This is a genomic window from Billgrantia zhangzhouensis (assembly GCF_021404465.1).
Lineage (GTDB): Bacteria > Pseudomonadota > Gammaproteobacteria > Pseudomonadales > Halomonadaceae > Halomonas > Halomonas zhangzhouensis.
The window spans coordinates 225,299-282,566 of sequence record NZ_JABFTT010000004.1 but is presented as its reverse complement, the minus strand read 5'-3'; the positions used below and the strand labels follow the sequence as shown (position 1 = coordinate 282,566).

At 63.6% G+C, this 57,268-nt stretch carries 52 protein-coding genes (2 of these 52 cut by a window edge); 15 read left to right on the top strand and 37 right to left on the bottom strand.

Going from position 1 to position 57,268, the window contains the following annotated elements; all coding sequences use genetic code 11:
• From truA to leuC, 5 genes are all read right to left on the bottom strand, one after another.
• Window positions 1-90, bottom strand: partial view of a tRNA pseudouridine(38-40) synthase TruA gene (truA, locus tag HOP51_RS06795; protein ID WP_234273186.1) — the start only. Its footprint begins 855 nt before the window's first position; 90 of the gene's 945 nt are visible here — the first part of the coding sequence; the start codon lies at window positions 88-90; its stop codon lies off the left edge, out of view.
• 160 nt (window positions 91-250) lie between these two features.
• A complete protein-coding gene (asd, locus tag HOP51_RS06790) occupies window positions 251-1,363 on the bottom strand; it encodes an aspartate-semialdehyde dehydrogenase (RefSeq protein WP_234273185.1) in 1,113 nt (370 codons plus the stop codon).
• A gap of 105 nt (window positions 1,364-1,468) precedes the next feature.
• Window positions 1,469-2,548 (bottom strand): 3-isopropylmalate dehydrogenase, encoded by a 1,080-nt coding sequence (gene leuB / locus HOP51_RS06785; protein ID WP_234273184.1) that lies wholly within the window; start codon window positions 2,546-2,548, stop codon window positions 1,469-1,471.
• 14 nt (window positions 2,549-2,562) lie between these two features.
• Window positions 2,563-3,210 carry a 3-isopropylmalate dehydratase small subunit gene (gene leuD / locus HOP51_RS06780; RefSeq protein WP_234273183.1) on the bottom strand — a complete coding sequence of 216 codons (648 nt, stop codon included), beginning with the start codon at window positions 3,208-3,210 and terminating at the stop codon, window positions 2,563-2,565.
• 2 nt (window positions 3,211-3,212) lie between these two features.
• Complete coding sequence (gene leuC, locus HOP51_RS06775; protein ID WP_234273182.1) at window positions 3,213-4,676, bottom strand: 3-isopropylmalate dehydratase large subunit; 1,464 nt, start codon at window positions 4,674-4,676, stop codon at window positions 3,213-3,215.
• Between the two features lie 332 nt (window positions 4,677-5,008).
• Between leuC and HOP51_RS06770 the strand changes: the two genes are divergently transcribed.
• Together HOP51_RS06770 and HOP51_RS06765 are read left to right on the top strand one after the other, a co-directional pair.
• Window positions 5,009-5,899: a LysR family transcriptional regulator gene (locus tag HOP51_RS06770; RefSeq protein WP_234273181.1), complete on the top strand. Its 891-nt coding sequence runs from the start codon at window positions 5,009-5,011 to the stop codon at window positions 5,897-5,899.
• Between the two features lie 100 nt (window positions 5,900-5,999).
• The gene (locus HOP51_RS06765; RefSeq protein ID WP_234273268.1) at window positions 6,000-7,286 is read left to right on the top strand and encodes a hypothetical protein; all 1,287 of its coding nucleotides are present in this window, start codon (window positions 6,000-6,002) and stop codon (window positions 7,284-7,286) included.
• A gap of 4 nt (window positions 7,287-7,290) precedes the next feature.
• On the opposite strand, the gene HOP51_RS06760 is transcribed toward HOP51_RS06765, so the two are convergent.
• A complete protein-coding gene (locus HOP51_RS06760; RefSeq protein ID WP_234273180.1) occupies window positions 7,291-7,806 on the bottom strand; it encodes a zinc ribbon-containing protein in 516 nt (171 codons plus the stop codon).
• 208 nt (window positions 7,807-8,014) lie between these two features.
• Between HOP51_RS06760 and leuS the strand changes: the two genes are divergently transcribed.
• The 6 genes from leuS (at window position 8,015) to HOP51_RS06730 (ending at window position 14,241) form a co-directional block, all read left to right on the top strand.
• Window positions 8,015-10,597 (top strand): leucine--tRNA ligase, encoded by a 2,583-nt coding sequence (leuS, locus tag HOP51_RS06755; protein ID WP_234273179.1) that lies wholly within the window; start codon window positions 8,015-8,017, stop codon window positions 10,595-10,597.
• 22 nt (window positions 10,598-10,619) lie between these two features.
• Window positions 10,620-11,114, top strand: a complete 495-nt coding sequence (locus HOP51_RS06750; protein WP_234273178.1) for an LPS-assembly lipoprotein LptE — start codon at window positions 10,620-10,622, stop codon at window positions 11,112-11,114.
• Window positions 11,115-11,193: 79 nt separating this feature from the next.
• On the top strand, window positions 11,194-12,252 hold the full coding sequence (gene holA / locus HOP51_RS06745) for a DNA polymerase III subunit delta (RefSeq protein WP_234273177.1): 1,059 nt from the start codon (window positions 11,194-11,196) through the stop codon (window positions 12,250-12,252).
• A gap of 183 nt (window positions 12,253-12,435) precedes the next feature.
• Window positions 12,436-12,828, top strand: a complete 393-nt coding sequence (locus tag HOP51_RS06740) for a PA2779 family protein (RefSeq protein WP_234273176.1) — start codon at window positions 12,436-12,438, stop codon at window positions 12,826-12,828.
• 11 nt (window positions 12,829-12,839) lie between these two features.
• A complete protein-coding gene (locus tag HOP51_RS06735; protein WP_234273175.1) occupies window positions 12,840-13,790 on the top strand; it encodes a PA2778 family cysteine peptidase in 951 nt (316 codons plus the stop codon).
• 25 nt (window positions 13,791-13,815) lie between these two features.
• Window positions 13,816-14,241 carry a DUF488 domain-containing protein gene (locus HOP51_RS06730; RefSeq protein WP_234273174.1) on the top strand — a complete coding sequence of 142 codons (426 nt, stop codon included), beginning with the start codon at window positions 13,816-13,818 and terminating at the stop codon, window positions 14,239-14,241.
• Window positions 14,242-14,336: 95 nt separating this feature from the next.
• Here the strand turns inward: HOP51_RS06730 and sthA are convergent, their stop codons facing one another.
• The 10 genes from sthA to HOP51_RS06680 form a co-directional block, all read right to left on the bottom strand.
• A complete protein-coding gene (sthA, locus tag HOP51_RS06725) occupies window positions 14,337-15,728 on the bottom strand; it encodes a Si-specific NAD(P)(+) transhydrogenase (protein WP_234273173.1) in 1,392 nt (463 codons plus the stop codon).
• Window positions 15,729-15,779: 51 nt separating this feature from the next.
• Window positions 15,780-16,046, bottom strand: coding sequence for a (Na+)-NQR maturation NqrM (gene nqrM, locus HOP51_RS06720; protein WP_234273172.1), 267 nt, complete (start codon window positions 16,044-16,046; stop codon window positions 15,780-15,782).
• A gap of 19 nt (window positions 16,047-16,065) precedes the next feature.
• The gene (locus HOP51_RS06715) at window positions 16,066-16,845 is read right to left on the bottom strand and encodes a hypothetical protein (RefSeq protein ID WP_234273171.1); all 780 of its coding nucleotides are present in this window, start codon (window positions 16,843-16,845) and stop codon (window positions 16,066-16,068) included.
• Window positions 16,842-18,074: an NADH:ubiquinone reductase (Na(+)-transporting) subunit F gene (nqrF, locus tag HOP51_RS06710; RefSeq protein WP_234273170.1), complete on the bottom strand. Its 1,233-nt coding sequence runs from the start codon at window positions 18,072-18,074 to the stop codon at window positions 16,842-16,844. Before nqrF ends, HOP51_RS06715 begins: the two co-directional genes overlap by 4 nt.
• A gap of 62 nt (window positions 18,075-18,136) precedes the next feature.
• On the bottom strand, window positions 18,137-18,754 hold the full coding sequence (gene nqrE, locus HOP51_RS06705) for an NADH:ubiquinone reductase (Na(+)-transporting) subunit E (RefSeq protein ID WP_159552935.1): 618 nt from the start codon (window positions 18,752-18,754) through the stop codon (window positions 18,137-18,139).
• Window position 18,755: 1 nt separating this feature from the next.
• Complete coding sequence (locus tag HOP51_RS06700; RefSeq protein ID WP_234273169.1) at window positions 18,756-19,424, bottom strand: NADH:ubiquinone reductase (Na(+)-transporting) subunit D; 669 nt, start codon at window positions 19,422-19,424, stop codon at window positions 18,756-18,758.
• 11 nt (window positions 19,425-19,435) lie between these two features.
• On the bottom strand, window positions 19,436-20,248 hold the full coding sequence (locus HOP51_RS06695) for a Na(+)-translocating NADH-quinone reductase subunit C (RefSeq protein WP_234273168.1): 813 nt from the start codon (window positions 20,246-20,248) through the stop codon (window positions 19,436-19,438).
• A complete protein-coding gene (locus tag HOP51_RS06690; RefSeq protein WP_234273167.1) occupies window positions 20,249-21,475 on the bottom strand; it encodes an NADH:ubiquinone reductase (Na(+)-transporting) subunit B in 1,227 nt (408 codons plus the stop codon).
• Entirely contained in the window at window positions 21,475-22,824 is a 1,350-nt protein-coding gene (locus tag HOP51_RS06685) for a Na(+)-translocating NADH-quinone reductase subunit A (RefSeq protein ID WP_234273166.1), read from the bottom strand. The genes HOP51_RS06690 and HOP51_RS06685 overlap by 1 nt, the downstream gene beginning before the upstream one ends.
• A 366-nt stretch (window positions 22,825-23,190) precedes the next feature.
• Window positions 23,191-24,654: a glyceraldehyde-3-phosphate dehydrogenase gene (locus tag HOP51_RS06680; protein WP_234273165.1), complete on the bottom strand. Its 1,464-nt coding sequence runs from the start codon at window positions 24,652-24,654 to the stop codon at window positions 23,191-23,193.
• Window positions 24,655-24,888: 234 nt separating this feature from the next.
• Here HOP51_RS06680 and mfd point away from each other — a divergent pair, with 234 nt between their 5' ends.
• Window positions 24,889-28,338, top strand: a complete 3,450-nt coding sequence (gene mfd, locus HOP51_RS06675) for a transcription-repair coupling factor (protein WP_234273164.1) — start codon at window positions 24,889-24,891, stop codon at window positions 28,336-28,338.
• 202 nt (window positions 28,339-28,540) lie between these two features.
• Window positions 28,541-29,623 carry a L,D-transpeptidase family protein gene (locus HOP51_RS06670; protein WP_234273163.1) on the top strand — a complete coding sequence of 361 codons (1,083 nt, stop codon included), beginning with the start codon at window positions 28,541-28,543 and terminating at the stop codon, window positions 29,621-29,623.
• A gap of 126 nt (window positions 29,624-29,749) precedes the next feature.
• Here the strand turns inward: HOP51_RS06670 and HOP51_RS06665 are convergent, their stop codons facing one another.
• The 7 genes from HOP51_RS06665 to HOP51_RS06635 all read right to left on the bottom strand — a co-directional run bounded on the left by HOP51_RS06665 (window position 29,750) and on the right by HOP51_RS06635 (window position 38,879).
• Window positions 29,750-30,013 carry an Lpp/OprI family alanine-zipper lipoprotein gene (locus HOP51_RS06665; protein WP_149326529.1) on the bottom strand — a complete coding sequence of 88 codons (264 nt, stop codon included), beginning with the start codon at window positions 30,011-30,013 and terminating at the stop codon, window positions 29,750-29,752.
• 192 nt (window positions 30,014-30,205) lie between these two features.
• On the bottom strand, window positions 30,206-30,820 hold the full coding sequence (locus HOP51_RS06660) for a L,D-transpeptidase family protein (RefSeq protein WP_234273162.1): 615 nt from the start codon (window positions 30,818-30,820) through the stop codon (window positions 30,206-30,208).
• Window positions 30,821-31,178: 358 nt separating this feature from the next.
• On the bottom strand, window positions 31,179-31,610 hold the full coding sequence (locus HOP51_RS06655) for a hypothetical protein (protein WP_234273161.1): 432 nt from the start codon (window positions 31,608-31,610) through the stop codon (window positions 31,179-31,181).
• A gap of 285 nt (window positions 31,611-31,895) precedes the next feature.
• The gene (locus tag HOP51_RS06650; protein WP_234273160.1) at window positions 31,896-32,360 is read right to left on the bottom strand and encodes a DUF6586 family protein; all 465 of its coding nucleotides are present in this window, start codon (window positions 32,358-32,360) and stop codon (window positions 31,896-31,898) included.
• Window positions 32,357-34,984 (bottom strand): type I DNA topoisomerase, encoded by a 2,628-nt coding sequence (topA, locus tag HOP51_RS06645; protein ID WP_234273159.1) that lies wholly within the window; start codon window positions 34,982-34,984, stop codon window positions 32,357-32,359. Before topA ends, HOP51_RS06650 begins: the two co-directional genes overlap by 4 nt.
• Window positions 34,985-35,263: 279 nt before the next feature.
• Window positions 35,264-37,714 carry a DUF3141 domain-containing protein gene (locus tag HOP51_RS06640; RefSeq protein ID WP_234273158.1) on the bottom strand — a complete coding sequence of 817 codons (2,451 nt, stop codon included), beginning with the start codon at window positions 37,712-37,714 and terminating at the stop codon, window positions 35,264-35,266.
• Window positions 37,715-37,841: 127 nt separating this feature from the next.
• Window positions 37,842-38,879 carry an ATP-binding protein gene (locus HOP51_RS06635; RefSeq protein WP_234273157.1) on the bottom strand — a complete coding sequence of 346 codons (1,038 nt, stop codon included), beginning with the start codon at window positions 38,877-38,879 and terminating at the stop codon, window positions 37,842-37,844.
• 38 nt (window positions 38,880-38,917) lie between these two features.
• Here HOP51_RS06635 and HOP51_RS06630 point away from each other — a divergent pair, with 38 nt between their 5' ends.
• Window positions 38,918-39,907 (top strand): LysR family transcriptional regulator, encoded by a 990-nt coding sequence (locus HOP51_RS06630; RefSeq protein WP_234273156.1) that lies wholly within the window; start codon window positions 38,918-38,920, stop codon window positions 39,905-39,907.
• A 169-nt stretch (window positions 39,908-40,076) separates the two neighbouring features.
• Window positions 40,077-41,132 (top strand): lipoyl synthase, encoded by a 1,056-nt coding sequence (lipA, locus tag HOP51_RS06625; protein WP_234273155.1) that lies wholly within the window; start codon window positions 40,077-40,079, stop codon window positions 41,130-41,132.
• 75 nt (window positions 41,133-41,207) lie between these two features.
• Here the strand turns inward: lipA and lipB are convergent, their stop codons facing one another.
• From lipB to HOP51_RS06570, 11 genes are all read right to left on the bottom strand, one after another.
• Window positions 41,208-41,909: a lipoyl(octanoyl) transferase LipB gene (gene lipB / locus HOP51_RS06620; protein ID WP_234273154.1), complete on the bottom strand. Its 702-nt coding sequence runs from the start codon at window positions 41,907-41,909 to the stop codon at window positions 41,208-41,210.
• The gene (locus HOP51_RS06615) at window positions 41,909-42,223 is read right to left on the bottom strand and encodes an HP0495 family protein (RefSeq protein ID WP_234273153.1); all 315 of its coding nucleotides are present in this window, start codon (window positions 42,221-42,223) and stop codon (window positions 41,909-41,911) included. The genes lipB and HOP51_RS06615 overlap by 1 nt, the downstream gene beginning before the upstream one ends.
• 70 nt (window positions 42,224-42,293) lie before the next feature.
• On the bottom strand, window positions 42,294-43,505 hold the full coding sequence (locus HOP51_RS06610) for a D-alanyl-D-alanine carboxypeptidase family protein (protein WP_234273152.1): 1,212 nt from the start codon (window positions 43,503-43,505) through the stop codon (window positions 42,294-42,296).
• Between the two features lie 45 nt (window positions 43,506-43,550).
• Window positions 43,551-44,576 carry a septal ring lytic transglycosylase RlpA family protein gene (locus HOP51_RS06605; protein WP_234273151.1) on the bottom strand — a complete coding sequence of 342 codons (1,026 nt, stop codon included), beginning with the start codon at window positions 44,574-44,576 and terminating at the stop codon, window positions 43,551-43,553.
• On the bottom strand, window positions 44,573-45,637 hold the full coding sequence (gene mltB, locus HOP51_RS06600; RefSeq protein ID WP_234273150.1) for a lytic murein transglycosylase B: 1,065 nt from the start codon (window positions 45,635-45,637) through the stop codon (window positions 44,573-44,575). Before mltB ends, HOP51_RS06605 begins: the two co-directional genes overlap by 4 nt.
• 73 nt (window positions 45,638-45,710) lie before the next feature.
• The gene (rodA, locus tag HOP51_RS06595) at window positions 45,711-46,871 is read right to left on the bottom strand and encodes a rod shape-determining protein RodA (protein WP_234273149.1); all 1,161 of its coding nucleotides are present in this window, start codon (window positions 46,869-46,871) and stop codon (window positions 45,711-45,713) included.
• A 3-nt stretch (window positions 46,872-46,874) separates the two neighbouring features.
• Window positions 46,875-48,782, bottom strand: coding sequence for a penicillin-binding protein 2 (mrdA, locus tag HOP51_RS06590; RefSeq protein WP_234273148.1), 1,908 nt, complete (start codon window positions 48,780-48,782; stop codon window positions 46,875-46,877).
• A 42-nt stretch (window positions 48,783-48,824) separates the two neighbouring features.
• Window positions 48,825-49,292: a 23S rRNA (pseudouridine(1915)-N(3))-methyltransferase RlmH gene (rlmH, locus tag HOP51_RS06585; protein ID WP_234273147.1), complete on the bottom strand. Its 468-nt coding sequence runs from the start codon at window positions 49,290-49,292 to the stop codon at window positions 48,825-48,827.
• Window positions 49,289-49,651: a ribosome silencing factor gene (gene rsfS, locus HOP51_RS06580; RefSeq protein ID WP_234273146.1), complete on the bottom strand. Its 363-nt coding sequence runs from the start codon at window positions 49,649-49,651 to the stop codon at window positions 49,289-49,291. The genes rlmH and rsfS overlap by 4 nt, the downstream gene beginning before the upstream one ends.
• 66 nt (window positions 49,652-49,717) lie before the next feature.
• A complete protein-coding gene (nadD, locus tag HOP51_RS06575) occupies window positions 49,718-50,347 on the bottom strand; it encodes a nicotinate-nucleotide adenylyltransferase (RefSeq protein WP_234273267.1) in 630 nt (209 codons plus the stop codon).
• Window positions 50,348-50,415: 68 nt separating this feature from the next.
• Window positions 50,416-51,717 (bottom strand): glutamate-5-semialdehyde dehydrogenase, encoded by a 1,302-nt coding sequence (locus tag HOP51_RS06570; protein ID WP_234273145.1) that lies wholly within the window; start codon window positions 51,715-51,717, stop codon window positions 50,416-50,418.
• Window positions 51,718-51,807: 90 nt separating this feature from the next.
• On the opposite strand from HOP51_RS06570, the gene HOP51_RS06565 reads away from it, so the two are divergent.
• The 3 genes from HOP51_RS06565 to HOP51_RS06555 are packed head-to-tail and all read left to right on the top strand — an operon-like array spanning window position 51,808 to window position 55,049.
• On the top strand, window positions 51,808-52,677 hold the full coding sequence (locus HOP51_RS06565) for a hypothetical protein (RefSeq protein ID WP_234273144.1): 870 nt from the start codon (window positions 51,808-51,810) through the stop codon (window positions 52,675-52,677).
• Window positions 52,670-53,602: a diguanylate cyclase domain-containing protein gene (locus HOP51_RS06560; RefSeq protein WP_234273143.1), complete on the top strand. Its 933-nt coding sequence runs from the start codon at window positions 52,670-52,672 to the stop codon at window positions 53,600-53,602. Before HOP51_RS06565 ends, HOP51_RS06560 begins: the two co-directional genes overlap by 8 nt.
• Window positions 53,603-53,645: 43 nt before the next feature.
• The gene (locus HOP51_RS06555) at window positions 53,646-55,049 is read left to right on the top strand and encodes a bifunctional DedA family/phosphatase PAP2 family protein (protein WP_234273142.1); all 1,404 of its coding nucleotides are present in this window, start codon (window positions 53,646-53,648) and stop codon (window positions 55,047-55,049) included.
• 88 nt (window positions 55,050-55,137) lie between these two features.
• On the opposite strand, the gene HOP51_RS06550 is transcribed toward HOP51_RS06555, so the two are convergent.
• From HOP51_RS06550 to mpl, 3 genes are all read right to left on the bottom strand, one after another.
• Window positions 55,138-55,761 (bottom strand): LysE family translocator, encoded by a 624-nt coding sequence (locus tag HOP51_RS06550; RefSeq protein ID WP_234273141.1) that lies wholly within the window; start codon window positions 55,759-55,761, stop codon window positions 55,138-55,140.
• Between the two features lie 72 nt (window positions 55,762-55,833).
• A complete protein-coding gene (locus HOP51_RS06545; protein ID WP_234273140.1) occupies window positions 55,834-56,451 on the bottom strand; it encodes a flavin prenyltransferase UbiX in 618 nt (205 codons plus the stop codon).
• A protein-coding gene (mpl, locus tag HOP51_RS06540) for a UDP-N-acetylmuramate:L-alanyl-gamma-D-glutamyl-meso-diaminopimelate ligase (protein WP_234273139.1) crosses the window boundary here: on the bottom strand, window positions 56,444-57,268 show its 3' portion. The gene runs 555 nt beyond the window's last position; 825 of the gene's 1,380 nt are visible here — the last part of the coding sequence; the start codon falls outside the window, past its right edge; the stop codon is at window positions 56,444-56,446. Before mpl ends, HOP51_RS06545 begins: the two co-directional genes overlap by 8 nt.

The following is a 57,268-nucleotide window of genomic DNA, read 5'->3' as shown; positions in this document are numbered from 1 at the left end:
GCCGCAGTAAGCGCTGCCGTCATATTCCACTCCCATGGCCAAACGGCCGCTCAGGGGGTGACGATCGTCGAGAGGTCGGAACAGGGTCATGCCACCGTCAGTGTCGATAATGTGAGAGCAATACCTGCGCCTCGTTGCGCAGGTGGAAATTCCCGGCCCCGTCGCCCAGACGCTGCAGCACCGGACGAGCGCGTTCCAAAACGGGGCATCTCCTGCAGGAGATACCCCGTCAATGCCACTTCAACGAGCATTACTGCTCGCGGAGGATCTTCAGCATGCGCTTGAGAGGTTCGGCTGCGCCCCACAGCAGTTGATCGCCAACGGTGAAGGCCGAGAGGTACTCGCCGCCCATGTTCAGCTTGCGTAGACGTCCCACCGGAATGGACAGCGTACCGGTGACAGCGGCCGGTGTCAGGCCGGCAATGCTGGCTTCCTTGTCATTGGAAATCACCTTCACCCACTCGTTGTGCTTGGCGATGCGCTCCTCGATTTCATCTAACGGCACATCCTTCTTCAACTTGATGGTGAAGGCCTGGCTGTGCGAGCGCATGGCGCCGATGCGTACGCACAGACCATCGATCGGGATCGGGCTGGATTGCAGACCGAGGATCTTATTGCTCTCGACACTGCCTTTCCACTCCTCGCGGCTCTGGCCATTGTCAAGCTTGGTGTCGATCCATGGCAGCAGGCTGCCAGCCAGCGGGGCGGTGAAGTTGTCGACCGGGAAATCACGGCCCTGCATGGCCGCGGCCACCTTGCGGTCGATGTCCAGAATCGCACTGGAAGGATTGTCGAGCTCGCTCTTGACCACGTCGCGCAGTGCGCCCATCTGATTGAGCAGCTCGCGCATGTGCTTGGCACCGGAGCCGGAGGCGGCCTGATAAGTCATGGAAGTCATCCATTCGATCAGGTCGGCCTCGAACAGCCCGCCCAGTCCCATCAGCATCAGGCTGACGGTGCAGTTGCCGCCGACGAAGGTCTTGGCACCATGCGCAAGTTGCGCATCGATGACGTGACGGTTGACGGGGTCGAGCACGATGGTCGCCTCGTCCTCCATGCGCAGGGTACTGGCGGCATCGATCCAGTAACCCTTCCAACCACTGCCGCGCAGATCGCCGTAGACTTGCTTGGTATAGTCGCCACCCTGACAGGTGATCACCACATCCAGCGCCTTGAGTTCGTCGATGTCGGTGGCATCTTTCAGCGGAGGCACGTCCACGCCGATGTCGGGGCCGGGCTGACCGACCTGGGAGGTGGTGAAGAAGATGGGCTCGATGCCATCGAAGTCTCCATCCTCCTGCATGCGTTGCATGAGCACGGAGCCCACCATGCCACGCCATCCGACGAAACCGACTTTCAACATATGTGAAGTCCTCCTGGAAAGTATGAGGCCAATAGTATACACGACCCGGGCTCACCTCGCAGGCGAGCCCGGGCCCAGGATAACGGCAATGATGTGCGTTGGCGTTCAGGCCGCCTCGAAAGCCGCCAGCACCGCGTTGCCCATTTCGCTCGTCGATACTGTGCGCGTGCCCTCGGAGGCAATATCCGCGGTCCGCAGGCCGTCATCCAGCACTTTCCCGACAGCATTTTCGATGCGAGCCGCCAGTTCAGGCTCGGAGAGCGAATAGCGCAGCATCATCGCCACCGAGAGGATGGTCGCCAGCGGATTGGCGATGCCCTGGCCGGCGATGTCCGGAGCGCTGCCATGACAGGGTTCATACATGCCCTGGCCGCTCTCGTTGAGCGAGGCCGAGGGCAACATGCCGATGGAACCGGTCAGCATGGCGGCAGCGTCGGAGAGAATGTCACCGAACATGTTGCCGGTGACCATCACATCGAATTGTTTGGGCGCACGCACCAGCTGCATGGCGGCGTTGTCGACGTACATGTGCGAAAGCTCGACGTCGGGATACTCCGGCGCCAGCCGCTCCATCACCTCGCGCCACAGGATGGTGACCTCGAGCACATTGGCCTTGTCGACGCTGCACAGGCGCTTGCCGCGCTTCTGCGCCAGCTCGAAGGCGACCCGGCCGATACGCTCGATCTCGCTCTCGGAGTAGACGTAGGTGTTAAAGCCGACACGCTGGCCGTCGCGCACCTCGATGCCACGGGGCTGGCCGAAGTAGATACCGCCGGTCAGCTCGCGCACGATCATGATGTCGAGGCCTGCCACCAGCTCGGGCCTGAGACTGGAGGCGCTGGCCAGTTGCGGGTAGGTGATGGCCGGGCGCAGGTTGGCGAACAGGCCGAGGTTCTTGCGCAGGCCGAGCAGGCCCTTCTCGGGGCGCTTGGACAGGTCCTCGAGCTTGTCCCACTTGGGACCGCCCACCGCGCCGAGCAGGATGGCGTCGGCGGCCTTGGCCTTGTCCAGCGTCACGGCGGGCAGCGGCTCGCCATGTTCGTCATAGGCGCTACCACCCACCAGCGCCTCCTCCACCTCGGCGTCGAGCCCACGGGCCTGACAGGCAGCCAGGATGCGGCTCGCCTGGGCAGTGATCTCGGGGCCAATGCCGTCACCCGGCAGTACCAGAATTTTACGTGTCATCGTCGCTTCCTTGTTCAAGCGCTATCGCGGAACAGCCAGGGACGTTCCTGCCGATGCTTCTCCTCGAAGACGCGAATGGCGTTCTCGTCCTGCAGGGTGATGCCGATGTCGTCGAGCCCTTCGAGCAGACAGTGCTTGCGGAAGGCATCGACCGCGAACTCGAGGATCTCGCCCGAGGGCGTGATCACCCGCTGGTTCTCGAGGTCCACGTCGAGACGATAGCCTTCGTTCGCCTCCACCTCGCGGAACAGGCGGTCGATAACGTCCTCCGGCAAGGTGATCAGCAGCAATCCGTTCTTGAAGGCGTTGTTGTAGAAGATATCGGCAAAGCTCGGCGCGATCACCACGCGGAAGCCAAAGTCCTCCAGCGCCCAGGGGGCATGCTCCCGCGAGCTGCCGCAACCGAAATTGCGTCGCGCCAGCAGCACGCTGGCGCCCTGGTAGCGTGGCTGGTTGAGCACGAAATCGGGATTCAACGGGCGCTTGGAGCAATCCTGCCCCGGATATCCCTCGTCGAGATAGCGCAGCTCGTCGAACAGGTTGACGCCGAAGCCGGTGCGCTTGATCGACTTGAGGAACTGCTTGGGGATGATCAGGTCGGTGTCCACGTTGGCGCGATCGAGCGGCGCGACGAGGCCCTGCTGACGTTCGAACTTTCTCATGCTCAAGCCTCCTTTGCCTGCTGGGGATCGTTGGCGGCGCTATCGCCGGCGAACCGGCGCACATCCACGAAATGTCCGGCGATGGCGGCAGCAGCGGCCATCGCCGGACTGACCAGGTGGGTACGCCCACCGTATCCCTGGCGGCCTTCGAAGTTGCGGTTGGAGGTGGAGGCGCAGTGCTCGCCGGCGCCGAGCTTGTCGGCGTTCATTGCCAGACACATGGAGCAGCCCGGCTCGCGCCATTCGAAACCTGCCTCGATGAAGATCTTGTCGAGCCCCTCGGCTTCGGCCTGGCGCTTCACCAGGCCGGAGCCCGGCACCACCATGGCGAGCTTGATGGAGTCGGCCACCTTCTTGCCGCGTGCCACCTTCGCCGCCTCACGCAGGTCCTCGATACGCGAGTTGGTGCACGAGCCGATGAACACCTTGTCGAGCTTGATCTCGGTGATCTTCTGCTTGGGCGCGAGGCCCATGTACTCCAGCGCCCGGGTATAGCCGCGCTTGACGGAGTCATCGTTCTGCTCGGCCGGGTCGGGCACTTCGCCGGAGATGCCGGTGACCATTTCAGGGCTGGTGCCCCAGCTCACCTGGGGTTCGATCTCGTCGGCATCCAATGTGACCACTTTGTCGAACTGGGCGTCCGCATCGGACACCAGGTTGCGCCAGTCCGCCACGGCGGCCTGCCACTGCTCGCCCTTCGGGGCGAAGGGGCGCTCGGCGAGGTAATCGATAGTGGTCTCATCCACCGCGATCAGGCCGACCCGGGCGCCGGCCTCGATGGCCATGTTGCACACCGTCATGCGTCCCTCCATGGAGAGGTCGCGAATGGCGCTGCCGGCGAACTCGATGGCATAGCCGGTACCGCCGGCGGTACCGATCTTGCCGATGATGGCCAGCACCACGTCCTTGGCGGTGACGCCAGTGCCGAGCTTGCCCTCGACGCGCACCTGCATGTTCTTCATCTTCTGCGCCAGCAGGCACTGGGTGGCGAGCACGTGCTCCACCTCAGAGGTGCCAATGCCGTGAGCCAGCGCGGCGAAGGCACCGTGGGTAGCGGTGTGGGAGTCGCCGCAGACCACGGTCATTCCCGGCAGGGTAGCGCCCTGCTCCGGCCCTACCACGTGCACGATGCCCTGGCGCGGGTCGTTTATCTTGAACTCTTCGATGCCGAACTCGACGCAGTTGTCGTCGAGCGTCTGTACCTGGATCAGCGACACCGGATCCTTGATGCCGGCATTACCCTCGGCACGTTCCTTCACGGTGGTCGGCACGTTGTGGTCCGGCGTGGCCAGATTGGCGTCGAGACGCCACGGCTTGCGCCCGGCCAGGCGCAGCCCTTCGAAGGCCTGCGGTGAGGTCACTTCGTGCAGCAACTGGCGGTCGATGTAGATCAATGCGGTACCATCGTCGCGCTCCTTCACCAGGTGCTGCGACCACAGCTTGTCGTAAAGCGTCTGGCCTGCCATATCGTTCTCCCGGGCTCTATGGCCCTTTTGCCTGTCCGGTCTGGGTTATCGCCGTGGCGTATCTCGCTGCCTACCACGCGGCTCTCCGTCGACAGGTCTCGCGGAGGCGCTGTAAACCCATCCCTGGGCGCTACTTTTGCCATCCATGGCAAAAGACCTCCGCTATGACCTGCCCCCGGCGCCGCTCACGCCTGCAGTGCACCGCTTGGTCCGTGCACTTACGTTTCCTGGCGTTAAAGCTATTAGGTGTTAGCCAGTCTTGCGCGGCTCGCTCATAAAAGCAATTCATGTTATTTATTCATTGGATTCCCAATAGGAATGCAAGCGATACGATGGACACCCAAAGCCTGCAGGCCTTCCTCGCCGTGGCCGACAGCGGCAGTTTTTCCCGCGCCGCCGAGCAGCTGCATCTGACCCAGCCGGCGGTCTCCAAGCGCATCGCCTCCCTCGAGGAGCAGACCGGCGCGCGGCTGTTCGACCGCATCGGCCGTCGCGTCACTCTCACCGAGGCAGGCCGGGTGCTGCTGCCCCGCGCCCGGCAGATCCTGGTCATGGTGGATGATAGCCGCCGCGCGCTGATCGACCTGACGGGGGATGTCGGCGGTAGCCTAACCCTCGCCACCAGCCACCATATCGGCCTGCACCGGTTGCCGCCGTTACTCAAGGCCTATACCCGGGCTCATCCGGAAGTGCGCATGGACCTGCGCTTCCTCGACTCGGAGCAGGCTTACCAGGGCGTGCTCGATGGTGAGCTGGAAATGGCCGTGGTGACCCTGGCACCGCATCCGGATCCTCAACTCGTCGTGGTGCCCGTATGGGACGATCGGATGTGCTTCGTCTGCGCCCACGATCATCCACTGGCCAGGCGTGGGCGGTTATCGCTGCACGAGCTGTGCACCTTCGGTGCCGTGCTTCCGGGGCCCATGACCTTCACGCGTACCTTGATCGAATCACGCTTTGCCGCCGCCGGCCTAGAGCTACCCGTGGCACTCACCACCAACTATCTCGAAACCCTCAAGATGATGACTTCCATCGGCCTGGGCTGGAGCCTGCTGCCGGAGCGGCTGGTGGCTGGCGAACTGCACGAGCTCGAGGTGGAACATTCTTCCATCCATCGCTCCCTGGGCTACTTGGTGCATCGCAGCCGTACCCTCTCCAACGCCGCACGGGCAATGCTGGGACTGCTGGAAGGGGCGCGTGACGTGGCGAGTCGCCGAACATGAGGAAATATTGTTAGACTGCTCACAATCCAACCGCCTCCACCTGGAGCCCTACACCACCGTGTCCTCTCCCGCCTCTCCTGCCACATCGACGCGCCATGCCCTGGCGGGCGTGTTGATTCTGCTTGGGCTGGTGCAGCAGATCCTCGGTTTTGCCGGGGCGTTACCTTTTCCGCACGGCGTCGGCTACGCCCTGTGGCTGGCCACGCTGCTACTGTGGCGCGACATTCCTCGCCGTACCCGCTGGCAAGCCGGTGCACTAGCCACCATTGGCCTGGGGCTGCTCATCCTGGCACGGTGGCGCTATACCAGCGACATCGCCTGGCCAGCGATCACCAGCGGCAATACCTATGTGGTGGCCATGCTGGTGGGCGTGAGTTTCATCGGCCTGATCGGCAATCGTCACGCCAACAAACGCCCCCTGGGCAGGCCGTTCACCGGCGTGCGTGGAACCGCTGGCACCTGGCTGGGCGTGCACCTGCTGGGCACCATTCTCAACCTCTCGACGGTGTTCATGATCGGCGACCGCCTGGCCCGGCGTGGCCCGCTGACCACGCCTCAACTGCTGGCACTGAACCGAGGACTCTCCAGCGCGGCGCTGTGGTCGCCCTTCTTTGCCTCCATGGGCGTGGTGATGACCCTGGTCCCGGGCATGGAATATTCGCGCATCCTTGCGGTGGGGCTGCCGCTGGCGCTGCTCAGCGGCCTCCTGACGACACTAGAACTGTCGCGGCGCTTCGATCTGGCCGAGGTGTCCGGTTTCTCGCTCTCTCCACGTAGCCTGCTAATGCCGGTATCGATGGCCATTCTGGTGATGTTGTTCCACTTTCAGCTCACGCCTCGGCTCGGCATCGTCAGCATTATCACATTTCTGCTGCCGGCCGTGGCACTGGCCAGCAACCTCCCGGCCGGGCCGCGCTGGACCCTGCGCCGCGTGCGCCAGCACACGCTGACGCGCCTGCCGACGATGCGCGGCGAGATTGCCCTGTTCCTCTCGGCAGGCTTGCTGACCCTGGGACTCTCCACCTTCGTCGCTGCCGCGACGGGCAGTGAATGGCGGCTGTTCTCTCATTTCGGCTCGGCCCAGGCCGTGACCAGCTTTCTCGCCATCGTCGCCAGCGCCGTAGCCGGGCTGCATCCGATCATCGGCGTTTCGGTGCTGGCTTCGATGCTGGACCTGCGTGGCAGTGAGCAGACACTGTTCGCCTTTACCGCCCTGGCCTCCTGGGCGGTGGGCACATCGGTAGGGCCGCTGTCGGGGATCAATCTGTCGCTGCAGGGCCGCTACGGCGTCAGCGGTTATCGCATGATGCGTCACAATATAGGGTACGCCCTGCTGCTCAGCGGCCTGGTGGTAGTGGCCATCCTCACGCTCGATGCCTGGCTGTAAAGGCTCATTGGGAGATTCGGTAGAAGTAGCGATGGCCGCACTGGTGGCAGGGTTCGATGCGAGTCACCCCCTCCAGGTCGACGACCGCATCGCAGTGCACACAGGCCATGCGTCCGGGGGCCGCCAACTCACCCTCGCAGTAATCGGCCCGGGCCGCCTCCAGGTCTTCGTTGAGTCGAGCATTCTCGACGATGCTGCGGTCGGCGATGGAGAACAGCGAATCCACCACCTTGCGCGACAACTGGTCGAGGTCGATGCCCAGCCAGGCGGCTACACCGCGCCCACCCGCCCGCAAGTAGCGCCGCATGTCCATCAGGTCGCGCTCGACCCAGGCACGCAGCAAGGCGAGTTCATCCTTGGTGAAGTCCTCCAGCTCGGCCTCGAATTCGACCGCCTCATCCAGTTCCCGCTGCAGGTTCTCCCAGGTCAGGTCGTCGGCGCCCTCACGCAGCCTGGCCAGCATGCGCTCGTAGCCCTCACGCAGCCGATGTTCGCGATGGGAGTCGGGACGTTCGCTCATGGTCATCTCCTCGAAGCGGCTTTCGGCATGGACCGGGCATGGCCCGGCCTGCCCTACTGGGGTATCCTTGGTTACCATTTAGACGCCATCCCGTCGTCAGTTCAACGTTTTATCGCATGGCTGCCGGCCGGCAATGACGCCGAACAATTTTCTGCGCAACCGCACGGCGCTTCCGCGCCAACACACTCTAAGGTCATTTCGAAAGCCGATGGACGCACAGTACAAGCCCTTTGAAATCGAACGCGACGCCCAGGACTTCTGGGAAAAGAACCAGTGCTTCAAGGCGGTGGAGGATGCCAGCCGAGAGAAGTTCTACTGCCTGTCGATGTTCCCCTACCCCAGTGGCAAGCTGCATATGGGGCACGTGCGCAACTACACCATCGGCGACGTGGTCTCGCGCTTCCAGCGCATGCAGGGCAAGAACGTGATGCAGCCCATGGGCTGGGATGCCTTCGGCATGCCGGCCGAGAACGCGGCGATTCAGAACCGGGTGCCGCCAGCCAAGTGGACCTACGACAACATCGACTACATGCGCCGCCAGCTCAAGGCGCTGGGGTTCGCCTACGACTGGAACCGCGAGTTCGCCACCTGCGATACCGACTACTACCGCTGGGAGCAGTGGTTCTTCGCCAAGCTGGTGGAAAAGGGGCTGGTCTACAAGAAGATGTCCACGGTCAACTGGGACCCGGTGGACCAGACCGTACTGGCCAACGAACAGGTCATCGAGGGTCGCGGCTGGCGCTCCGGCGCACTGGTGGAGCGCAAGGAAATCCCGCTGTGGTTCCTCAAGATCACCGACTACGCCGACGAGCTGCTCGCCGATCTCGACAAGATCGAGTGGCCCGAGCAGGTCAAGACCATGCAGCGCAACTGGATCGGCAAGTCGCGCGGCGTGGAACTCAGCTTCGACATCAGGAACGCGGACGGCAGCGCCGCCGAGCCGCTGTCGGTCTATACCACCCGCCCCGATACCCTTCTGGGCGTAACCTACGTGGCGGTTGCCGCTGGCCATCCGCTGGCCAGGACCGCGGCTGAAGACAACGCCGAACTGGCAGCCTTCTGCGAGGAGTGCGCTCGCGGTGGCACCTCCGAGGCGGAACTCGCCACCAAGGAGAAGAAAGGCATGGCCACCGGCCAGGTGGCGGTGCACCCACTGACCGGTCGCGAAGTGCCGGTGTACGTCGCCAACTTCGTACTGATGGAGTTCGGTACCGGCGCGGTCATGGCCGTTCCCGGCCACGACCAGCGCGACTGGGAGTTCGCCACCAAGTACGACCTGCCGATCGAGGCGGTGATCGCCGACGAAAACGGCCAGGCGCCTGACCTCTCGGAGGGCGCCTACGCCGAGTATGGCCGGGTGATCAACTCCGGTGAGTTCGACGGCCTGGACTTCGATGCCGCCTTCGAAGCCATCGCCGGCAGGCTGGCCGAGCTAGGTCGCGGCGAGGTAAAGATCAACTATCGCCTGCGCGACTGGGGCGTGGCCCGCCAGCGCTACTGGGGCGCACCGATCCCGGTCAAGTACGGCCCCGAGGGCCAGACCGTGCCGCTCTCCGACGACGAGCTGCCCGTCGCCCTGCCCATGGAAGTCACCGTCGACGCCAGCGGATCGCCGCTGAAGCGCATGCCCGAGTTCCATGACCTGGGTGACGGCTGGGTGCGCGAAACCGATACCTTCGATACCTTCATGGAGTCGTCCTGGTACTTCGCCCGCTTCTGCTGTGCCGACAATCGCGAAGCCATGCTCGACGAGCGTGCCGACTATTGGCTGCCGGTCGATCTCTATATCGGCGGTATCGAACATGCCATCCTGCATCTGCTTTACGCTCGCTTCTTCACCAAGCTGATGCGCGACCTGGGCCTGGTGAAGGTCGACGAGCCGTTCCAGCGCCTGCTCACCCAGGGCATGGTCATCGCCGAAACCTTCTACCGCTCGACACCGAACGGCGGCAAGGAGTGGTTCAATCCCGCCGATGTCGAGGTCCAGCGCGACGACAAGGGGCGCCCGGTCAGCGCGGTGCTGATCGCGGACGGCCAGCCGGTGGAGATGGGCGGCATCGAGAAGATGTCCAAGTCGAAGAACAACGGCGTCGACCCGCAGTCGATGATCGACCGTTTCGGCGCCGATACCGTGCGCCTGTTCATGATGTTCGCCGCCCCGCCGGAACAATCGCTCGAGTGGTCCGACTCCGGCGTCGAGGGTGCCAGCCGCTTCCTCAAGCGCCTGTGGCGCCTGGTCGCGGAGCACCTCGAGGCCGGTCAGCCGGGCAAGCTGGACGCCGAGGCGCTCAACGACACCCAGCGTGAACTGCGGCGCAAGACCCACGAGACGATCAAGAAGGCCAGCGACGACATCGGCCGGCGCACCACCTTCAACACAGCGATCGCTGCGGTAATGGAGCTGACCAACGCCCTTGCCAGGTTCGACGATGCCACGCCCCAGGGCCTGGCCGTGGCCCGCGAGGCCGTGGAAGCCTGCGTGCTGCTGCTGGCACCGATCACACCGCATGCCTGCCATGCGCTGTGGCACGAGCTGGGTCACGAGGAGCCGGCCATTGATACCTCCTGGCCGAAGGTGGACGAATCGGCCCTCGCACGCGATACCATCGAGCTGGTGGTACAGGTCAACGGCAAGCTGCGTGCCCGTATCGAGGTAGCCGCCGAGGCCCCCAAGGAAGCCATTGAAGCCGAAGCCTTCGCCGCCGAGAACGTCCAGCGTCACACCGAGGGCAAGACGGTACGCAAGGTGATCGTGGTACCGGGCAAACTGGTCAATATCGTGGTGAGCTGACGCAGACCGAACGGGAGCCCTCATGCAGCGACGCGAATTTCTCAACCTTGCCATGGCCGTCGGAGCGGCCATGGTACTGACCGGCTGCGGCTTTCGCCTGCGCGGCTTCGATACGTCGGGACTGGCCCTGGAAGAACTCGCTCTGGCGGGAGATGACAGTGAACTGGCCCGCCTGGTGGAAGAGCGCCTGGTAGCAGTCGGTACCCAGGTGCACGACAATGCCCCACTGGTGCTCAACCTCGGCCCGGAGACATTCCGTGAGCGCCAGCTGAGCGTTCTCGACAGCGGCCCGCAGGAGCGGGAAATGTCGCTCACGGTATCCTTCTCGGTACAACGGCGTAACGACGGTGCCTATCGGCTCTCCGAGCAGCGCCTCGAGGTATCGACTCGTTTCACCGTCAGCGACGACAACCTGCTGGCCCAGGACGAACTCCGTGAAGAAGCGCGCCAGGAACTGCGTCAGGAGGCCCAGCGACGCCTGTTCGAGCGTCTGCGCTCACTGACCGACGGCTCGTGAAAACACGCTCCCGTGACCCCAATCGTGCGAGTTTTATCCAGCAGGCACCCCATCCAGACAGGATCATGAAGGCACTCTCATGAAGGTCTTTGCCGACAAGCTGCCGGAAGCGCTGGTCAAGAAACTGCCCCCGGTGGTGATCGTGGCCGGCGAGGAGCCGCTGCAGCACATGGAAGCCTGCGACGCCGTACGCAGTGCGGCCCGTGAGAGGGGCATCGAAGAGCGGGACATTCTTCATGTGGAAGCCAACTTCGCCTGGGGGCGGCTGCGCGAGGCTGCCGCCAGCCTGTCGCTGTTCGCCTCGAGCAAGTTGATCGAGCTGCGCCTGGGCAATCAGAACCTCGGCCAGGAGGGCGCCAAGGCACTGAAGGAGTACGCTGACGCCCCGGGCAACCGCGACAATGTCTTGCTCGTCAGTATGGGCAAGCTCGATTTCCGCCAGCAGAAGAGCGCCTGGTTCCAGGCGCTCGACAAGCTCGGGGTGTTCGTCCCGGTGTGGCCGGTGGACGTGGCGCGGCTGGGCTTCTGGCTACGCGACCGCGCCGAGCGCCACGGCCTGACTCTCGATCTGGATGCCGCCCGTTTGCTCGGCGAGCGTACCGAAGGCAATCTCCTCGCGGCGGATCAGGAACTGCAGAAGCTGGCCCTGCTATTGCCGCCCGGTAGCCGCATCGGCCCCGGCCAAATTGCGGGGGGTGTGGAGGACAGCGCGCGCTATGACGTCTTCACCCTGGCCGATGCCTGCCTCAAGGGCGAGCGCGAGCGCGTCTCACGCATCATCCATGGCCTGCGTGGCGAAGGCATCGAAGCCCCCATCGTATTGTGGGCGCTGAATCGCGAGCTACGCACCCTGCTGTCGTTGCATCAGCACCTCGATCAAGGCCAGAGCTTCGAACACGCCTGCAAGGCGCAGAAACCGGCCATCTTCGACAAGCGCCGTCCTGCCTACCAGCAAGCCATCGGCCGTCTGCCCCGCAAGCGCCTGCACAAACTGCTGCTGTTTTCCCAGCGCCTCGACCTCTCGATCAAGGGAGCCGCCAACTTGCCGCTGTGGGAGGGGCTGCACGACCTGGCCCTGACGCTGGCCGGTGGCCGCGGCCTGCTTGCCGAATTGCCTTCTTCCTACCGTGTAGGTTGAGACGGCCGCACCCGCTCCGGAAAGCCCGCACATTGGATTATGCAAGGGCATGAAATTTCACGTGCTTTCTGCTTATACTTATAAAGCATCGTTGGAGCACGTGGATGACTGCGCTCACTGAACCGGGAGCGCTGGATCATTCAAGAGCCGGAAGCCTTTTCCGATAAAGAAGGAACATTGATCATGAAAACCCTCCGCCGCTTTCTCAGTCCCCTGCTGATCCTGGCCCTGGTGCTCGGCAGCGTATCGGTTTCGGCCGCCCCGCTTCCCACCAGTGAACTGGTCTCCACCCAGGCGGCTCTCTCGGCAGAGCGTGGCGATGCCGACCGGGAGCGCATCAACGAGATCCTGTCCCGGACCGAGGTCCAGGAGCAGCTCGTCGCCCAGGGCGTCGACCTGGCCGAAGTCGAAGCCCGCGTGGCCGCACTCTCCGATGAAGAGGCTCGTCAGATGGCTGAGCAGCTCGACCAGTTGCCTGCCGGCGCCAGCGTCGTCGGCGCCCTGCTGCTCGTCTTCCTCGTCCTGCTGGTCACCGACATCTTGGGTCTGACCAACGTCTTCCCCTTCACACGCTGATGGGAAACGTCATGCAAGACCGTTTCAAGCCAGTCTGCAAGAACGCCCGCCTAGCGGGCGTTCTTCTGTTGAGCCTGTGGCTGCTGATACTGACGGGTTGTGCCGCCACGCCACGCCTCGCCGCAAACACCGAGCAGACGCTGCCGCGAGAAGCCATGATCGAAGGCGTACCTTTCCACGCCCAGCGCGAATACCAGTGCGGTCCCGCCTCACTGGCCATGGTGCTCAACCACGACGGCGTGGACGTGGCCATGGAACGCCTGATACCACAGGTGTTCATCCCCGGTCGCGAGGGCAGCGTACAGCCCGAGATGCTCGCCACTGTCAGGCGCCATGGCCGCATCCCCTACGTGTTGAACGACAGTCTCGATGCCCTGCTTACCGAAATCGCCGCCGGCCATCCAGTAGTGGTCATGCAGAACCTTTCGCTGCCGGCCTGGCCTATGTGGCATTACGCCGTCGCCATCGGCTACGATCTGGAGGCCAGTGAGCTCATCCTGCACAGCGGCGAGGAAGCGGAACGCATCGAATCGTTTCGCCGCTTCGATGCAACCTGGGCACGCAGCGAACGTTGGGCCTTCGTCGCACTGTCGCCCGGCGAACTGCCCAGTGGTGTCAGCGAGCAGCGTGCCTTGCAGGCCATCTCTGCCTTCGAGCAGGTTCATGGGGCCGGCGCCACGCTACCCGCCTGGGAAGCCTTCACGGCGCGCTTTTCCGCGTCCAGCATGGGCCACTTTGCCCTGGGCAACGCCCGCTACGCGACGGGAGATGCACCAGGCGCCATCGAGGCATTTCGTACTTCAGTGGCACACCGGGACGACTTGGGCGTAGCATGGCTGAATCTGGGGTTGGTGCTGCTGGCCCAAGGGGAAACCGACGAGGCCCGCCAGGCACTGGGGCGTGCCGCTGAGCTGCCCGGCGACTGGCAGCCACGCGCCCGGGAGGCCCTGGAACGGTTGTAGCGTTTCGACAGCAAAGGGAGACGGCGTGAGCTACGAGATCGTACTCAAGCGAATCTACAGCCCGAGCGAACCCACCGACGGCGCCCGGGTTCTGGTCGATCGCCTCTGGCCTCGCGGCAAACGCCGCGAGAGCCTCGATCTGACCGAGTGGTATCGTGATGCATCACCCTCGCCTCTGCTGCGGCGGCAGCTCCACGAGGGCGAGATCAGTGCGGCCGTCTTTGCCGTGCGCTATCGCGGCGAGCTGCGCGACGATCCGGCAAGTCTCGTCCCCTTGATGCGCTATGCCCGCCAGGGCAAGTTGACGCTGCTTTCCGCCGCACGCAACCTGGAAGAATCCTATCTTCCATTGCTGCAGCAGGCCCTGCTGGAGACACTGCGAGATGAGGATATGGAGGATCTCGAGCCTGCCTCGCCGCCGTGTTACCGGCATCAGCTCAAGGAGGAGTGAGCGTCGCCTTCTTCTCCTGTCAGGTCCAGCCATGCATAACGCAAACGCCGGTCTAGCGACCGGCGGGAATGAGGAGAGCTGATGCCTGGACCAGGTCAGAAGACTCTGTTCAGTCCATTCTGGGCCGCAACCCGGTAGGCCTCGGCCATGGTGGGATAGTTGAAGGTCGTGTTGACGAAATACTTGAGGGTATTCGCCTCCCCCTTCTGTTGCATGATCGCCTGGCCGATATGGACGATTTCCGAAGCCTGATCGCCAAAGCAGTGAATACCGTAGATCTCCAAGGTGTCCTGATGGAACAAGATCTTGAGCATGCCCACGGTATCGCCGGTGATCTGGGCACGAGCGGTATCCTTGAAGAAGGCCTGCGCCACCTCATAAGGCACCTTGGCCTCGGTCAGCTCGCGCTCGGAGCGGCCGAAAGAGCTGATCTCGGGAATGGTATAGATCCCGGTAGGCACTTCATTGACATAGCGATAATCGCGCTCGAGCAGTTCGTCGCAGGCATTCAATCCCTGATCGTAGGCCGCACTCGCCAGGCTCGGCCAGCCGATCACGTCGCCGGCAGCGTAGATGTGCGGGATGGCAGTACGGTAATGGTCGTCGACCTGTAGCTGACCGCGGCCATTGGCTTCAAGGCCGATGTTCTCGAGACCCAGTTCGTCAGTGTTACCGGTACGGCCATTGGCCCACAGGAAGGCATCCGCGCGCAGCTTCTTGCCCGACTTGAGGTACAGCACCACGCCGGACTCATCCCCTTCGACCCGCTCATATTCTTCGTTGTGTCGAATCAGTACACCGTGCTTGCGCAGGTGGTAGGAGAGCGCATCGGAAATCTCGTCGTCGAGGAACGAGAGCAGGCTGTCGCGGCTATTGATGAGATCGACCTTCACCCCCAGCCCCGAGAATATCGAGGCGTATTCACAGCCGATCACGCCGGCACCGAAAATGATCAGGGTACGCGGCGTATGCGAGAGACTCAGAATGGTGTCGGAATCATAGATTCGTGGATGGCGAAAATTGATGTCGGCGGGGCGATAGGGACGCGAGCCGGTGGCAATGACGATCTTCTGGGCCACCAGTTCCTCCAGCGCTTCCTGCCGATCACGGATCAACAATGTGTGCTCGTCCTTGAAACGCGCCACGCCGCTAAAAAGGTCGATACGGTTGCGAGCATAGAACTTGGTGCGCATCTCGACCTGCTGGTCGATGGTGATGCGGGAACGCTCCATCACCTTGGGAAAGGAAAACCAGCGCGGCTCCCCGATATCACGGAACATACGGTTGGTGTTGAACTGCATGATCTGCTTGACCTGGTGGCGTAATGCCTTGGAGGGGATGGTTCCCCAATGAGTGCAGTTGCCGCCGAGGACCGGTTGCTTCTCCACCACCGCGACACGCTTACCATGCTTGGCGGCGTTGATGGCGGCGCTCTCGCCGGCGGGTCCGGTGCCAATTACCACCACGTCATAGTTATGGACTGCCATGAGTTCTCGCGTCTCCTTTCCCTTGTCGTTCAAGTCGTCCGGCTCTCGTGCTCAGCGCCTGGTAGCATCGTAGCCCAGGTCCGCCCCACGGCTCTCGTCACTGCTGCGCCGCGCGCTGACCGACGCTCCCTTACGCTTGCGACTCTCCTCCTCGCAGATCTCATCCTTGCCACCGCAGATATCGCAGCCTTCCTTGAGGCCGAGCTTGTTGAGTCCCCCACAGGAGCCGGCAATGGGCTTGCGCCCCATGATCACGCCAATGGCCATGGCCGCCATGATCAACAGCATGAAGCCCAGCACGACGAGGAAAGTAGTCATCAGGTCACACTCCTTGCGACTATGGCTCGAGCCAAGGCTCGAGAGCCGCAGTATGATGGATTTCAATACTCTGTGGTGTCTTGACAATAACTCTTGCGGCACTATCCATGGCTACGGCCAGCGTCAGCGCCTCTTCGGGCCTGGCATGCATCAATCGGTTTGCCTGCTCCATGGCCTCGCTGGCACTCGGCGCAACGACACTCACAGCCAATAGCGTCGACAGCGAAACCAGGGGCATGCCGTCCTGCTGCGCAAAACGGCGCACCAATGCAGCATTCTCCAAGCGTAACCGATGTGCGCCATCCGGATCGGGAAGCCCCGCCTGCTCCAGCGACAGGCGCCAGCCCCCCATGGGCGGTACACCTTGGCCCCGTACCACGCCCCCCACCTCGACCAGCATGGCAGAGGGAGAGAAACGCTGGGCGTCCAGCCACAGCGTCAGCCGATCGACGGCCAACGCATGGACCAAACGATCCATTTCCCGATTCAGCGACGCCGCCGGCGATAGCCACAGCCAGCCAAAGGCGGCATCCATGGCGTGCAGAAAGCCGCTTCGCTGCCGTTCGAGGCTTGCCAGTTCACCTTGTATGCCGGCCTCGAGTTCGAGCGCCTGTTCAGCGCCGAGGTCTGCATACAGGGTGATGTGGTAGCCCGTTCCCAGAGCCGTGCCCTGATAGAGGTACTCGTTGGATGGGTCACGACAAGCACTGAGCGCCACGACCAGGAACAGCGAGAGAAGGAGCCGGGCCGGCCCATGCAGGGCCAGCCCGGTGAGTCGCCCGTAGGCGAAGGGGATCATCCGCCAAAGTCGTCCAGCAGGATGTTCTCGGGTTCGACCCCCAGGTCGAGCAGCATCTTGATCACGGATGCATTCATCATGGGCGGCCCACACATGTAGTACTCGCAATCCTCGGGAGCCGGATGGTCCTTGAGGTAGTTCTCGTACAGCACGTTGTGGATGAACCCGGTGGGCCCGGTCCAGTTGTCCTCGGGCAGCGGGTCGGAGAGCGCCAGGTGCCACTCGAAGTTGGGGAACTCCTCGGCCAGCTGATCGTACTCGTCGTTGTAGAAGGTTTCGCGCCAGGAACGCGCACCGTACCAGAACGAGATCTTGCGCTGGCTCTTGAGCCGCTTGAGCTGGTCGAAGATATGGCTGCGCATCGGTGCCATGCCCGCACCACCGCCGACGAAGACCATCTCGGCATCGGTGTCCTTGGCGAAGAACTCGCCGAAGGGCCCCATCACGGTGACCTTGTCGCCCGGCTTCAGGCTGAAGACGTAGGTCGACATCAGGCCCGGCGGATGACTGGTGCCGGGAGGCGGCGTAGCGATGCGGATATTGAACTTGAGGATGCCCTTCTCTTCCGGGTAGTTCGCCATCGAGTAGGCGCGGATGACTTCCTCGGTGTTCTTGTGGGAGATCTTGAACAGATCGAATTTCTCCCAGTCGCCGCGATACTCTTCCTCGATGTCGAAGTCGGAGAACTTGATGTCGTAGGGCGGCGCCACCAGTTGGACGTAGCCGCCGGCGCGGAAGTCGACGTTCTCACCCTCAGGCAGCTTGAGGTTGAGTTCCTTGATGAAGGTAGCAACGTTGGGATTGCCGATGACCTCGCACTCCCACTTCTTGACGCCGAAGACCTCCTCGGGCACCTCGACCTTCATGTCCTGCTTCACCGGCACCTGGCAGGAGAGACGCCAGCCCTCCTTCTTCTCGCGCATGGTGAAGTGGGACTCTTCGGTCGGCAGGATCGCCCCGCCGCCCTCTTCCACGCGGCACTTGCACTGGGCGCAAGAGCCGCCGCCGCCACAGGCGGAGGAGAGGAAGATGCCGTTGGCTGCCAGCGTGTTGAGCAGCTTGCCTCCAGCCTGGGTGGTAATGGTGTGCTCCGGGTCGCCGTTGACCTCAATGGTCACGTCACCGGTGCTGACGAGCTTGCTGCGGGCTGCCAGGATCACCAGGACGAGGCCGATGACGACCACGGTGAACATGAACACACCGAGCAAGATGACTGATGTTCCAACCATGTCGGTTTCCTATTTGCTGTATGACCTGTTGTCCGGCGGTGCGGACACCGCCGAAACGCGCCTCAGAGCTGGATGCCCGAGAAGGACATGAAGCCCAGCGACATCAGACCCACGGTGATGAAGGTGATGCCCAGCCCCTGCAGGCCACCCGGCACGTCGCTGTACTTGAGCCGCTCACGGATGCCCGCCAGGGCGGTAATGGCCAGCGCCCAGCCCACGCCGGAGCCGAGGCCATACACCACGGACTCACCGAAGCCGTAGTTGCGCTCGACCATGAACAGCACGCCACCAAGGATGGCGCAGTTCACGGTGATCAGCGGCAGGAACACGCCCAGCGCGTTGTAGAGTACCGGCACGTACTTGTCGAGGAACATCTCGAGGATCTGCACCAGGGCGGCAATGACGCCGATGTAGGAAAGCAGTCCCAGGAACGACAGGTCGATGTTCTCGGCACCGGCGATACCGGTCCAGGTCAGGGCCCCTTCAGCCAGCAGCGCGTTGTAGATCACGTTGTTGACCGGCACGGAGATGGTCAGCACCACGATGACCGCAATGCCGAGACCGAAGGCCGCCGAAACCTTCTTGGAAACCGCCAGGAAGGTACACATGCCGAGGAAGAACGCCAGGGCCAGGTTCTCGACGAAGACCGAGGCGACGAACAGGCTGATATAGTGCTCCATGTTACACGGCCTCCTTCGGCTTGGTGTTTTCCTTCATCTTGAACTCATTCGCCTCGACCTGCTCCGGATGCGTGGAACGCAGCGCCCAGATGATCAGGCCGATGATGAAGAACGCCGAGGGCGGCAGCAGCATCAGACCGTTGGGCACGTACCAGCCACCATCCTGCACCGGATGCAGCACGGAGAAGCCGAAAACGCTGCCCGAGCCGAACAGCTCACGGAAGAATCCCACGACCATCAGGATGAAACCGTAGCCGAGGCCGTTGCCGATGCCATCCAGGAAGGAAAGACCCGGGCTGTTCTGCATGGCAAAGCCTTCGGCACGCCCCATCACGATGCAGTTGGTGATGATCAGGCCGACGAACACCGAGAGCTGCTTGGACATCTCGTAGGCGAACGCCTTGAGCACCTGATCCACCACGATCACCAACGAAGCGATGATCGTCATCTGCACGATGATACGGATCGACGAAGGAATGTGATGCCGGATCAACGATACGAACAGGTTGGAGAAGGCCGTCACGAAGATAACGGCCATGGACATGACCAGCGACACGCTCATGCTGGTCGTCACCGCCAGCGCCGAGCAGATACCGAGTACCTGCAGGGCGATGGGGTTGTTATTGAAGATCGGGGTCGTCAGGACGCCCTTGGGAGTCACAGCGGACATTTTCAGGCTCCTTAAGCTTCAGCTTCGAGTTCGACGTCGGCTTCCTGAGCCTCGCCCGGTTCGACGCCTGTGCGGAATCTCGCCAGGTACTCACCAAAGCCCTCCGGGCTCAACCAGAACTGCAGCATGTTGGTGACGCCATTGGAGGTCAAGGTGGCACCCGACAGGCCGTCCACCTGATGCTCGTTGGCAGCGCTACCCCGTGCCACGCGAATGGCCGGTGTCACGCTTTCGGCATCGGCGAAGATCTGCTTGCCTTCCCACTGGGCCTGCCAGCGCGGATTGTTGACCTCCGCACCGAGCCCAGGCGTCTCGCTATGCTCGTAGTAGGTGATACCGACGATGGTGTTGCCATTGCCCTCGACCGACATGTAGCCGCGCATCAACCCCCACAGGCCCTGGCCACGAATGGGCAGGATGATCTGCTCGGGATCGTCGGGATCGCCCACCAGGTAGACGGTGGCGAAGTTCTCGACACGGGTCAGGCCGGCAATGTCGCGATCGCCCGAAAGCGCGCGCCCAGTGGCGGGATCGCGGGCGGCCTGGAAGTGGTCGAAGGTCTGCGGATCGAACTCATCGGTGTACTCACCGCTGCGCATGTCCACCACCCGCGGAGTGATCTCGCGGAAGGCGGCCTCTACATCCATGCCCGGCTCGTAAAGGTTGGCCACGCTGAGGATGTTGGTCTTGCGGTCGAGCTCTTCGTTGAGCTGCTGCATCGGACGCAACGCCACCGCAGCGGTGGAGACGATAACCGAACACACGATACAGAGTGCGAACGCCACCGTGAGGATCTTCTTGATGGTGTTATTGCTCTGTGCCATTTAGACGGTCTCCTCGGCCGGCACACCAGTGCGCTGCAGACGGCGCTTGATGTTGGCCTGAACAAAGAAGTGATCGATCAGCGGCGCGAACAGGTTGGCGAACAGGATCGCCAGCATGATGCCCTCGGGGAAGGCCGGGTTGACCACACGGATCAGCACCGTCATCACGCCGATCAGCACGCCGAAGATCAGTCGGCCCTGATTGGTCATCGAAGCGGAAACCGGATCGGTGGCCATGAACACCATGCCGAAGGCAAAACCACCAATGACCAGATGCCAATACCAGGGCATCGCGAACATCGGGTTGGTTTCGGAGCCAATCAGGTTGAACAGCGCGCTGGTCGCCGCCATGCCGATGAAGCAGCCCAGCATGATTCGCCACGAGGCGATCTTGGTCCACAACAGCACCGCGGCACCCAGCAAAATCGCCAATGTCGAGACCTCACCCACGGAACCGGGCACGAAGCCGATGAAGGCATCCCACCAGCTGTACTGCGAGGTCAGCTCGGCCATGCTCTCCTGGAAAGCGATGGAGAGCGGCGTTGCGCCGGTATAGCCATCGGCCGCCACCCATACCGCGTCGCCAGAGATCTGCGCCGGGTAGGCGAAGTAGAGGAAGGCACGACCGGTCAGCGCCGGGTTGAGGAAGTTCTTGCCGGTGCCGCCGAAGATCTCCTTGCCGATGACTACACCGAAGGTGATACCGAGCGCCACCTGCCACAGCGGGATGGTGGCCGGCAGGATCAGGGCGTAGAGCACGGAGGTGACGAAGAAGCCCTCGTTGACCTCATGGCCGCGCTTGACGGCGAAGACCACTTCCCAGAACCCGCCGACCGCGAAGGTCACCAGGTAGATCGGCAGGAAGTAGGTCGCACCGAGCACGAAGTTGGCCCACAGGCTGTCCGGGTTGTGGCCGGAAGCCAGGATCATCAGGATGGCTTCGCGCCAGCCGCCCATCGAAGCGTAGCCGTCGGCGATGGCGGCGTTGGCCATCCAGCCGGCATTCCACATGCCGAAGAACATGGCAGGGAAGGTGCACAGCCACACGGTGATCATGATGCGCTTGAGGTCGACACCGTCGCGCACGTGGGCCGTGGTCTTGGTCACGCTGGGGGGCGCATAGAAGATGGTGTCCACCGCTTCGTACAGCGGGTACCACTTCTCGTACTTGCCGCCCTTGTGGAAATGCGGTTCGAGATTGTCGAGTGTCTGTCGGATACCCATCATCAGGCCTCTTTCTCGATCATGGTGAGGTTGTCACGCAGGATGGGACCGTACTCGTACTTGCCCGGGCACACATAGGTGCACAGCGCCAGGTCCTCTTCATCCAGCTCCAGGCACCCGAGCTGCATGGCCACCTCGATGTCGCCGACGATCAGCGAGCGCAGCAACTGGGTCGGCAGAATATCCAACGGCATCACTTCCTCGTAGACGCCCACCGGCACCATGGCGCGCTCGGAGCCATTGGTGGAGGTGTTGGGCGCATAGTTGGAGAGCCCCTTGAACTTCGACAGGTAGATCCCCAGCACGGAGTGGCGGTTGTTGCCCGGCGACAGCCAGCCCATGAAGGCGCGCTTGTTGCCCTCTTCGAGCAGACTGATCTGGTTGTGGAAGCGGCCCAGGTAACGCAGTCCACCCTCCGCGGTAAACCCGGAGAACACCGAGCCGGAGATCACGCGCGTATCTTCCGGTTGGAGGATTTCCCCAGCCAACAGTTCCTCGGTGCTGGCACCGATTCGCGTGCGCAGCAGACGCGGCTTTTCGGCACGTGGGCCACCCACCGCCACCACCCGGTTGACATCGATCCGGCCTTCGCTGAAAAGCTTGCCGAAAGCGATCACGTCCTGATAGCCGATGTGCCAGACCTTACGGTGCAGCGCGACCGGAGACAGATAGTGGATATGGGTGCCGACGAGACCGGCCGGATGAGGACCACCGAAGGTTTCTACCTGCACGCCGGCCACGTCGCCGCCGGGAATTCGCGCGTCGGGCGCAGTACACAGGAATACCTTGCCCTGGGTTAGACTCGATAGCACCTTGAGCCCATCCTCGAAGGCCTCGGCCTGCTCGTTGATGATCTCGACGGGGTCGGGGCACAGCGGATGAGTATCGACGGCGGTGACGAAGATGTCGGCCGGCTCGCTGTCGATGGCCGGAGTGCGCGAGAAGGGGCGCGTGCGCAGTGCCGTCCACAGGCCCGATTCGACCAGTTGATCGACAACGGTCTGGCGCTCGAGGGACGCGAGCTTGTCACGCCCATGCGCCGTGAACTCGATCGCTTCTTCGTTCTCGTCGATCTGAATGACGACGGAGAGCAGCTTGCGCTTCTCGCCACGGTTGATGGCGACGACCTCACCGGCGGCTGGCGCCGTGAAGCGTACGCCTTCGTTCTTCTTGTCGGTGAAGAGGAGTTGGCCTAGTTTCACCTTGTCCCCTTCCCGGACCTCCATGGTCGGCTTCATGCCGACATAGTCGGTGCCCAGGATGGCCACGTGACGCACGGGTCGCGCATCCTCGATGCGCGGCTCGGGCGCCCCCATGATGGGGAGATCCAGGCCTTTCTTGACTTCGATCATAGTCTCGCCCAGTTGATGGATCGGAAATACGAAGGAAAGGGGTTCGAATGGATTCGAATTCTTGTTGAGTCAGTACGTTACCAGTCAGGCCCGAACGGACTTCGGACCACCCCGAAAAAATCCCCGGTATTATAAAGACAAGCGCGACCAAAGGCCACACGGCCTAAGGTCGCAAAAGCGGGCATAAAGCCGCTCTACGCCTGGCTTCGAAAGGGTTCAATAGGCGTTGAAAGGCTCTGGTTTCAGGCCGCCCTGAGCCCCAGGGCGAAGCGAGCCAGCCCCATGTCGGGACCAGCTCGGATGATGGGAAAGTGATTCAGGTCAGGAATTCCCGACCCACTGGGTCGGAATTGACCTCGGCCGGACTCAGGCCTGGACGCGCGGCAACTTGAGGAAGTTCACGTTCGAGATGTGCTGGAGAATGCGCACCACCTGACAGCTGTAGCCGAACTCGTTGTCGTACCACACGTAGAGTACCGCCTGCTTGCCATTGGCGATGGTCGCCTTGGCATCGACGATGCCGGCATGGCGGTTGCCGACGAAGTCCGAAGACACCACCTCGGGTGAATCGACGTAGTCGATCTGCTTCTGGTAGGCGGAGTCGATCGACATGCGACGCAGGTAGTCGTTGAGCGACTCGGCGTCGGTGTCGCGGCCCAGGGTCAGGTTGAGGATGGCCATGGAAACGTTGGGGATCGGCACGCGAATGGCATTGCCGGTGAGCTTGCCGGTGAGCTCGGGCAGTGCCTTGGCCACCGCCTTGGCGGCTCCGGTCTCGGTCAGCACCATGTTGAGCGGCGCGCTGCGGCCGCGGCGATCGCCCTTGTGGTAGTTGTCGATCAGGTTCTGGTCGTTGGTATAGGCGTGTACCGTCTCGACGTGGCCGGTCTCGATACCGTACTCGTCGTTGAGAACCTTGAGCACCGGCACGATGGCGTTGGTGGTACAGGAGGCCGCCGAGAGGATGGTATCGTCCTCGGCAATATCGCCATGATTGATGCCGAATACGATGTTCTTGATATCGCCTTTGCCCGGCGCGGTGAGCAGCGCCTTGGACACGCCCTTGCACTCCAGATGCTGGCCCAGGCCCGCCTCGTCGCGCCAGATACCGGTGTTGTCGACTACCACGGCATTGTCGATACCATAGGCGGTATAGTCGATGTCGCTCGGCTTGTCGGCGTAGATCACCTGGATGACGTTGCCGTTGGCGGTGATGGTCCGCGCCTCGTAGTCGACGCTGATGGTGCCGTCGAAGGGCCCGTGGACGGAATCGCGACGCAGCAGACTGGCGCGCTTTTCCAGGTCCTTGGCGATGTCGCCCCGGCCACGCACGACGATGGCGCGCAGGCGCAGCAGGTTGCCGCCGCCGGCCTTCTCCACCAACACGCGCGCCAGCAGACGACCGATGCGGCCAAAGCCGTAGAGTACTACGTCCTTGGGCTGGCCGTTGTTGCCGTCGGCATCGTGAGCGTCGACGATCTCGGCGAGTTCTTCGCGCAGGAAGGCCTTGGCATCGCCACCGCCACGCTTCTTGAAAGCCACGCCCAGCTTGCCCACGTCGACGTGGGCAGGCCCGAGATTGAGTTCGGTCATGGCCTGGACGAGCGGCAGGGTATCCTGCACCGAGAGTTCGGTGCCCTCAACCTTCCTGACGAAACGATGGTCCTTCAGGATACGGATCACCGAGCGATTGAACAGCGAGCGCCCGTAGAGGGTGGTGACCACGTTGTTGTGGCGGTAAAGGCTGCCGATTAGCGGAATCATCTGCTCGGCCAGTGCCTGGTTGTCGTGCCACTCCTGAAAAACGGTCTCGAGGGGTTGCTGACTCACGTGAAGCCTCTCTGGTAATCGAAAATTCAGGCCCATTATCCCGTTCGCGTTTCGGTGGGGCAATCGAAGGATGGTCGCAGGCGCTGTAGGGGGATTACAGGAATCGCGGCTTGACTACAAGCGCCGCATAGGGCTGGTATGATTCTCCTTTGTTCAAGCCATTGCTCCCAGCCTGGCATTGCGAACGGCCTATACGGCCAGCACACACGACTCCAGAAGCGTCCCGACGACATCATGCAATCATTCTCGCCGCTCGATCCGCCCCGCCCAACGGGAACTCGCGAAACCCTCTACTGGCAGACTCCGCCTGGCAGTGCGGCCGCCCTGGCCCTGGCCCACCTGGCCGACGATGCACCGCTGCTGGTCATCACTCCCGATACCGCCAGCGCACAGCGCCTCGAGAACGATCTGCATTTCTATGCCAAGGTTCCCGTGCTGCCCTTTCCCGACTGGGAAACGCTGCCCTACGACAGCTTCTCGCCACACCAGGACATCGTTTCGGCGCGCCTGCGCACCCTGCGCCGGCTCCAGGATGGCGAGCACGGCATCGTACTGGTACCGATCAACACCCTGATGCAGCGGCTGCCTCCGGTGGCGTACATTGCCGGCCGGGTACTCACTCTCGAAGTGGGCATGCGGCTGGATCGCGAAGGGCTTCGCGAAAGCCTGTCACGTGCCGGCTACCGCGCCGTGGAGACGGTCTACGAGCCGGGCGAGTACGCGCTGCGCGGCGCCCTGATCGATCTCTACCCCATGGGTAGTGAGAGCCCGCTACGTATCGATCTGTTCGACGACGAGATCGACACCCTGCGCCGCTTCGATCCCGACACCCAACGCAGCCAGGACAAGGTCGAGCGGGTGGAACTGCTGCCGGCGCATGAGTATTCGCTCTCGCGCAGTGCCATTGCCAGCTTCCGCGAAGGCTTCGAGACCCTGTTCGACGTCGATCCACGCCAGTGCCCCTTGTATGTCGACGCCTTGAAGGGCATTCCCTCTCCCGGCCTGGAACAGTATCTGCCGCTGTTCTTCGAAGAAACGGCTACGCTGTTCGACCATCTGGCCGAGGGCACCCGGGTGGCACTCCTCCCCGAGGCCTTCGCCGCCGCCGAACACCATTGGCAAGCCATCGAGAGCCGCTATGAGAATCTCGGTGTCGATCCCACCCGGCCACTGCTGCCACCCCACCGGGCCTTCATTCCCGTCGCCGAGGTGTTCGCCGCCATCAAGCGCCACCCACGTGTGGAGCTGACCGCCGATCGCAAGCATCCTCATGCCCTCGAGACAGCCTCCCGCCCCCTGCCGGAGGTGGCCGTCAATGCCCGTGCCAAGCAGCCGCTGGCCGCACTACAGGGCTTCCTGGGCGAGCATGGCAACACACGCGTGCTGTTCGTTGCCGAATCGCGTGGCCGTCGCGAGGCGCTGGAAGAAACCCTGGCTCCGCTGCACCTGGAACTCCCCCACACAGAGGGTTTCGATGCCTTTCGCCAGGACGACTCGCGCCTGGCCATCACCGCAGGCGAGGTCGGCACCGGGCTATGGCTACAGCAGCCCGACATCGCCGTGATCACCGAAACGGAGCTCTTCGGCGACGTCGTGCGCCAGAGCCGTCGCCGCGAGAAGGCGACCGACATGGGCGAATTGGCCATTCGCCACCTGGCCGAGCTGCGCCCGGGTACCCCAGTGGTGCACCAGACCCACGGCGTCGGCCGCTACCGCGGCCTGGAACGCCTGGAGGCCGGCGGCCAAGCCGCGGAGTTCGTCGCACTCGAGTACGCCGACGGCGCCAAGCTCTATGTCCCGGTGGACAACCTGCACCTCATTTCGCGCTACGCCGGCGCCGATGATGAGCTTGCCCCGCTACATCGCCTGGGCTCGGAGCAATGGGACAAGGCACGCCGCAAGGCGGCCGAGAAGATCCGCGACACGGCCGCCGAACTGCTCGATGTCTATGCTCGTCGTGAGGCCCGCGAAGGCTTTGCCTGCGCCCCGCCCGACAAGGAGTACGCCCGTTTCGCCGCCAGCTTCCCGTTCGAGGAAACGCCCGACCAGCGTGCCGCCATCGCCGCGGTGATCGGCGACATGACCGCACCCAGGCCGATGGATCGCGTAGTATGCGGCGATGTCGGCTTCGGCAAGACCGAGGTCGCCATGCGCGCCGCCTTCCTCGCCGTGCACTCGGAGCGCCAGGTAGTGGTATTGGTTCCGACCACCCTGCTTGCCCGACAGCACTACGAGAACTTCCGCGACCGCTTCGCCGATACGGCGGTGCAGATCGAGCTGGTCTCGCGTTTCACCGCCGGCAAGGGTCAGGCGGCCGCGCTCAAGCGCATCGAGAACGGCCAGACCGACATCGTGATCGGCACCCACAAGCTGCTGTCGAAATCGATGAAGCTGCCCAACATGGGCCTATTGATCATCGACGAGGAGCACCGCTTCGGCGTAGGCCAGAAGGAGCGCCTAAAAGAGCTGCGCGCCGAGGTCGACATCCTGACCCTCACCGCCACGCCGATCCCGCGTACGCTCAACATGGCCATGAGCGGCATTCGCGACCTGTCGATCATTGCCACGCCGCCGGCACGCCGCCTGTCGGTAAAGACTTTCGTCCAGCAGCGCGACGAGTCGATCATCAAGGAAGCGATCCTGCGCGAGATCCTGCGTGGCGGGCAGGTCTATTACCTACACAACGAGGTCAGGACCATCGAGATCGCCGCCGAGATCATCCGCGACCTAGTACCCGAAGCACGTGTCGCGGTGGCCCACGGCCAGCTCCCTGAACGCGCCTTGGAGCGGGTGATGTCCGACTTCTACCACAAGCGCTACAACGTGCTGGTTTGTTCCACCATCATCGAAACCGGTATCGACGTACCCAGCGCCAACACCATCATCATCGAGCGCGCCGACAAGTTTGGCCTGGCCCAGTTGCACCAACTGCGCGGTCGCGTGGGCAGAAGCCACCACCAAGCCTATGCCTACCTGCTCGCCCCGCCGCCACGGGCCATGACCAAGGATGCCGTCAAGCGCCTGGAGGCGATCGGCGCCGCCGAAGATCTCGGGGCAGGCTTCACCCTGGCCAGCCACGACATGGAGATCCGCGGTGCTGGCGAGCTACTCGGCGAGGAGCAAAGCGGCCAGATGGAAGCCATTGGCTATACCCTCTACATGGAGATGCTCGATCGCGCCGTAGCTGCGATCCGGGCGGGCAAGACGCCCAACATCGAGACACCACTGAGCGATGGCGTCGAGATCAGCCTCAACTTGCCTGCCCTCATACCCGACGACTACCTGCCCGACGTGCAGCAGCGCCTGGTGATGTACAAACGCATCGCGAGCGCCGCCGACGAGGCCGAGCTCAAGGAACTACAGGTGGAGATGATCGACCGATTCGGGCTGCTGCCGGCGGCGGTCAAGACTCTGATGCGCCAGACCCGCCTGCGCCAGCGTGCCGAACGCCTGGGTATCACGCGCCTGGAGGCCGGCCCGCAGCGCGGCCGGGTTATCTTCGGAGGCCAGACACGGGTCGACCCGCTGACGCTGGTCAAGATGATCCAGGCCGAGCCGCAGCGCTATCGGCTCGACGGCGCCGACACCCTGCGCTTCGAAGCGGACATGGAAAGGGAGGAAGCCCGCTTTCAGGCCGTCGAGCAGTTACTGGATGCCCTCAACCGCAAGGCCCAGGCCGCCTGAAAGAGCAAGGCGACCTCCTTCGTCACCGTGGTGGGACTCCCGCTAGTGACGGGAACGCTATACTATGCGCATGTGTCTTGTCGCAGCCTCGACACGAACCCCGACGCCGCCTCGCATGGCAGGCGTATGACCGTCGCCAAGCGGCCTTTGCCTCTGCGTGAGGCATACCGCCCAGCGACCTTATGATGAGATCAAGACGTTGATGAAGAATCCGACATTGCCCAGGCGCATCGGTCTTGGCGCTGCCCTGTTCGGTATCGCAGTCCTGCTGGCAACGACGACCCTTGCCGAGGAGGGCTCCGATCGCCCCCAGGAACTGCCCAGAGGTCATTACCACTTGCCCGATGAAGGCAACGTGATCGGCGAGGCCTACACGGTCGTCGTCGAAGAGGGAGAAACTCTGCTAGACATTGGCCGTCGCCACAATGCCGGCTATGAAGAGATGCGCATGGCGAACCCAGACGTGAGCCTGTGGGCACCTCGTCCCGGTACCGAAGTGGTGATCCCGGCCCAGCACATCCTGCCGGACGCCCCACGTGAGGGCATCGTAGTCAATCTTTCCGAGATGCGCCTGTACTACTACTCCCAGCCCGGTATCGTCGAAACCTACCCCATCAGCATCGGTCGTGACGGTTTTGCCACTCCCATGGGCGTGACCCGCACTACCGTCAAGGTGAAGGACCCTCACTGGTCGCCGCCGCGCTCCATGCGTGAGGAAGCAGCCGCCCGTGGCGAGCCGCCTCCCGCCGTGGTGCCACCGGGTCCCGACAACCCCTTGGGCCGGCATGCCATCCTGCTCGGCCTGCCGAGCTATCTGATCCATGGCACCAACCGCCCCGACGGTGTCGGCATGCGTGCGAGCCGCGGCTGTATCCGCATGTTCCCGGAGGATATCGAGTCGCTCTACGAGCGCGTGCCGAGCGGCACTCAGGTCAACCTCATCGACCAGCCGTTCAAGGTCGCCTGGTCGGCGGACGGTGTACTTTACGCTCAATCCTTCCCCATGCTGGAGGAGAACGAGGGCACCTTCGAACCGATTCTCAACGCCATGGAAGTAGTGGCCAATGCCTTTGGTGAGGAGCACCCGCCGATCGATTATGCTCAACTGCGACGCGTGGTAGAAACCCCCAATGGCCGCGTGGTCTCCCTGCTGCAGGCCGCCGAAGAGGAACCGGCTCCCGCTATCGACACCCACGAACAAGAACTCAACGACGGGCTGTTCTCTGAAATCGAGGTCAGCCAGGTTTCAGGACTGTTCACCGAGCTCGAGGCCTACCGTCACTGATCCCCATCGGGGGGAGCAACGAAACGACATGCTGGAATATGTACCGAAACAAGAAAACCCCGCCTAGGCGGGGTTTTCTCATTGCAGAACCGCCATCACCCAAGGGCGATGCGGCGCCCAGCAGAATTACTTCTGCATGGAGCGCTGGAACATGCGGTTCATTTCCTCGCGGTTCTGCTCGGACATCTGCAGAGCCGCCTGGGCGTCACGCTGAGCCTGGTTGGCGGTGTTCTGAGCCTGAGTGGCGATGCTGCGAGCTTCTGCAGCGTCGGCCTGAGCAGCTTCAGCAGTCTGGCGGACTTCATCCAGAGCAGCATTGCTTGCACAACCAGCCAGGATGGCCAGAGAAGCAGCAGCGGCGGTCAGCTTCAGGGTGGTCTTCAGAGTCATGATGTTCTCCTTGAGTCTTCCTTGGTACTGCACAGTTAGTACAGCGGCGTTAATGATGCCTGAGATCCAGGCTCCCCTGCTCAATGCAGGACTTCTTGCAGCGACTGCTGCCAAGCACAGGAGTCAAACGCTGTTTTATAATACCCTACGGCGCTTGTCCATAGCTCGAAACGTCCCTTGCGTATCTTGAGCCTAGCGGATGACGACGCGAGTGCCAATGTCGATTAGCTCAGAGAGCCTTTCGATCTGCTCGTCGGTCACCGCCACGCAGCCCTGAGTCCAGTGATAGCTAGCATGAACCTCCGGGTCCCCCCTACCGACACCGTGGATACCGATGAAGCCTCCCAGCACGGTCCGCTGGGGTGGATAACCATGGTGCCGATAGTAGGCGAAATAATCTGCGTAATCCTGCTCCGTGTAAAGCCCTGATTCCAACGCCATGCGCGCATGAGATGGCGTAGGATAATCCAGGCCGACGAAAATGTGCCAGTCACTCTCCCAATTGAAGCGATTGACGCGGAACTCCCCCTTCGGCGTCACGTTGCCACCCTGGGTGCGCATGATACTCGCCCCCGACCGCCCCAGCGAAATGGGAGCAAAGCGCTCTAGCAGCAGATTACCGCGATAGACGCTCAGCGCCGACTCGCGATCGTCAACGAGAATCCACGTTTCGTCAGCGTGACGCGGCACATGGGCACGCGCTAGCAGGGTTTCGATCAGGTTGGCATGTGCTTCACGTCCCATCATCAGAGTGAAGGGTGCCAGCAAGGCTAGCTGACCAAAGCGGCGGCGGGAAACGGATCTCATCGGCTCCTCATGCGGTTGGTCGATACGCGACTAAGCGTCTTATAACGCATCGGTAGACGACTGTCAGTTCACTTAACGTAACCGAGCCTGAGCAATCAGCTCAGGTTGGAAAGCGAGACTCCCGCTCTACATTGCGTTTAATTTCATCGCCCAAACTACTTGTGCGCTAGATGTTTGCGCCGCCACATAGAGCCATACAGGCCAGCGCGGCGAATCACTCAGATGAAGCCGCCTCCATACGAAACATTTGCCTGCCTTAGTCAGCCATCGGCCAGCATGAGATCGCGACCAGCCCCTACCGCCGTATGAAAAAGGCCTCCGCCGGACTGTCCCGCGAAGGCATCGGTCGGTCTAGGCTCTAAGCACCGGGCTCCACGGTAAAAATGCTCTGCAGCTTGTCCTTCTTGCCGTAGACGTGCACCGTGGTCTCGTCGAAAGGGAAATGGTCGCGATACTGGCTGTGGTTGTTGAAGCGCGGCTTGTGGGCATTGATCATTGCCGCGGCAAGGCGCTCGCGGTTGGCGTGGCCCACCAGGCCGACGGAGCACCAGAGCTCCTCGCCCGGCTGCAGGAAGGCATGCCATTCGTCACAATCGGGATGATGCTCCAGCCCGTAGCGCGCACTGCGATGCTCGCCGACATAGAGCAGTTCCTGCACCTCCATCTCATTGGTTTCAGGATCGCGTGCCGCGCGATAGACGCAGAAGATTCCCGATTCGTCCGGAGCCTCACGCAATTGATCCTGCGTCCAGTAGCCCAGCATCTTGGGAGAGAGCAGTTGATCCGACATGGGACCTCCTCAATAATCTTCCTGTCGTTGCATGTCGCGAGCGATACGACGCACCTCGGCTTCATGGCCCACCGAGAGCGCTTCGAGAAAGTTCTCTCGCCACCACCGGCCAGATTCCTGAAAAGCGCATGCGAGCCCCTTTCGAGTATCGCTCGGCCAGCCTTGACGACCGGCCTTGCTTTCACTCTAGCCAAAGCCCGCTCCCGACGCTTGACTTACGTCAAGCGGTGGTTACCTGCGGTGCCATCACGGTGCGATAGCGTAAGGCGTTGCGAGGGGTGGCGGCTACCACTCCTCACTGGTTTCGCGTAGCGAGGCTATCTCGCGCTTGGCCTCCTGCAGGCAGGCTCGCAGCTCGTCGCCCAGCGCCGCACTGCTGCCCACCGCGATGAGCCCTGTATAGGCAGCGCTGCGGCGGCGTGCCGCGCCAGCGCTGTCATGCAGCGCCTCGATTCGCTGAAGCAGCCAGCCAAGCCAACTCTCCGGTCGGGCCGCGAGTTCTCGCAGGCGATGGAGTTCGGCGATGCCCGCCCCTTCGCTGCCGAGCAGTTCCCGCCAGTCGTGTCGCGCCAGCTGGGCATGCTCGGTCACCTCACGCAGCAACGACTCCAGCGCCAGCTCGGTCAAAGCCAGCGCCGCCTCTTCGCTCGCCATGCGCCGAGCTTCGGCATGCTCGTCGTCGCCGGGAGCGACGTCCAGCATCAGCTCGGCCTGGTAGAGCAGCTGGTTGGTACGGGCTCGCGGATTCACTTTTGCTTGTCCTCCACCTGCCACCTGCCGTTCTCGAAGGTCGCTCGCCAACCGGTCGCCTTGCCCTCGTCCTCGGTCATGACGAACTGCTCCTTGCTCTTGCGCGAATAGCGGATCTGCGCCGGACGCCCCTCGGAGTCCTCACTGGGCGCATCGAGCAGGTAGCGGTACTTCTCTGGCAGCTCCCCCGCGTGGGCCTTCAGCTCCCGCACCAGAGGCGGCCGCGTCTCGCGATTGCGCGGAAACTTGCTGGCAGCCAGGAACAGGCCGCTGGCACCATCGCGCAGTACGTAATGATCGTCGACCTTCTGACAGGCTAGCTCGGGCATCGGAATGGGATCCATCTTCGGCGGTGCGACCTCGCCGCTGCGCAGCAGCTTGCGCGTGTTCTTGCACGCCTCATTGGTACAGCCGAAGTACTTGCCGAAACGCCCCGACTTGAGCTGCATCTCGCTGCCACACTTGTCGCATTCGATCGTGGGGCCTTCGTAGCCCTTGATGCGAAACCTGCCCTGTTCGATCTCGTAGCCATCGCAGTCGGGGCTGTTGCCGCAGATGTGCAGCTTGCGGTTCTCGTCGATCAGGTAGCTGTCCATCGCCGTACCACACTTGGGGCAGCGATGCTTGGCGCGAAGGGCCTGGGTCTCGGCCTCCTCGCCAGCATCGGCGGGCACCGCCTCGTCACCAGGCAGCAGGTCGATGGTGGTCTTGCAGCGCTCCTTGGGCGGCAGGTTGTAGCCGGAGCAGCCCAGGAACACCCCGGTGGAGGCCGTGCGGATCTGCATCTTGCGGCCGCAGGTGGGACAATCGATATCGGTGGGCACCGGCTGGTTGGGGCGCATGCCCTCCTCGCTCTCCGCCGACTCCAGCTCCTCGCGGAATTCGGCATAAAACGCATCGAGCAGCTCGCGCCAGTTGCGCTCTCCCTCGGCTACCTCGTCGAGGCTGTCTTCCATGCGCGCGGTGAAGGAGTAGTCCATCAGGTCGGGGAAGGACTCCTTGAGCCGCTCGGTGACGATGTCACCGAGTTTCTCGGCGTAGAAGCGTCGACTCTCCAACTTGACGTAGCCACGATCCTGGATGGTGGAAATGATCGAGGCATAGGTGGAAGGACGACCGATCCCGCGCTTCTCCAACTCCTTGACCAGGCTCGCTTCGGTGTAGCGAGCCGGCGGCTTGGTAAAGTGCTGCTGGGGGTCGAGCGCCTCGAGCCTCATCGGCGTACCCTCAGCGAGATCCGGCAGGGCCTGATCCTCATTCTTGCCGGCCGGCTTCAGCACCCGGGTGTAACCATCGAACTTGAGCACCCGCCCCTTGGCCTTGAGTTCATAGCCGTCGACCTCCACCGTCAATGTGCTGGAGAGGTATTCGGCAGGCGTCATCTGACAGGCCACGAACTGCCGCCAGATCAAGTCATAAAGGCGCTCGGCGTCACGCTCCATTCCAGCAAGGTCGGTGGCGCGACGGTTAACGTCGGAGGGACGGATCGCCTCGTGCGCCTCCTGAGCCCCCTCCTTGCTCGAATAGCGATTAGGCGACTCGGGCAGGTAGCGCTTGCCGTGCTCCTGCTCGATATGCTCGCGCGCCATGGCCACCGCATCCTGTGACAGGTTGGTGGAGTCGGTACGCATGTAGGTGATGTAGCCCGCCTCGTAGAGACGCTGGGCCAGGGTCATGGTCTTCTTCACCGAGAAGCCCAGGCGACCGCTGGCGGCCTGCTGCAGGGTCGAGGTGATGAAAGGAGCGCCCGGCTTCGAACGCGTCGGCTTGTCTTCCCGGGCAGTGATGGCAAGCGATGCCTGGCGCAACGCGGCAATACGCTCGAGGGTTTCGGCTTCCGAGGTGGGCCGGAATGCCTTGCCGTGCTGGCGCACCAGTTCGAAGCGTACCGGCTCGCCCTCGCTCGATACGAGATCGGCATGCACGTCCCAGAACTCCTCGGGCACGAAGGCGCGAATCTCGCGCTCGCGCTCGACGATGAGCCGCACCGCCACCGACTGCACACGGCCGGCAGAGAGCCCGCGGGCGATCTTGGCCCACAGCAGTGGTGACAGCATGAAGCCTACCACCCGGTCGAGAAAACGCCGTGCCTGCTGCGCCTCGACGCGAGGAATATTGAGCGTACCGGGCTCCTTGAACGCCTCCTTGATCGCATTCTTGGTGATCTCATTGAACACCACGCGACGATAGCGCTCGTCCTCGCCGCCAATGGTCTCTTTGAGGTGCCAGGCGATCGCCTCCCCTTCGCGGTCAAGGTCGGTTGCGAGATAGACGGCATCGGCCTTCTCGGCGAGCTTTTGCAGCTCGGCCACCACTTTTTCCTTGCCGGGCAGAATTTCGTAGTGGGCTTTCCAACCATGCTCCGGATCGATTCCCATGCGCCGGATGAGCTGTTCCTTGGCCTTCTGCTTCTTGTACTCGGCTTTCTCTTCCGGGGACATCTTGCGGGTCGCCGCCGCCTGGCGTGCGCGCTCCTTGGGGTCGGAGGCGGCCTTGCCCGAGCCGCTCGTCGGCAGGTCGCGAATGTGCCCCACGCTCGACTTCACGATGAAGTCGTTGCCGAGATATTTGTTGATCGTCTTGGCCTTGGCCGGCGACTCGACGATGACCAATGACTTGCCCATAGTGCTCCACATTCTGCACGGCGAGGTTCTTGGGCCCCACCTGACGGTTCCGGCCCGCCCTGAATTAGCGGCGAACGCTCCTCGCGGGGTGAAAAATCCGCTTACCCTACCCCAGCAACCCGTTTCGCGCCAGTCGCTTCCATCATGGCGGGAGTAAAGCAGCAATGTGAAAGTAGCATCAAGTCAGCCACACCGCGGTAGCTGACATGACGCTTGTCCAAAAAGCGCAGCGCCCCTGCCGTAAGCGTCAGAGGCGCTGAATTACCGCCATGGGACTTCTCAGCGCTTGCGCGGCTTTCGGGTCGTCTCACTCTTGGTGTCGGATGGGCTATCGGCTTGCGACTTGGAAGTCGGCTTCCGCACCTTCCTGGCTGATGCCTTGGCGCCGGCGGAGCGGCTGGCTCGATCGGGTTGCCCCGCCTCGGGTTCTGCCTGGAAAAGACCCTCTACTTCGCTACGCGCCGCAACCTCCGCTCTGGCGCCTATCGCCACCTCTTCGTGCAGATCGGCCAACGCCCGGCGGCGCTCCGCCGGATCGACACGCTCCAGTGCCTCGCCGAAGAGCGCCTGGATATGCTCATAGCGCTTACGGGCATGCTCGGAGAGTTCGCCGCTGGCCGCCAGGACATGCTCGATATGCTCCAGCGAAGCACGGATCGTCTCGGCCCGCTCGCCCATCAGCAACTGGGGAATCGCGCCCAGCGCCGCCTCGCGATCGAGCTTGAGAATGAAGAACTGTTCACGCACCAGGTGCTTGAAATCAGAAAGGCTGCTGGCTGGCTCCAACTCGGCGCGCGAGGCGCGCAGACGCTTGAAGTTGCGCTCATCGGTCGTAGGGGCACCGCCCAGCACGTAGATCACCGAGCGCATCACGGCCTCATGGATGCCGCCCTCTGCCACGCGCTGGCGCAGCTCGTCCTGGCGCCGCTCGATGAAACGGCGATGCTCCGGCTCGCTGCCGGGCTGGCGGCGGTGGACATGGCCGTCGCCACCCAGACCGACCATGGCCTGCAACAGCGGCTGGCCATACACCGTCAGGAACGTGTGCTCGATGCTCTGATCGCGAATATCGCGCCAAGTATCCAGACCACGGGATATCTGCTCCGACACGGCCCTCTCCATGGTGCGCAGGAGGTTGTCCTCGGCCACCGGATGGCGATCCTCGCGCACCCATTCAGCCAGCACCGGCAACGGCACGGACAGGGGGTTGCGATCGGAAAGGAGCTTGTAGCCCAACCGGATCGGATGCAGGCGGCGCATGAGGCGAGCCGCCTCCGGAGTGATCACGGCCCGGATCCAGGGCTGCACGAACAGCCGATAGAGCCCCAGGTTGATTTCCGAGAGCCGCGCCACGGTGGCGAAACGCCTGTCGTCATCCTCGCGATGATGCAATACGTCGCGGCTGAGTCCCTCGATGGAGCGCGCCTTGAACTCGAGCAGGTAGTCGCGCTCGAGCAGTTCGGCATCGTCACGTTCCTTGGCACTGGTCACCGTGGTCTCGTAAAGCCCCGGCGGCAGCACGTCGATGTAATCGATATTGGCGGTGAATTCGGCATGCTCCTTGCGCGATACGCTGCTCGACACGAAGATGCCCAAGTGACCGGTGCTGTCGTGCACGCAGTAAACGATGGTCTGCTCGCTGGCGATGATGTCGTCGGTATCGCCGTAGAGATCCCTGACCCAGCCCAGCGCCTGGGGCGGCGGCGTGATGTCATCGCCCTGTGAGCAGAACACCACCACCGGCGAACGTACGTTGCGCAGGTCGATGCGCCGACCGTCCGAGGTGACCAATTGTGCGGTGGAGAGTCGGTTGCCGACGAACAGGTTGTCGACGATGTACTGGATCTCCTCGCCGCCCAGCACCACGTGGCCACCCCACCAGCGTTCGAAGTTGAGGTAGCGCTCGGCTTCGGTGTCGACGTTGGCATACAGCCGATACTGCTTGTCCCACCAAGTATTGGCCGGATTCAAACGCTCGAAGTTCTGTACCAGCAGGGCGCCATCGAACAGGCCATCGCCCAGGTCGCTGGCCAGGGTCGTCATCCAGCTGCCGCCGGTCATGCCGCCGGTATAGCGCATGGGCGCCTTGCCCCGCTCGCCGGCCCAGTAGGAGAGCGGCGCTCCGGCGATCAGGATCGGTCCGAAGACTTCGGGTTCGAGCGAGGCTGCCATCATGATCTGCCAGCCCGCCTGGCAGTTGCCGACGACCATCGGCTTCTCGCAGGATTCCGGGTGAAGCTCGACCACACGGCGCAGGAAGGCAATCTCCGCCTCGACCACGTCCTCCACCGTCTGACCGGGCTCGGGATAAGGCAGAAAGCCGATGAAATAGCAGGGATGCCCCGCTCTCAGGGCGACGCCGATCTCACTGTCGGGCTTGAACCCACCGATGCCCGGCCCATGCCCGGCTCGCGGGTCGATGACCACGAAGGGGCGCGCCTGGAGATCGACCTCGACACCGGTCGGAGGCAGAATCTGCATCAGTTCGTAGTTGACCGGCCGCGGCAGTTCGCGACCGTCCATCACCACCTCAGCATCGAAGCCCAACACATTGGGCTTGGTCTTCTCGATGTGCTCGAGGTACTGGTTGCCACGCTCGCGCATTACGTCCATGTACAGCACGCTGCGTTCGACGGCGTCCCGCCAGTAATCGAAGGCGGCACGACCGAAGCCGAATGGATCCAGGAAGCTGAGAGCTTCTGTCGGGGGTGTCGGCAAGGGGGCGTTCATGCTCGGCTCCTGTTGTCTCCGCTATCAGGTTTCGGCAGCGGAAGGAGAAAGTATGCTGCGATGCAGCAAGCATAGTACGCCCTACGTTATTGCAATGCAGCCGTTTTGTCGATTTTTTGTGAAGCGCTTACCCACCCGCTCCATCGTCGTCTCCGCTTATACCAGCCGGACACCCATACCACTCCGTCAAAGCTCGATGCTCGCGGCGGCGGGCCTCCGTGCCGTCTCGCCCCCATATCAGCAGGCGCATCTCGGCCTCGCCCACTTCCGGGGTGGGGCGGTCGAGCCTGACGCCGGGCCCACCACCCAATTGTCCACCGCCCGGCATGAGCAGGCGCCAACGCGCCTGCCCAGGCCGGCCCGGACCGTGCCCCATGTGCCCCACGCGGGGACGCCTGAGCCGTTCGCCCGCCACCAGGCGAATCTGCTCCACCGCCAGGTCGAGCCCAGTCAGTACCTCGGCCAGACCTTCATAGCCCGTCAGGCCCGGGCGCATGCCAACGAAACCCAGCCGATTTTCGGCCAGCGAGAAACTCAGTGTCGCCAGGCCGACCAGCCCCAGGAAACGAGCGCCCTGCACGGCGAGCTGTCCGAGGTAAGCGCGTTGCTCGGGGGTCAGCCGTTCGCTCGGCGCCATGGCGAAAGCCGCTCCGAGCAGTTGATGCTCGACCAACGCCAGCGCCTGGCCACGGTTGTCGGCCAGTACCGGCAAGTGCACGCGCAACGCCTGCTCCGACATCTCTCCCAGGGGCAGCCCCGCCTCGCGCATCAATTGGCGGGCGGCATCGTCATCGCACATGGCCGCGATGAGAGACTCACGTGGTCCGATGAAAGCCAACCCCGAACGCGAGCTGCAGCGTGCAAGGTGCCATTGCTCCTCGGCCGTCGCCTCGCCGGGATGCAGCGCATCGCAGCCCCATCGCCGGGCACGTTCGACCAGGGCCTCATCCATGGCACCGCCGCTGTCGTGCCAGGCCAGCTCCAGCTCGGTACAGGCCTGACCGGCACGCAGTGCCGCAAGGCCACTGCCGGCAAGCATGACACCACGCCAGCGGCCCTGGCGCAGCACATCGTCATAGGCCCCATGCAAGGAGCGTGATTCACCATCGGCCCCGCCGACATGACCCTGGTCGTCGGCGGTGATAGCATGAAAAGAGGTCTTCAACGGGCCTCCCTGCACCCTTCTTGCTTGCGGATTGATCGATGACGATGCCAAGGCTGCTGAACCGCCTGACCTTTCGCCAGCTACAGGTCTTCCAGGCCGTGCACGGTCAGCAGTCCTACTCGCGAGCCGCCGAACTGCTGGGCCTGACCCAGCCGGCGGTCAGCGCGCAAATCCGCCAGCTCGAGCAGGCCCTGGGCCAGCCACTGTTCAAGTACACCGGCAAGACCCTACACGTGCTGCCGGCGGCCGACGCGCTGGCGGCCTCGACCCAGGCCATCTTCGGCCAGGTCTCGCGCCTACAGATGACGCTCTCCGACATGGACGGCACGATTTCTGGGGAACTCAATCTGGCAGCCGTCTCGACGGCGCAGTACGTGGTGCCTCATCTCGTGGCCCGCTTCCGTGCCCACTATCCCAACGTGCAGGTACGCCTGCAGGTGTGCAATCGCAGCCAGGCTCTCGAGCGGCTGGCAGCCCGCCGCGACGACCTGGTGATCATGGCCATGGTCCCCGAAGACGACGACGGGCTGGTGTTCATGCCATTCCTCGAAAACGAACTGATCCCCATCGTCTGGCCCGGTCATCCGCTGCTCGAGGCCCATGCCCCCACGCTGGAAGACCTGGCCCGACACTACCTGTTGATGCGCGAGTCGGGTTCAGGGGTACGCACCGCTTTCGAGCAGCTCGCTGCCGAGCAGGACGTCGCCCTTCAGCATACCATGGAGCTGGGCACCAACGAGGCGATCAAGCAGGGCGTGATGGCACACCTGGGTGTGGCGGTACTGCCTCGGCTAGCCGTGCGCCTGGAACTGGGTGCGGGGCTGCTGGCCGAGCTGCCTCTGCCGGGCTTCCCCCTGCGCCGCTCATGGTGCACGGTCTATCCTCGCGATCGCTTTCCCACCCCGGTGACCGAGCTGTTCCTGCGTTTCGTGCGCGAGCGGCTGGGCGAGATCGAAGCGCACTTCAAGGCGCCGCCACGGCCGATGCCCGACCACGGCGTGGTCTGCCTACCCATTGCCCCGGGCTGAGTCCCACCTAGTCGCACGCTGCGTCCGCTGTGCCAGCCAGCCGCGGATATGGTAGATTACGGGCCTGCGACTATCGTATCAATGGCCTGCCATGTGGCCTGCTGCCGCCCGTAACGAGGCGCACCGCGGCATGGTTCTGGCAGCCGCCGAGTGGAGGGGCTCACACCCTATGAGCGACAACACCTCAGAACGCGTGCCTAGCGGCGCCAAGTTCCGCACCGAACACGGCTTCGCCGCCATCAAGGACGGTATCAAGCTGCAGCGCAGCCAGGTCGACGAGCGTCCGGAACCGGGGCGCAAGCCACACTGGCTGCGTGCGCAGATCCCCGGCGGCGGGCGTTTCGAGGCGGTGAAGCGCAACGTCAACGAGCATCGCCTGAGCACCGTGTGCGCCGAATCCCACTGCCCCAACATGGGCGAGTGCTGGAGCAACGGTACGGCGACTATCATGCTGATGGGCTCGGTATGCACCCGCGCCTGTCGTTTCTGTGCCGTAGACACCGGCAATCCGCGCGGCTGGCTGGACAGCGAGGAGCCGGCCAACACCGCCAAGTCGGTGGAGCTGATGGGGCTGCGCTACGTGGTGCTCACCTCGGTGGACCGCGACGACCTGGCCGACGGCGGGGCGACGCACTACGCCGAGTGCATCCGGGCGATCAAGGCAAATACGCCAGCGGTAGTGGTCGAGGCGCTCACTCCCGACTTCGACGGCGACCCGGCCGCCATCGAACGAGTGGTGGACTCCGGCCTCGAGGTGTTTGCCCAGAACGTCGAGACGGTGGAACGCCTCACCCATTACGTGCGCGATCCACGCGCTGGCTACCGTAAGACGCTCGACGTACTGGCCCATGCCAAGCGCCATCGCCCCGACGTGCTGACCAAGACCAGCCTGATGCTGGGGCTCGGCGAGACCGATGAGGAGATCCTCGCCACCTTCGACGACCTGCGCGCCATCGACGTGGATATCGTCACGCTCGGCCAATACCTGCGTCCCACGCGCAACCACCTGCCGGTGGAGCGCTGGGTCACGCCGGAAGAGTTCGAGCGTTATCGCCAGTTGGGGCTGGAAAAAGGCTTCATGGAGGTGGCTTCCGGGCCTCTGGTACGTTCCAGCTATCGCGCCGACCGGGTCTTCGAGAAGAACAACCTGGGGCTGGCCGCGCCGGCCGAGGTACCAGGCCAGGCGCCTGACCCCAACCGCATCCAGGCGATCAACCTCGGCTGAGATACCATCGCCATTGGCGGGCCAATGGCGCAGCATGCAAAAAAGGCGACCCTTGCGGTCGCCTTTTCTCTGCGCTCAATCGGCTCCCGCTTCTTTCACGGCAAGCGGCGCAGGCAGTGTCGCCGCCCCGGCCGAGATCAGCTTACGTCTCAATTGCAACGCCAGGCAATCGGCAAGCCGCAAGCCGACACGCTCGCTGGAGAGCGGCTGATCGACGAGATCGGCCAGACGCGTCATGGCCATGCCGGCATAGCCGCAGGGATTGATACGCTGGAACGGCGCGAGGTCGCCATTCACGTTGAGGGCAACACCATGGAAACTGGCACCACGGCGGATACGCAACCCCAGCGAGGCGATCTTGGCCTCGCCGACATACACCCCAGGGGCATCGGGGCGGGCATGGGCCTCAATACCGTACTCGGCAAGCAGCTCGATCACGGCACGCTCCAGCGCCGTGACCAGCTCACGCACGCCGATCCCGCAGCGGCGCACATCGAGTAGCGGGTAAAGCACGACCTGCCCCGGACCGTGGTAGGTCACCTGTCCGCCACGATCGGTCTGCACCACGGGAATGTCGCCCGGCATCAGCAGGTGCTCGGGCTTCCCCGCTTGCCCCTGGGTGAATACCGGATCGTGCTCCACCAGCCAGAACTGATCCGGGGTGGTCCCATCGCGGCCGTCGGTCAACTCACGCATGGCCTGCCAGACCGGCAAGTAGGGACGACGTCCCAGGCACAGGAGCACGATCGGCGCACTCGCGCCCCGTCGATCGGACATTACACCACCATGTGTACGCGCCCGGTGGCCTTGAGCTCTTCGAACAGTGCCTTGAGCTGGACCTCACCGGTGGCACGCAGCGTCAGCCGTACCGATTGAAAACGCGCGTTGCGACTCTCCACCACCTGGATGCTGGAGGCATCGAAGCTGGCGTCATGGCGCAGCACCACCTGGCACACCATGGCGGTGAAATCCTCGGCGGCATCCCCTACTACCTTGATAGGGTAATCGCACGGAAAGCTGATCGTCGGCGCCGACGCCGGGCCGCTTGTGGCGGTGGCCCGGCGCAGGTCGCGCAATTTGTCGTGTGACATGGTTCTCTTCAGGTCTCGAAAGCTATTTCCGAGTATTCTACTCAACTATTGCCCGGCGACCAAGACGCCGTCAGAACCACCCGCCGATCAGGTTGCTGAAGAAGCGCCGTACCTGGTCGAACAACCGCTTGAACAGGCCGCCCTCCTCGATCGACTCGAGGGCCACCAGCGGTTGCTCGCCGACGACTTCGTCGCCAAGGCGCACCTCCAGGGTGCCCACACGGTCGCCGAGACTGATCGGTGCGGTGAGGTCCTGGCGAATGTCCAATCGCGCACTGAGCTCCTGGTTGCGCGCCCGCGGCAGCGTCATGGTGACATCGCGGTCGACGCCGACGCGCAGCTCGTTCTTCTCGCCGCCCCAGATACGCGGAGAATTCAGTACCGCCCCCTGGTCGTAGAGCTTGAGGGTTTCATAGTAGCGAAAGCCGTAGCTGAGCAGTTTCTGGGTCTCCTGGGCACGCGCCTCCTCCGAACTGGTTCCCATTACCACCGAGATCAGGCGCATGTCGTCGCGCTTGGCGGATGCCACCAGGCCATAGCCGGCCTCGGTGGTCCAGCCTGTCTTGAGGCCATCCACGGTCGGATCGCGCCATAGCAGGCGGTTGCGGTTGGGCTGGCGGATGTCGTTATAGGTGAAGTATTTCTCGGAGTAGGCGGCGTAGTGCTCGGGATAGTCGTTGATGATGTACTGCGACAGGATCGCCATGTCCCGCGCGGAAGAGTACTGCTCGGGATGCGGCAGGCCGGTAGCGTTGGCGTAGTGCGTGTTGTGCATGCCCAGGCGCGATGCATGCTGGTTCATCATGTCGGCGAAGGGCGCTTCGCCGCCCGCCAGGTGCTCAGCCACGGCGACACTGGCGTCGTTGCCCGAGGCGATGATGATGCCGTGCAGCAGGTCACGGATAGAGACATCCGTATTGACCTCGATGAACATCTTGGACCCTCCGGTACGCCAGGCGTTCTCGCTGATGCGCACCCTGTCGTCGAGGTTGATGTTGCCACGATTCAGTTCGCGCTCGACCAGATAGGCGGTCATCAGCTTGGTCAGGCTGGCCGGCGGCAGGCGCTCGTCGGCATTGTGCTCTACCAGCACCCTGCCGCTGTCGGCATCCATGAGAATCCAGGATTTCGCCGCGATCTGCGGCGGCGCCGGAATCATCGCCTGAGGCTGGGGCGTGGGTACCGCCTGGGCCAGAGCCTGGGAAACGACCAGTAGCAGGCTAAACAGCATCAACGGTAGAAGCCGCGCACGGAAACGGAAAAGCAGCACTCGCATGGGCATGGGTCTCATCGCTACGTCGAGAAAGGTCAAGGATATTGGCGCCGATCAATCGGCGCCGTTGACGATAAAGGCCTGATCGAAACCGGCACGCCTGAGTTCGGCCCGAACGGGCTCGACCTGCCCGGCATGCGCCAGCGGGCCGACCTGAACCCGGTACATACCGGTGGCATCCGCCACCCGTACCGGATGTGACAGCTCACGCTCGAGGCGGGCCTTGAGCGCTCGTGCGTTGTCGGCCGATCCCAACGCGGCGATCTGCAGGTAGATCGGCAGGCCGTCACCACCTTCGCCGCGGCTGGCGGCACCGGCATCAGTGGCGCTACTGCCGGAAGTCGAGGCGATGGTGTTGGGACTGTTGTTGGAACTGGTGCTGGCGGTCGTAACGGGCCGTGGCGATGCTTGTGCCGGTGACGACGGCTGAGCCGACGTTTGGACAGCAGGCGTAGCGCTCCGGTTCGCTCCGCCGCCGTCATTTTCGGCCAGCCACACTACGGGGTCGATCGCTTCGACCTTTACCCTGCCGGTGCCGCGTTCGAGGATATCGAGGCGCGCGGCGGCAGCATAGGAAAGATCGATCTCGCGGTCATTGTGAAACGGTCCGCGATCGTTGATCCGCACGATCACCGAGCGGCCATTGTCCAGACTCGTGACACGTGCATAGGTAGGCAGCGGCAAAGAGCGGTGCGCCGCACTCATCTTGTACATGTCGTAGATTTCGCCGTTGGACGTGGCGTAGCCGTGGAACTTCTCGCCGTACCACGAGGCGGTACCCTGCCGCGCATAGCCGCGCGCATCCGGCAGGACATGATAGGTCTTGCCCCACACCTCGTAGACGGGACGGTTGCCACCACGGGAGGGCTCTTCCACGCGCGGCACGGCATCGGGAATCTGGCTGACATCGGGCGGGTTTTCAGGATAAGCGTCACCGCTCATGGCATAACGACCGCCCCCTGTGGCCGGTGCCGCGGAGGACGCCCTTGGCGTATCGTCTCGCGCCGGGCTACTCGAACCGCTGCCGGCACAGCCCGCCAGCAGCGCCGACACGGCCAGCACCGCCCATGCTCCTTTCATGGCAAATCCTCCCGCTCCATCGCCACCGATGCTGACAGGGGGAAGGGCTCGAGGTCGTGCGAGTCCGCTATTGCTTCGGCCAGCTCGGTCACGGCCATGGCATAGAGGTGGCTATGGTTGTAGCGAGTGATGACGTAGAAATTGTCGTGTCCGAGGCGATAGCGCCAGGCGGTATCGTCCACTTCCAATGCCAGCGGAATCACCGGTGTCGCTTCATCCAGCGCCACCTTGGGTACGATTCCGGCCCGCTCCAGTTCATCCAGCTTGGCGTAGGGCCGCTGCGTGCGGTTGAAGTCGATCGCCCCGGGCGGCGTATCGGGACCCTCGGCCTCGGCATAGATGGGTTCGCCCGGGCGCCAGCCGTGCTCGGCAAAATAGTTACCGACACTGCCGATGGCATCGACGGGATTGGTCCACAGGTCACGCAGCCCATCGCCATCGAAGTCCACTGCATAGGCCCGATAACTGGTGGGGATGAACTGCGGATAGCCCATGGCACCGGCATAAGAGCCCTTGAGGCTGCCGGGCTCGACGTCCTGCTCATGGGCGATCTCGAGAAACGCCGCCAGCTCACCGCGAAAGAAATTGCCACGCACCGGGTGGTGGAACGCCAGCGTGGCCAGGGAGTCGATGACGCGATGACTCCCGGTGAAGCGACCATAGCTGGTTTCGACGCCGATGATGGCGGCGATGATTTCGGGCGGCACGCCGTACTCGGCATGGGCTCGGACGAAGGCTTCCTCATGCGCTTCAATGAAGGCCACACCGCGTGAGATGCGCTCGGGCTGTAGGAATATTTCGCGGTACTCGTCCCAGCGCAAACGACGCTCTGCCGCACCCTCCATGGCATCGAGCACCCCTTGCTGAAATGCGGCTTCGCCAAGCGCGCCCTCCAGCCAGTCGCGTTCGATACCGCGTTCACTGAGTTCTTCGAGCAACTGCCGGGCCCCCTCGTGCCGTGCTGGGGAAAAATCCGCGGCATACACAACCGGCGCCAACAACCCAAGAGTCAATGCCGCTGCCGCGGCGCCGGCCCCTTTCCACTTACTCAATGGCGTCATGCTTGTGCCACTCCTTGACTGGGACCCCTATCGTATGGGCAAGCGCAGGCACTGCTCGTACAAAACCTAACGTCTATCGCGGCAGCAGCCGGCGGTGCCCATGAATGGACATGAGAATACCGAATCCCGCCAGCAAGGTCACGCTGGAGGTCCCGCCGTAGCTGACCAGCGGGAGGGGTACGCCAACCACTGGGAGTATGCCGCTGACCATACCTACGTTGACGAAGACATAGATGAAGAAAGTCAGAATGATGCTGCCACCCAGCAGCCGCCCAAAGGTATCGTGCGCGGCGGCGGCAAGCCATAATCCACGCACGACGATCAGCAGGTAGAGCAACAACACGACCAGCATGCCCATCAGGCCGAACTCTTCACCGAGTACCGCGACGATGAAGTCGGTATGGCGCTCGGGCAGGAATTCCAGTTGTGACTGGGTTCCCTGGAGCCAGCCCTTGCCCCACAGGCCGCCGCTGCCGATGGCCGTGGTCGATTGAATGATGTTCCAGCCGGCGCCCAGCGGGTCGCTCTCGGGGTTGAGGAAGGTCAGGACCCGCTGCCGCTGATAGTTGTGCAGGTTCATCCACAGCAGTGGCAACGCCGACGCCGCAACGACGGAGAGGAAGGCAATGAAGCGCCAGGAAAGCCCCGCCAGCAGCACCACGAAAACACCGGCGCATCCCACCAACAGGGAAGTTCCCAGATCCGGCTGCTTGGCGATCAGCATTACGGGCAAACCGAGTAGCGCGGCGCAGACCAGCAGGTCCTTCCAGCGCGGCGGCAACTCGCGCCGACTGAGCCACGCCGCCAGCATCAGCGGCATGGCCAGTTTCATCAGTTCAGAGGGCTGAAAGCGGATCACCCCGGGGATCGCCAGCCAGCGCTGAGCGCCCATGCCAACATCACCGGCCAGCTCGACCGCAATCAGCATTAGCAGACCGACACCATAGACCAGCGGTGCCCAGCGCATCAGCGTGACAGGTGGCATCTGCGCCAACACCACCATCACCAGGGCCGCAACCAGAAAGCGCGAGCCTTGCGCCAGGACGACTTCGATCCGCTGCCCACTGGCGCTATAGAGCACGCCGAGGCCCGCCACCAGCAGCACCAACAGCAGCAGAAGCAGCCAGGGGTCGAGGTGGGTGCGTTCCCAGATGCTCTTGCGCCGTGAGATACCACTCTCCGGTGCACGTACCGGCCGTGCCCGCAGCCCCTTGGTCAAGCCCATCAATCCCATTGCTCAGTTCCCCGCCACGGTGCCGTTGTCGTTCTCCATCGCCTCGCGTATCTCCTCGGCATCGGGAGCCTCTTCCTGCAACAGCCAGGCATCGGTCATGGCGCGTGCCAGATGCGCCGCATGGGTACTGCCGCCGCCGGCATTCTCCACGATCACCGAGACAGCGATCTGCGGGTCTTCCAACGGAGCGAAAGCCATGAACAGCGCATGGTCACGCAGCCGTTCGGCAAGCTCTTCGGCGTTATACTTCTGGTCCTGTCCCAACGAGAAGACCTGGGCGGTACCGGACTTTCCGCCCATGCGATACTCGAGCCCCACCCCTGTGCGCCGGGCCGTTCCCTCGTGGCCGGTGAGCACCTTTTCCATGCCCGAAAAGACCCGATCCCACCACGCCTCGTTGCTGATCACGATGTCGCCGGGGGTATCCGGTAAACGGGTCGGCACGGGCTCGTCGTCAATCCCCCGCGCCATGCGCGGCTTCACCCATCGCCCCCGGTTGGCGAGAACCGCGGTGGCCGTTGCCAGTTGCAACGGCGTGACCTGCCAATACCCTTGGCCGATGCCTACCGAGAGCGTTTCGCCAGGGTACCAGGGCTGATTGAAGCGAGCTCGCTTCCAGTCGCGGGACGGCATCAACGCCCCGCTCTCGCCGAACATGTCGTGACCGACACGCTGACCGAAACCGAAGGCGCTCATCTGCTCATGCAGGCGGTCAATTCCCATCTCGTGGGCGAGCGCATAGTAGTAGGTATTGTTGGATACGGCGATGGAGCGCTCCATATCGACCCGGCCATGCCCCCAGCGCAGCCAGTTGCGATAGCGCCGGCTGTCGTTGGGCAACTGATAGAAGCCGGGATCGTTGATCGTACGATCCGGGGTGATGACGCCCTCCACCAGGCCGGCAAGGGCGAGGAAGGGCTTGATGGTGGAACCCGGCGGATATTGGCCGCGAATCGCACGATTAAACAGAGGCAGATCGATGTCCTCCTGCAACGCACGATAGGAAGCGAAATCGATACCGGTCACGAACTGGTTGCTGTCGAATCCAGGCGCCGACACCATGGCCAGGATCTCACCGGTTGCAGGAACGATGGCCACGATGGAGCCACGCCTGCCATCGAGCAGCTCATAGGCCAGGTTCTGCAGCTCCCTGTCGAGGGTCAAAGTCAGGTTCTGGCCGGGTACCGGGTCGGTTCGGCCGAGTTCACGCAGCACCCTTCCCCGCGCATTAGTCTCCACTTGGCGCAACCCGGCCTCGCCATGCAGCACATCCTCATAGAAGCGCTCCACCCCGGTCTTGCCGATGAAGTGAGTACCGGCATAGCGCCCCGGGTCGAGCGTCTTGATCTCCTCGGCGTTGATGCGGCCGACATAGCCCAGGGCATGGGCCATGATCTGCGCATCCGGGTAGTAGCGCAGCAGTTGGGCCTCGACCTCGATCCCGGGCAGGCGGTGGCGGTTGACCGCCAGTCGCGCGATCTGCACCTCGTCGAGGTCGCTCATCAGCAGCGCGGGCTGGAACGGACGCTGGGGCTGGCGTGCGCGGATGCGAAAGCCTTCGGCCTCTTCGGAGGTCAGCTCCAGCAGCTCCTCGAGACGATCCAGCGTCGCATCGAGGTCGTCGACCCGCTCGCGGGTAAGGGTGAGGTTATAGGTGGGGCGATTCTCGGCCAGCAGCACGCCGTTGCGGTCGTAGATCAGTCCCCGGGTCGGCGGCAACGGCTCCACCCGCACACGATTCTTCTCGGACCGAGTGCTGTAGACTTCGTGCTGGACTACCTGCAAATACACCAGCCGCCCCGCCAACAGGCCCGTCAAGAGCAGGATCGTCAATACGGCCAGAAACGCACGCACACGAAAGATGCGCAGTTCCTGTTCGGGATTCTTCAGGGTCTCACGGCGGTCGCGCATGCCGGAAATGGTCTCGACTCAGGGTTGTCGTAAAGTCGCCGTTCAGCGGTGGTAGGGGTGCCCCACCATCAGGGTCCAGGCGCGATAAAGCTGCTCAGCCAGAATCACCCTCACCAGCGGGTGAGGCAGGGTCAGCGGAGACAGCGACCAGCGCCGCTCGGCAGCGGCGGAAAGCTCCGGCGCCAGACCGTCCGGCCCTCCCACCAGCAGCGCCACATCGCGACCTTCGAGGCGCCAGGCCTCGGCCTCCTGGGCCAGGCGCTCGGTACTCCAGGCCCGCCCCCCGACCTCGAGCGCGACCGTTAGCTCATCCCCTCGAAGCCGCTCGCGTATACGCTTGGCCTCGAGCGCCACCGCCTTGGCCGTATCGGCATTCTTCCCGCGCTGACCGGGGGCGATCTCCTCGATTTCGAGGGAGAAGTCGCGCGGTAGACGCTTGCGGTACTCCTCGACACCGTCGTTGACCCACTCCGGCATGCGGGTGCCGACCGCCAGCAGGCGGATCTTCATGCGCCACCGTGCTCTTGCTGCTGTTCCGCATCGCTCGGCAGATCGGCCCACAGCCGTTCCAGGTCGTAGAGCTGGCGGGTTTCGGGAAGCATGACGTGAACGACCAGATCGCCCAGATCGACCAGGACCCAATCGGACCCGGCCTGCCCCTCCACACCCAGCGGCTGGATACCATTGGCCTTGGCCTGTTGGACCACGTTATCGGCCAGCGCGGCGACGTGGCGCGTGGAGGTGCCGCTGGCCACGACCATCAGATCGGTTACACTGGTCAAGCGTGAGACGTCCAATAGCGCGACATCCCTGGCCTTGAGATCTTCCAATGCCTCTACCACCAGAGTCTTGAGCGAATCGTTCTGCATAGCCCCTCATCAACGGGAAGTCTTGGTCGCCGCCATTGTAGCCTCTTGGGCCGCCGCTGGCAGCGTTCAGCGATGCCGATATAGTGAGTTGGCCAGAATTCTCGCCTCGACGGCCTCGGGCACGAGAAAACGCACGCTGCGATCCGATGCGAGGCGCTGGCGAATCTCCGTTGCCGATATCGCCATTCGCGTCGGGAGCGCCAAGCGTAGCAGACGACCCGCGGGGCGCTGCATCAACGCGCCGGGGCTATCGACCTCACGCCCCTCGATCAGTTCAGCCAGAGCTCGCGGCAACACAGCTTCGAAGTCGGGCCGATCGATTACCACCAGATGAGCCAGTTCGAAGAGACGCCATGGCGCATGCCATTCGGCCAAACGCAGGAAGGCGTCATGTCCAAGCGCCATGATCAGCCGGGCCTGGTCGCCGTATTCCGCGCGCAGGCTAGCCAGGGTATCGACACTGTACGATGGACCATCACGCTCCAGCTCGCGCGGGTCGGCGACCAGGCCCGGCGTATCGCCGATACCCAACCGCAGCAGCGCCAGGCGCTCTTCGGGAGCAATACGAGGAGTATCGCGCAGCGGCGGCCTCTTGGCGGGGATCATATGGACACGGTCCAGCGCCAGGATCTCGAGTAGCTCCAAGGCGCTGCGCAGGTGTCCAAGATGCACGGGATCGAAGGTACCGCCCAGCATTGCCACACGCGGCGGCTCCAGAGGAAGCGCCGCGCAACCGGCCGTTTGAGTGCGGGTCTGGTGCGCAGTCACTGCCGAACCTGGCCGTCGCCCAACACCACGTACTTGCGGGTAGTCAGCCCCTCGAGCCCGACCGGTCCGCGCGCGTGCAGCTTGTCGGTGGAAATGCCGATCTCGGCGCCTAGGCCGTATTCGAAGCCATCGGCGAAGCGGGTCGAGGTGTTGACCATCACCGAGCTGGAATCGACTTCGGCCATGAAGCGGCGCGCTAGCCCATAGTTCTCGGTGACGATGGCATCGGTATGGTGCGAGCCATAGCGTTCGATGTGCTCGATGGCGGCCTCGATACCGTCGACCACGCGTAGCGCCAGCACCGGGGCCAGGTACTCGGCGTACCAGTCCTCCTCGCTGGCGGCGACGACACCTGCGAGAATGGCGCGTGTCCGCTCACAGCCACGCAGCTCGACGCCATGCTCGGCATAAGCTGCAGCCAGCTGCGGCAGCAGCTTCTCCGCCACCGGAGCATCGACGAGCAGGGTCTCCATGGTGTTGCAGGTGCCGTAACGGTGGGTCTTGGCGTTAACGGCGATCGCCAGTGCTTTCTCGGCGTCCGCCGTGGCATCGATATAGACGTGGCATACGCCGTCGAGATGCTTGACCACCGGTACCCGCGCCTCGCGCGAGATACGCTCGATCAAGGATTTGCCGCCACGCGGTATGATCACGTCGACGTACTCGGGCATGGCGATCAACTGTCCCACTGCGGCACGGTCGGTAGTCGCCACGACCTGCACGGCGTCCTCCGGCAACCCGGCCTCGCGCAACCCCTCGCGAATGCAAGCGGCAATGGCGCTGTTGGAGTCACGCGCCTCGGAGCCTCCGCGCAGGATGCAGGCATTGCCCGACTTCAGGCACAGGCTGGCGGCTTCAAGGGTCACGTTGGGGCGCGATTCGTAGATGATGCCGATCACGCCGAGCGGTACCCGCATCTGCCCCACCTGAATGCCGCTGGGGCGAAAGTGCATTCCCTCGATCTCACCGACGAGATCGGGCAATGCCGCTACCTGCTGCAGCCCTTCCACCATGGCATCGAGTCGCGCATCGTTCAGTGCCAGTCGGTCCAGCAGCGCCGGCTCCAGGCCATTGTCGCGGCCACGCGCCAGATCAGCGGCATTGGCGGCGATGATATCGCTGCGGCGGGACTGGAGCCGATCGGCCATGGCCAGCAGGGCACGGTTCTTGTCACCGGTGACGGCACGCCGCATGTGGGTGGCTGCAGCGCGTGCCGCCTGGCCAAGACGAATCATGTAGGCGGCGACATCACCTACCTCGGCATCGGTGCGGGCGGGTTGAGAGGCGTGAACGGACATGCGAAAGGAAGTTCTCCTGGACAAAGCGCCACATGGCGCTGCGAACGTTATACTGGCGCGACACCACATCAGACTCCATAGTAAGGCACCATGCAGAGCAAGTACAAAGTCGGGCTGATGCGCCTGAATCTCTGGGCCGCGGCGCTACTGCTGGTCGTACTGGCATACCTTTCGGAACGGCTTTCCAGCACGCTCTTGCTGGTGCTGGCAAGCGTCTGGTTGATGGTCACCGCGAGCCTGCTCGAAATGAGCCATCGGCGCCCTGCCACCGTGCCTTGGCAACTGCTGCCCAGCCTGCTGCTGGCGGGCCTGCTCGTCGCCGATCCCGAGCGTTATCCGCTGTGGCTGTGGGTCTGGCCCGCCCTGCTGATGCTGCCTCAGCCCGGATGGATGCTGGCCCTGACCTGCCTGTTGGCGGGGTTGACCTGGTGGCTGCTTGCCGACCTGCTGGGGATCGAGCAGACGCTGTTCTCCGGCCTGGTCCTGCTGCCATTGATGCTGCTTGGCCTGGCACGCAACCGCCATCTGTTACCGGCACGCTCCGCCGCGCGCCAGCGCGTTCGCCTCGTGCCGGGCTTGCCACTCTGGAGCGGCCAGCAGCTCATCAGCGACCTGCGCCGCGAGCAAGCGCGCTGCCGACGCGAAGGCGTACACGGCGAGCTGATGCTACTGCGCACCTCGAGAAGGCAACTCTGGCCGTTGGCGCAGGATCTGTGTCGCCTGACCCATGAGTTCGAAAACTGCTATCGTCTTGATCAGTGTACCCTGGCCACGCTGCTGCTGAGCCGCGACGACCGGCAGGCACGCGAAAGGCGCCAGGCCCTGCTCAGGGGGCTGCGCCCCAGTGCCAAGATACGCTTCGCCTCGCTGAGCAGTATCGGCTCACTTGAGGGGATGGTGGAGCGCCTCGAACGCCAGCAACATGACATCCAGGTCGAGCCGGAGAGCGTGCATGGCTGATGACAACCAGAACCATGCGTTACGTCTCGTCGTTGCCTATGCCATCGCCACGTTGCTGCTGGGTGGCTATGCGATCTGGCGCTACCTGATGGGTGACTACCGCCGCATTCTATTGCCCGCCTCTCTCGCCCTGGTCATGCTGGTTGCCTGCCTGATGCGCGTCTCGCGCGCCAGCCAGACGCGGCTGTCCGCCTACCTGGCGCTGATCGTCGGCTATCTGATGCTGGCCCTCGAACTGCCATGGCTAAACGAGACCGGCATCATGTGGCTGGGATTCGCTCCCCTGCTCACGGTGCTGTTGCTACCGCTTGCTTCCGCCATGCTGCTCAACCTGCTGCTGGCTCCGGCCTGGCTATTGCTCATCGACAACCGGCTGGATGTCCACCTGGCGCTGAGCTACATCGCCATGACCCTGGTGGTCGCTCTGGTACCCTGGGAACAACGTCGTCAGCAGGCGCTGCTGGATGCCACCAACCCGCGCGATCCCCACTGTAACGCCCTGGCCCGTGAAGCCCTGCATGAGCTGTTGGCCAGCGAGTACCAGCGCACGCAGTTCCTGGGACAGCCTTTCGCCGTGTTGACGCTGCACCTGCCTCAGTTGGAAATGGCCAGCGAGCAGTTCGGCAATAGAGCGCGCCAGTCGCTGCTCGATGCCCTGTGCCTGGCCATCAATCGCTGCTCGCGACGCCACGACTTCCTGGGGCGGCAGAGCGCCTCCACGTTCTGGCTGGTGCTGCCCGATACCAGCCAGAGCGGCGCCCAGATGGTACAACAGCGTATCGAGCAGGCGCTGGAAACCACGGTGCTGGTGGATACCGGACCGCTACGTGCCAGCGTGGCCCATTGTCAGCGCCTGCCGGGCGAGAGCTGGCCACGTTTCGAACAGCGCCTGCTGGCCATGACGCGGCACCTCAGCGAGTCGTGAAAAGAACGCTGGAACCGGGAGCTGGTAACCAAGGAGTCGATGCTTGAGCCTGACCGAGACCCTGCTGCAACTCGCCCCCTCCCCCCAGATGCTGCTCCTCATCGTGGGCGCCATCGCCCTGCTCGAGTCGCTGGCCCTGGTTGGCCTGCTGCTGCCCGGAGTGGTCCTGATCACAGCAGCAGCGTCGCTGGCCGGCCACCAGGACATGGCGGTTTCCGCGCTGCTGCTGGCAGCCTTCATCGGCGCCGTGCTGGGGGATGGCATCAGCTTCGGCCTGGGCTATACCCAGCGCGAGCGGGTCACGCGACTGTGGCCGTTATCACGTCATCCCGAGTGGCTCGCACGCGGCGCGCGCTTTTTCCAACGCTACGGCAGCCTCTCGGTCTTCTTTGGCCGCTTCGTCGGCCCGGTTCGCCCCGTGATTCCGCTCATTGCCGGTATGTTGCACATGTCACCCCGAGCCTTCTTGTGGGCCAACCTGGCCTCAGCGGCTCTCTGGGCTCCGGCCTATGTCCTGCCGGGTTACCTGCTGGGCCAGACCTGGCAGCAGTTACTCACGGTTCCTGCCGGGCTCGAGACACTGCTGGTCACGCTGGCCATCGTGGTGGTGGGATTGGCAGTGGTCTTCTCGTGGTTGCGCCATCAGGTGAGCCGGGCCGGCCGCCTGTACCGCCTACTGGCGCGCGCCGCGCGCCGCTCACCACTATTGCGCCGCGCATGGCTGAAACGCAGCTGGCGCAATGGAAGAGAGGTGCCTCTCGGCAACTGGCTGCTGCTGATCTTCTCCCTCGGTGGACTTTCGGGGCTCACCATCGCCGTCATCCGTCAACGTGGTCCCTTCCCCATCGACCTGCAGGTGCATGCGCTGTTCGACACCCTAGTCGTGCCGCTACTCCCTGAAGCGGGCCAACTCCTGGCGCGGATCGGGGACATGCTCGGCATCCTGGCCCTGGTCCTGCCCTGGGGCATCTGGCTGCTGGCCAGACGGCACCTGGCCGCTTTCACCCACATCGCCGCCGGGCTTGGCGGTATCGCGCTGCTCAACACCCTGGGCAAGGCACTGATCGGGCGGCCACGACCGGATACACCGGATTACCTCACCGGCTCGCTGGCCTACCCTAGCGCCCATGCCTCCTCCGCCGTGGTGCTGTATGGCCTGGCCGCCGCCTTCGTCGCCCAGGAGCTGCCCCAGCACCGGCGCTTCTGGGCCTACTGGCTGGCCATCGCCCTGACCCTGCCCATGGCGCTGTCACGCCTGGTGGTTGGTGTGCATTGGCTGACCGACCTGCTGGGCGGAGGACTGCTGGGGCTGGTGGTCTGCGCCCTGGTACGACTGGCCTGGCAGCGCCAGCCGCGTCGCTCGCTGGCTCTCTGCCCCTGGCAGGCCCTGACCGCCGCCTCGTTGGTGCTTCTCGCCGCACGCGTGGCCTGGCTGCCGCCGATCTAGCCCCTAAGCCGTGATGCAATTACCAGCCGGCCAGCCGCAGCAACGGTTCTCACTCATGGCTTGGCGTTTATAGCTGATAGCTCCCGGGTCAGCCCAGGGCCAGCCATATTCCCACCCCCACCATCAGCGTGCCGGCAATGCGATTGAGCAGCCTCACATTGCCACTCTCGCCCAGCACGCGCCGCAGCCCCCGTCCACCGGCGGCATACAGCAGCAGACTCAGAAATTCGATGATGAGGATTACCCCGATCAGCACTGTCAGTTGCCCGCCCAGCGGGCGCGATGCATCCAGGAAAGGCGGCAGCAGAGCAACGAAGAAGGCCCAGCCCTTGGGGTTGGCAACCGCTGTCACGAAGCCCTGCAGCGCCAGTTGGCCACGCGATGCAGGGGCCAGCTCGACGCTCTCAAGGGGGATCGCCATGCGCCCCCGGGAGCGCCACATCATCACGCCGAGGTAGCCGAGATAGGCACCGCCCACCCATTTGAACAGCGCGAACAGCTCGGGCTGGCGCAACATCAGCGTCGCCACACCGGCGCCGGCGGCAGTCGCCACCAGTCCTACGCCAACGAGTTCACCGGCCATCATCCATAACGTGCGCTTCACTCCCTGGGTCATGCCCAGCACCATGGACAGGGTCATACACATGCCTGGCGTCAGGGAGACGAACAAAAACGTCGGCACGAAGACCGACAGCAGCGATAGCTTGATCATGAAAGAGTCTCGTCCTTAGGCACTCAACCTGTCAGGTTCCGATGGCGAAAAGATGTCGGCACAGGCCCGGCGTCACTCCCCCCAGCGTGGCATGAGCCGGTGCTCGATGCCTAGCTGGTTGAGGATTCGGGCCACGATGAAGTCGACGAGATCCTCTACCCTCTCGGGCTTGTGATAGAAGCCGGGAGCTGCTGGCAGGATGACCGCGCCCATGCGGGTCAGATTTAGCATATGCTCGAGATGAATGGTCGACAGCGGCGTCTCGCGCGGTACCAGAATCAGTTGGCGGCGCTCCTTGAGCGCCACGTCGGCGGCGCGCTCGATCAGGTTATTGCTGGCACCGGTGGCCACTGCCGATAGCGTACCGGTGCTGCAAGGGCAGATCACCATGGCGGATGGCGCGCCCGAACCGGAGGCCACCGGAGCCATCCAGTCCTCGCGCCCGAAGCAGCGAATCTGGCCGGGAGCGGCCCCGCTGCGCTCGGTGAGTGCCAGGGCCAACCGTTCAGGTCGCGCCGGCAGGGTAGCATCGGTTTCGGTCTCGATGACCAGGTGCGCGGCCTTGGAGATCATCACCCACACTTCGTGCCCGGCCGCCACCAGTGCCTCGACCAGGCGCAGGCCGTACTGGGCGCCGGAGGCGCCGGTGATCGCCACCGTGACTGGAGGTCGTAGCGCCTGCTCAGCCATGCGCCACCTCGAGCGCCGCCAGCAGTTTCTCGTGAATGCCGCCGAAGCCGCCGTTGGACATCACCACGATACGATCGAGCGGGCGCGCCTCGACCACTAATGCCGCCACCAGCGCATCGATATCCTGTTCGAGCCGCGCCGGCACGGGGCTGGCCTCCACTACCGGGGCCAGCGACCAGTCAAGCCCCGGTGGCTGATACCAGAACACCAGGTCGGCGGCGTCAACGCTCGCTGCCAGACGTTCGCGTAGCGCGCCCAGACGCATGGTGTTGGAGCGCGGTTCGATGACGGCGAGCAACCGCCCTCGCGGCGTCGCGGCCCGCAGCCCCTTGAGGGTGGCCGCGAAGGCGGTGGGGTGATGTGCGAAATCGTCGATGACCTGGATACCCGCCACCTCGCCGCGCACCTCCTGACGTCGGCGCGGGGTCTCGAAACGCGACAGCGCCGCACAGCCCCTCGCCAGGTCGACGCCGCAGGCATGCGCCGCGGCCAAGGCCGCCAGCGCATTGCGCGCGTTATGCTGGCCACTCAGTGTCCAATCGACCACGGCGTCCTCGTTCACCTCCCCCTGCTGATGCACCACCCGGAAGCGCGAGGCGTCATCCCGCTCCAGCTCCAGCCGCCAAGGACTTTCGGTGTCGTCGCCGAAGCGCTCCACCGGCGTCCAGCAGCCCATGTCCAGCACGCGGTCGAGCGCCGACTCGCCATCCGCTACCAGCAACCGGCCACGTCCCGGCACGGTGCGTACGAGATGGTGGAACTGACGTTCGATGGCAGCCAGATCGGAAAAAATGTCGGCATGATCGAACTCGAGGTT

Bases quoted from the DNA above. Each gene is read 5' to 3' on its own strand.
- HOP51_RS06615 (WP_234273153.1), bottom strand. From the start codon at position 42,223: ATGTCACACGACAAATTGCGCGACCTGCGCCGGGCCACCGCCACAAGC.
- topA (WP_234273159.1), bottom strand. From the start codon at position 34,984: ATGGGCAAGTCATTGGTCATCGTCGAGTCGCCGGCCAAGGCCAAGACG.
- mfd (WP_234273164.1), top strand. From the start codon at position 24,889: ATGCAATCATTCTCGCCGCTCGATCCGCCCCGCCCAACGGGAACTCGC.
- leuD (WP_234273183.1), bottom strand. From the start codon at position 3,210: ATGAGAAAGTTCGAACGTCAGCAGGGCCTCGTCGCGCCGCTCGATCGC.
- HOP51_RS06750 (WP_234273178.1), top strand. From the start codon at position 10,620: ATGCAGCGACGCGAATTTCTCAACCTTGCCATGGCCGTCGGAGCGGCC.
- nadD (WP_234273267.1), bottom strand. From the start codon at position 50,347: ATGCTGGGCGGTACCTTCGATCCCGTGCATCTTGGACACCTGCGCAGC.
- HOP51_RS06760 (WP_234273180.1), bottom strand. From the start codon at position 7,806: ATGAGCGAACGTCCCGACTCCCATCGCGAACATCGGCTGCGTGAGGGC.
- sthA (WP_234273173.1), bottom strand. From the start codon at position 15,728: ATGGCAGTCCATAACTATGACGTGGTGGTAATTGGCACCGGACCCGCC.
- mrdA (WP_234273148.1), bottom strand. From the start codon at position 48,782: ATGCGCGACCGCCGTGAGACCCTGAAGAATCCCGAACAGGAACTGCGC.
- nqrF (WP_234273170.1), bottom strand. From the start codon at position 18,074: ATGGTTGGAACATCAGTCATCTTGCTCGGTGTGTTCATGTTCACCGTG.
- holA (WP_234273177.1), top strand. From the start codon at position 11,194: ATGAAGGTCTTTGCCGACAAGCTGCCGGAAGCGCTGGTCAAGAAACTG.
- HOP51_RS06770 (WP_234273181.1), top strand. From the start codon at position 5,009: ATGGACACCCAAAGCCTGCAGGCCTTCCTCGCCGTGGCCGACAGCGGC.
- HOP51_RS06610 (WP_234273152.1), bottom strand. From the start codon at position 43,505: ATGCCCATGCGAGTGCTGCTTTTCCGTTTCCGTGCGCGGCTTCTACCG.
- lipA (WP_234273155.1), top strand. From the start codon at position 40,077: ATGAGCGACAACACCTCAGAACGCGTGCCTAGCGGCGCCAAGTTCCGC.
- HOP51_RS06630 (WP_234273156.1), top strand. From the start codon at position 38,918: ATGACGATGCCAAGGCTGCTGAACCGCCTGACCTTTCGCCAGCTACAG.
- HOP51_RS06740 (WP_234273176.1), top strand. From the start codon at position 12,436: ATGAAAACCCTCCGCCGCTTTCTCAGTCCCCTGCTGATCCTGGCCCTG.
- HOP51_RS06605 (WP_234273151.1), bottom strand. From the start codon at position 44,576: ATGAAAGGAGCATGGGCGGTGCTGGCCGTGTCGGCGCTGCTGGCGGGC.
- leuB (WP_234273184.1), bottom strand. From the start codon at position 2,548: ATGACACGTAAAATTCTGGTACTGCCGGGTGACGGCATTGGCCCCGAG.
- HOP51_RS06685 (WP_234273166.1), bottom strand. From the start codon at position 22,824: ATGATCGAAGTCAAGAAAGGCCTGGATCTCCCCATCATGGGGGCGCCC.
- rsfS (WP_234273146.1), bottom strand. From the start codon at position 49,651: ATGCAGAACGATTCGCTCAAGACTCTGGTGGTAGAGGCATTGGAAGAT.
- asd (WP_234273185.1), bottom strand. From the start codon at position 1,363: ATGTTGAAAGTCGGTTTCGTCGGATGGCGTGGCATGGTGGGCTCCGTG.
- HOP51_RS06560 (WP_234273143.1), top strand. From the start codon at position 52,670: ATGGCTGATGACAACCAGAACCATGCGTTACGTCTCGTCGTTGCCTAT.
- rodA (WP_234273149.1), bottom strand. From the start codon at position 46,871: ATGGGATTGATGGGCTTGACCAAGGGGCTGCGGGCACGGCCGGTACGT.
- leuC (WP_234273182.1), bottom strand. From the start codon at position 4,676: ATGGCAGGCCAGACGCTTTACGACAAGCTGTGGTCGCAGCACCTGGTG.
- HOP51_RS06735 (WP_234273175.1), top strand. From the start codon at position 12,840: ATGCAAGACCGTTTCAAGCCAGTCTGCAAGAACGCCCGCCTAGCGGGC.
- HOP51_RS06545 (WP_234273140.1), bottom strand. From the start codon at position 56,451: ATGGCTGAGCAGGCGCTACGACCTCCAGTCACGGTGGCGATCACCGGC.
- HOP51_RS06665 (WP_149326529.1), bottom strand. From the start codon at position 30,013: ATGACTCTGAAGACCACCCTGAAGCTGACCGCCGCTGCTGCTTCTCTG.
- HOP51_RS06660 (WP_234273162.1), bottom strand. From the start codon at position 30,820: ATGAGATCCGTTTCCCGCCGCCGCTTTGGTCAGCTAGCCTTGCTGGCA.
- HOP51_RS06695 (WP_234273168.1), bottom strand. From the start codon at position 20,248: ATGGCACAGAGCAATAACACCATCAAGAAGATCCTCACGGTGGCGTTC.
- rlmH (WP_234273147.1), bottom strand. From the start codon at position 49,292: ATGAAGATCCGCCTGCTGGCGGTCGGCACCCGCATGCCGGAGTGGGTC.
- mltB (WP_234273150.1), bottom strand. From the start codon at position 45,637: ATGACGCCATTGAGTAAGTGGAAAGGGGCCGGCGCCGCGGCAGCGGCA.
- leuS (WP_234273179.1), top strand. From the start codon at position 8,015: ATGGACGCACAGTACAAGCCCTTTGAAATCGAACGCGACGCCCAGGAC.
- lipB (WP_234273154.1), bottom strand. From the start codon at position 41,909: ATGTCCGATCGACGGGGCGCGAGTGCGCCGATCGTGCTCCTGTGCCTG.
- HOP51_RS06565 (WP_234273144.1), top strand. From the start codon at position 51,808: ATGCAGAGCAAGTACAAAGTCGGGCTGATGCGCCTGAATCTCTGGGCC.
- HOP51_RS06550 (WP_234273141.1), bottom strand. From the start codon at position 55,761: ATGATCAAGCTATCGCTGCTGTCGGTCTTCGTGCCGACGTTTTTGTTC.
- HOP51_RS06690 (WP_234273167.1), bottom strand. From the start codon at position 21,475: ATGATGGGTATCCGACAGACACTCGACAATCTCGAACCGCATTTCCAC.
- HOP51_RS06640 (WP_234273158.1), bottom strand. From the start codon at position 37,714: ATGAACGCCCCCTTGCCGACACCCCCGACAGAAGCTCTCAGCTTCCTG.
- HOP51_RS06570 (WP_234273145.1), bottom strand. From the start codon at position 51,717: ATGTCCGTTCACGCCTCTCAACCCGCCCGCACCGATGCCGAGGTAGGT.
- HOP51_RS06655 (WP_234273161.1), bottom strand. From the start codon at position 31,610: ATGTCGGATCAACTGCTCTCTCCCAAGATGCTGGGCTACTGGACGCAG.
- HOP51_RS06700 (WP_234273169.1), bottom strand. From the start codon at position 19,424: ATGTCCGCTGTGACTCCCAAGGGCGTCCTGACGACCCCGATCTTCAAT.
- nqrM (WP_234273172.1), bottom strand. From the start codon at position 16,046: ATGACTACTTTCCTCGTCGTGCTGGGCTTCATGCTGTTGATCATGGCG.
- HOP51_RS06670 (WP_234273163.1), top strand. From the start codon at position 28,541: ATGAAGAATCCGACATTGCCCAGGCGCATCGGTCTTGGCGCTGCCCTG.
- HOP51_RS06715 (WP_234273171.1), bottom strand. From the start codon at position 16,845: ATGATCCCCTTCGCCTACGGGCGACTCACCGGGCTGGCCCTGCATGGG.
- nqrE (WP_159552935.1), bottom strand. From the start codon at position 18,754: ATGGAGCACTATATCAGCCTGTTCGTCGCCTCGGTCTTCGTCGAGAAC.